46 protein-coding genes and 1 tRNA gene (2 of these 47 cut by a window edge) are annotated in these 57671 nt (G+C 72.8%); 10 read left to right on the top strand and 37 right to left on the bottom strand.

The features are described from left to right. The 14 genes from AB0L89_RS05165 to AB0L89_RS05100 all read right to left on the bottom strand — a co-directional run. Positions 1–11: the start of a glucose-1-phosphate cytidylyltransferase gene (locus AB0L89_RS05165; protein ID WP_365134520.1), read on the bottom strand. Its footprint begins 784 nt before the window's first position; 11 of the gene's 795 nt are visible here — the first part of the coding sequence; it begins with the start codon at positions 9–11; the stop codon falls past the left edge of the window. Beyond that, positions 8–1261, bottom strand: coding sequence for a class I SAM-dependent methyltransferase (locus AB0L89_RS05160; RefSeq protein WP_365134517.1), 1254 nt, complete (start codon positions 1259–1261; stop codon positions 8–10). Before AB0L89_RS05160 ends, AB0L89_RS05165 begins: the two co-directional genes overlap by 4 nt. After that, positions 1258–2538, bottom strand: coding sequence for a glycosyltransferase family 4 protein (locus AB0L89_RS05155; RefSeq protein ID WP_365134514.1), 1281 nt, complete (start codon positions 2536–2538; stop codon positions 1258–1260). The genes AB0L89_RS05160 and AB0L89_RS05155 overlap by 4 nt, the downstream gene beginning before the upstream one ends. A 2-nt stretch (positions 2539–2540) precedes the next feature. Further along, positions 2541–3779 carry an O-antigen ligase domain-containing protein gene (locus tag AB0L89_RS05150; protein ID WP_365134511.1) on the bottom strand — a complete coding sequence of 413 codons (1239 nt, stop codon included), beginning with the start codon at positions 3777–3779 and terminating at the stop codon, positions 2541–2543. A gap of 1 nt (position 3780) precedes the next feature. After that, positions 3781–5289, bottom strand: coding sequence for a right-handed parallel beta-helix repeat-containing protein (locus tag AB0L89_RS05145; RefSeq protein ID WP_365134508.1), 1509 nt, complete (start codon positions 5287–5289; stop codon positions 3781–3783). Positions 5290–5310: 21 nt separating this feature from the next. Next, the gene (locus AB0L89_RS05140) at positions 5311–7269 is read right to left on the bottom strand and encodes an alginate lyase family protein (protein WP_365135572.1); all 1959 of its coding nucleotides are present in this window, start codon (positions 7267–7269) and stop codon (positions 5311–5313) included. Continuing rightward, the gene (locus AB0L89_RS05135) at positions 7269–9458 is read right to left on the bottom strand and encodes a bi-domain-containing oxidoreductase (protein ID WP_365134505.1); all 2190 of its coding nucleotides are present in this window, start codon (positions 9456–9458) and stop codon (positions 7269–7271) included. Before AB0L89_RS05135 ends, AB0L89_RS05140 begins: the two co-directional genes overlap by 1 nt. A gap of 17 nt (positions 9459–9475) precedes the next feature. After that, complete coding sequence (asnB, locus tag AB0L89_RS05130) at positions 9476–11410, bottom strand: asparagine synthase (glutamine-hydrolyzing) (protein ID WP_365134502.1); 1935 nt, start codon at positions 11408–11410, stop codon at positions 9476–9478. 3 nt (positions 11411–11413) lie between these two features. Further along, positions 11414–12946, bottom strand: coding sequence for a Wzz/FepE/Etk N-terminal domain-containing protein (locus tag AB0L89_RS05125; RefSeq protein WP_365134499.1), 1533 nt, complete (start codon positions 12944–12946; stop codon positions 11414–11416). Beyond that, positions 12943–14310 (bottom strand): Wzz/FepE/Etk N-terminal domain-containing protein, encoded by a 1368-nt coding sequence (locus AB0L89_RS05120; RefSeq protein ID WP_365134496.1) that lies wholly within the window; start codon positions 14308–14310, stop codon positions 12943–12945. Before AB0L89_RS05120 ends, AB0L89_RS05125 begins: the two co-directional genes overlap by 4 nt. Further along, on the bottom strand, positions 14307–15572 hold the full coding sequence (locus AB0L89_RS05115; RefSeq protein WP_365134493.1) for a glycosyltransferase family 4 protein: 1266 nt from the start codon (positions 15570–15572) through the stop codon (positions 14307–14309). The genes AB0L89_RS05120 and AB0L89_RS05115 overlap by 4 nt, the downstream gene beginning before the upstream one ends. After that, positions 15562–16878, bottom strand: coding sequence for a nucleotide sugar dehydrogenase (locus AB0L89_RS05110; protein ID WP_365134490.1), 1317 nt, complete (start codon positions 16876–16878; stop codon positions 15562–15564). Before AB0L89_RS05110 ends, AB0L89_RS05115 begins: the two co-directional genes overlap by 11 nt. 72 nt (positions 16879–16950) lie before the next feature. Continuing rightward, positions 16951–18429 (bottom strand): sugar transferase, encoded by a 1479-nt coding sequence (locus AB0L89_RS05105; RefSeq protein ID WP_365135569.1) that lies wholly within the window; start codon positions 18427–18429, stop codon positions 16951–16953. Positions 18430–19194: 765 nt separating this feature from the next. Beyond that, a tRNA-Pro gene (locus AB0L89_RS05100) sits at positions 19195–19268 on the bottom strand. A 140-nt stretch (positions 19269–19408) separates the two neighbouring features. On the opposite strand from AB0L89_RS05100, the gene AB0L89_RS05095 reads away from it, so the two are divergent. Both AB0L89_RS05095 and AB0L89_RS05090 read left to right on the top strand, forming a co-directional pair. Beyond that, positions 19409–20131 carry a transketolase gene (locus AB0L89_RS05095; RefSeq protein ID WP_365134487.1) on the top strand — a complete coding sequence of 241 codons (723 nt, stop codon included), beginning with the start codon at positions 19409–19411 and terminating at the stop codon, positions 20129–20131. 57 nt (positions 20132–20188) lie between these two features. Then, positions 20189–21121 (top strand): transketolase, encoded by a 933-nt coding sequence (locus tag AB0L89_RS05090; protein ID WP_365134484.1) that lies wholly within the window; start codon positions 20189–20191, stop codon positions 21119–21121. Here AB0L89_RS05090 and AB0L89_RS05085 read toward each other — a convergent pair. The 3 genes from AB0L89_RS05085 to AB0L89_RS05075 all read right to left on the bottom strand — a co-directional run bounded on the left by AB0L89_RS05085 (position 21075) and on the right by AB0L89_RS05075 (position 23882). Further along, on the bottom strand, positions 21075–22391 hold the full coding sequence (locus tag AB0L89_RS05085; protein WP_365134481.1) for an MFS transporter: 1317 nt from the start codon (positions 22389–22391) through the stop codon (positions 21075–21077). The genes AB0L89_RS05090 and AB0L89_RS05085 overlap by 47 nt on opposite strands. Before the next feature lie 67 nt (positions 22392–22458). Then, complete coding sequence (locus AB0L89_RS05080) at positions 22459–22839, bottom strand: MmcQ/YjbR family DNA-binding protein (protein WP_365134478.1); 381 nt, start codon at positions 22837–22839, stop codon at positions 22459–22461. A gap of 65 nt (positions 22840–22904) precedes the next feature. Next, positions 22905–23882 carry an alpha/beta hydrolase gene (locus tag AB0L89_RS05075; protein ID WP_365134475.1) on the bottom strand — a complete coding sequence of 326 codons (978 nt, stop codon included), beginning with the start codon at positions 23880–23882 and terminating at the stop codon, positions 22905–22907. 324 nt (positions 23883–24206) lie between these two features. Here AB0L89_RS05075 and AB0L89_RS05070 point away from each other — a divergent pair, with 324 nt between their 5' ends. Both AB0L89_RS05070 and AB0L89_RS05065 read left to right on the top strand, forming a co-directional pair. Continuing rightward, positions 24207–27722: a ThuA domain-containing protein gene (locus tag AB0L89_RS05070; protein ID WP_365135567.1), complete on the top strand. Its 3516-nt coding sequence runs from the start codon at positions 24207–24209 to the stop codon at positions 27720–27722. Positions 27723–27732: 10 nt separating this feature from the next. Then, the gene (locus AB0L89_RS05065) at positions 27733–28647 is read left to right on the top strand and encodes a sugar phosphate isomerase/epimerase (protein ID WP_365134472.1); all 915 of its coding nucleotides are present in this window, start codon (positions 27733–27735) and stop codon (positions 28645–28647) included. On the opposite strand, the gene AB0L89_RS05060 is transcribed toward AB0L89_RS05065, so the two are convergent. The 5 genes from AB0L89_RS05060 to AB0L89_RS05040 form a co-directional block, all read right to left on the bottom strand. Continuing rightward, positions 28641–29168 (bottom strand): GNAT family N-acetyltransferase, encoded by a 528-nt coding sequence (locus AB0L89_RS05060; RefSeq protein ID WP_365135564.1) that lies wholly within the window; start codon positions 29166–29168, stop codon positions 28641–28643. The genes AB0L89_RS05065 and AB0L89_RS05060 overlap by 7 nt on opposite strands. Positions 29169–29212: 44 nt before the next feature. Continuing rightward, positions 29213–29776, bottom strand: coding sequence for an XRE family transcriptional regulator (locus AB0L89_RS05055; RefSeq protein ID WP_365134469.1), 564 nt, complete (start codon positions 29774–29776; stop codon positions 29213–29215). 76 nt (positions 29777–29852) lie between these two features. Beyond that, positions 29853–30695 (bottom strand): ABC transporter ATP-binding protein, encoded by an 843-nt coding sequence (locus AB0L89_RS05050; protein ID WP_365134466.1) that lies wholly within the window; start codon positions 30693–30695, stop codon positions 29853–29855. 2 nt (positions 30696–30697) lie between these two features. Continuing rightward, positions 30698–31723 carry an ABC transporter substrate-binding protein gene (locus tag AB0L89_RS05045; RefSeq protein ID WP_365134463.1) on the bottom strand — a complete coding sequence of 342 codons (1026 nt, stop codon included), beginning with the start codon at positions 31721–31723 and terminating at the stop codon, positions 30698–30700. 90 nt (positions 31724–31813) lie between these two features. Next, complete coding sequence (locus AB0L89_RS05040) at positions 31814–32677, bottom strand: ABC transporter permease (RefSeq protein WP_365134460.1); 864 nt, start codon at positions 32675–32677, stop codon at positions 31814–31816. A 248-nt stretch (positions 32678–32925) separates the two neighbouring features. Here AB0L89_RS05040 and AB0L89_RS05035 point away from each other — a divergent pair, with 248 nt between their 5' ends. After that, positions 32926–33945 carry a LacI family DNA-binding transcriptional regulator gene (locus AB0L89_RS05035; protein ID WP_365134457.1) on the top strand — a complete coding sequence of 340 codons (1020 nt, stop codon included), beginning with the start codon at positions 32926–32928 and terminating at the stop codon, positions 33943–33945. Between the two features lie 29 nt (positions 33946–33974). On the opposite strand, the gene AB0L89_RS05030 is transcribed toward AB0L89_RS05035, so the two are convergent. Continuing rightward, the gene (locus AB0L89_RS05030) at positions 33975–34604 is read right to left on the bottom strand and encodes a helix-turn-helix domain-containing protein (protein WP_365135561.1); all 630 of its coding nucleotides are present in this window, start codon (positions 34602–34604) and stop codon (positions 33975–33977) included. A gap of 239 nt (positions 34605–34843) precedes the next feature. On the opposite strand from AB0L89_RS05030, the gene AB0L89_RS05025 reads away from it, so the two are divergent. Continuing rightward, positions 34844–35632, top strand: a complete 789-nt coding sequence (locus AB0L89_RS05025; RefSeq protein WP_365134454.1) for an SDR family NAD(P)-dependent oxidoreductase — start codon at positions 34844–34846, stop codon at positions 35630–35632. Between the two features lie 22 nt (positions 35633–35654). On the opposite strand, the gene AB0L89_RS05020 is transcribed toward AB0L89_RS05025, so the two are convergent. Next, positions 35655–36554, bottom strand: coding sequence for a LysR family transcriptional regulator (locus tag AB0L89_RS05020; protein WP_365134451.1), 900 nt, complete (start codon positions 36552–36554; stop codon positions 35655–35657). Between the two features lie 378 nt (positions 36555–36932). On the opposite strand from AB0L89_RS05020, the gene AB0L89_RS05015 reads away from it, so the two are divergent. Beyond that, positions 36933–38273: a hypothetical protein gene (locus AB0L89_RS05015; protein ID WP_365134448.1), complete on the top strand. Its 1341-nt coding sequence runs from the start codon at positions 36933–36935 to the stop codon at positions 38271–38273. A 53-nt stretch (positions 38274–38326) separates the two neighbouring features. Here the strand turns inward: AB0L89_RS05015 and AB0L89_RS05010 are convergent, their stop codons facing one another. From AB0L89_RS05010 to AB0L89_RS04990, 5 genes are all read right to left on the bottom strand, one after another. Continuing rightward, on the bottom strand, positions 38327–39526 hold the full coding sequence (locus tag AB0L89_RS05010; RefSeq protein ID WP_365134445.1) for a glycine C-acetyltransferase: 1200 nt from the start codon (positions 39524–39526) through the stop codon (positions 38327–38329). A gap of 84 nt (positions 39527–39610) precedes the next feature. Continuing rightward, positions 39611–40639, bottom strand: a complete 1029-nt coding sequence (tdh, locus tag AB0L89_RS05005; RefSeq protein ID WP_365135558.1) for an L-threonine 3-dehydrogenase — start codon at positions 40637–40639, stop codon at positions 39611–39613. 123 nt (positions 40640–40762) lie between these two features. Next, positions 40763–41947, bottom strand: coding sequence for a Gfo/Idh/MocA family oxidoreductase (locus tag AB0L89_RS05000; RefSeq protein ID WP_365134442.1), 1185 nt, complete (start codon positions 41945–41947; stop codon positions 40763–40765). 191 nt (positions 41948–42138) lie between these two features. Next, positions 42139–44370, bottom strand: coding sequence for a right-handed parallel beta-helix repeat-containing protein (locus AB0L89_RS04995; protein ID WP_365134439.1), 2232 nt, complete (start codon positions 44368–44370; stop codon positions 42139–42141). Beyond that, positions 44367–45818, bottom strand: a complete 1452-nt coding sequence (locus AB0L89_RS04990) for a M1 family metallopeptidase (protein ID WP_365134436.1) — start codon at positions 45816–45818, stop codon at positions 44367–44369. Before AB0L89_RS04990 ends, AB0L89_RS04995 begins: the two co-directional genes overlap by 4 nt. 219 nt (positions 45819–46037) lie before the next feature. Between AB0L89_RS04990 and AB0L89_RS04985 the strand changes: the two genes are divergently transcribed. Continuing rightward, complete coding sequence (locus AB0L89_RS04985; protein WP_365134433.1) at positions 46038–48509, top strand: polysaccharide lyase 8 family protein; 2472 nt, start codon at positions 46038–46040, stop codon at positions 48507–48509. 149 nt (positions 48510–48658) lie between these two features. Next, positions 48659–50539: a DUF2264 domain-containing protein gene (locus tag AB0L89_RS04980; protein ID WP_365134430.1), complete on the top strand. Its 1881-nt coding sequence runs from the start codon at positions 48659–48661 to the stop codon at positions 50537–50539. Positions 50540–50544: 5 nt separating this feature from the next. On the opposite strand, the gene AB0L89_RS04975 is transcribed toward AB0L89_RS04980, so the two are convergent. The 6 genes from AB0L89_RS04975 to AB0L89_RS04950 form a co-directional block, all read right to left on the bottom strand. Beyond that, positions 50545–51072, bottom strand: coding sequence for a GAF domain-containing protein (locus AB0L89_RS04975; protein WP_365134427.1), 528 nt, complete (start codon positions 51070–51072; stop codon positions 50545–50547). Further along, positions 51069–51662: an ATP/GTP-binding protein gene (locus tag AB0L89_RS04970; RefSeq protein WP_055700731.1), complete on the bottom strand. Its 594-nt coding sequence runs from the start codon at positions 51660–51662 to the stop codon at positions 51069–51071. Before AB0L89_RS04970 ends, AB0L89_RS04975 begins: the two co-directional genes overlap by 4 nt. Further along, on the bottom strand, positions 51640–52011 hold the full coding sequence (locus tag AB0L89_RS04965) for a DUF742 domain-containing protein (protein WP_365134424.1): 372 nt from the start codon (positions 52009–52011) through the stop codon (positions 51640–51642). Before AB0L89_RS04965 ends, AB0L89_RS04970 begins: the two co-directional genes overlap by 23 nt. Before the next feature lie 2 nt (positions 52012–52013). Beyond that, entirely contained in the window at positions 52014–52448 is a 435-nt protein-coding gene (locus AB0L89_RS04960; RefSeq protein ID WP_365134421.1) for a roadblock/LC7 domain-containing protein, read from the bottom strand. A gap of 83 nt (positions 52449–52531) precedes the next feature. Beyond that, entirely contained in the window at positions 52532–54295 is a 1764-nt protein-coding gene (locus tag AB0L89_RS04955) for an ATP-binding protein (protein WP_365134418.1), read from the bottom strand. Positions 54296–54802: 507 nt separating this feature from the next. Continuing rightward, a complete protein-coding gene (locus tag AB0L89_RS04950) occupies positions 54803–55981 on the bottom strand; it encodes an MBL fold metallo-hydrolase (RefSeq protein WP_365134415.1) in 1179 nt (392 codons plus the stop codon). Positions 55982–56142: 161 nt separating this feature from the next. On the opposite strand from AB0L89_RS04950, the gene AB0L89_RS04945 reads away from it, so the two are divergent. Beyond that, complete coding sequence (locus tag AB0L89_RS04945; protein WP_365134412.1) at positions 56143–56628, top strand: carboxymuconolactone decarboxylase family protein; 486 nt, start codon at positions 56143–56145, stop codon at positions 56626–56628. Positions 56629–56697: 69 nt separating this feature from the next. Here the strand turns inward: AB0L89_RS04945 and AB0L89_RS04940 are convergent, their stop codons facing one another. After that, entirely contained in the window at positions 56698–57483 is a 786-nt protein-coding gene (locus AB0L89_RS04940; protein WP_365134409.1) for an SIMPL domain-containing protein, read from the bottom strand. A gap of 141 nt (positions 57484–57624) precedes the next feature. Next, positions 57625–57671 carry the 3' end of an SGNH/GDSL hydrolase family protein gene (locus AB0L89_RS04935; protein WP_365134406.1) on the bottom strand. It continues 760 nt past the right edge of the window, so only the last 47 of its 807 coding nucleotides appear in the window; its start codon lies off the right edge, out of view; the stop codon is at positions 57625–57627.

The following is a 57671-nucleotide window of genomic DNA, read 5'->3' as shown; positions in this document are numbered from 1 at the left end:
ACGACCTTCATGCTGTGACCTCTTTCAAGGACGCGACCTCGACGATGCTCAGTTCCGGGATGGGAAAGACCAGGCGGCCGCCCCAGTCGTGCACGTACGACAGCTGCTCGACCAGCTCGGCCCGCAGGTTCCACGGGAGGACGAGGACGTAGTCGGGTTTGTCGGCGGCGATCTGCTCGGGCGGCAGGATCGGGATCCGGGTGCCCGGGGTGAACCTGCCGTGCTTGTAGGGGTTGCGGTCGACCGTGTACGCGAGCAGGTCGGGTCGGATGCCGCAGTGGTTGAGCAGGGTGTTGCCCTTGCCCGGGGCGCCGTAGCCGACGACCGTCTCGCCGCGCTCGGCCGCCTCGATCAGGAACTTCAGGAGGTCCCTGCGCACCTTGGCCACGCGGGCGGAGAACTCGGTGTACCCGGACAGCTCCTGGAGCCCGGCGGCCTTCTCGCGGTCGAGGACGTCGGTCACCCGCCGGCTCGGCTCGCCCGCCGCCTCGGCGGGCCTGGCCCACAGCCGGATGGAGCCGCCGTGGGTGGGCAGCAACTCGACGTCCACGAGGGCGAGTCCGCCGCTGGCGAGCGCCCGGATCGCGGAGGCGACGGTGTAGTACTGGAAGTGCTCGTGGTAGATCGTGTCGTACTGGTTCTCCTCGATGAGGGTCAGCAGGTGCTGCACCTCGATGGAGACCCAGCCGTCGTCGGCGACCAGGGCGCGCAGCCCCTCGGTGAATCCGACGACGTCGGGGATGTGCGCGTACACGTTGTTGGCCACGACCAGGTCCGCCGGGCCGTGTTCGGCGCGGACGGCCGAGCCGGTCTCCGGGCTCAGGAACTCCGTGAGCGTGGGCACGCCCGCGTCCCGCGCCGCGGCGCCGACGTTCACCGACGGCTCGATGCCGAGGCAGCGGATCCCCCGGTCCACCACGTGCTTGAGCAGATAGCCGTCGTTGCTCGCGACCTCGACCACGAAGGCGTCGGGGCCGAGCCCCACCCGCTCCGCCGCGTCGGCGACGAACGTGCGCGCGTGCTCCACCCAGGAGGTGGAGAAGGAGGAGAAGTAGGCGTACTCGCTGAACGTCTCCTCCGGCGTGATCAGCGGAGGAATCTGCGCGAGCCAGCAGTCGGTGCAGACCCGCAGGTGCAGCGGGTACGCAGGCTCCGGCTCGTCCAGTCGGTCCGCGGCGAGGAAGCTCTCGCACGGCGGGGTCGCCCCCAGGTCGACGACGCTCGCCAGCGTCGCCGAGCCGCAGAGTCGGCATCGTGTCATTTACTGCCCCTATCCCCCCTGCCCGCGCGGGTGCCCCGTCGCGGGCCGGTGTTTCCATTTCCTGACGGCGGCGGGCTGTCCCCGTCGCCGGACCGCACCGCGATCGCGGTGCGGTACCCCTCCTCCAGGCGCTCCAGGCCGACGGCCGGGCTGAAGCCCTGCTCGTAACGGCGCCGGGCCGCCTGGCCCATCTCCCGGTTGCGGCCCTGGTCGGCCGCGATCCGGCGTATGCGGGACGCGAGCGAACCGGCGTCGCCCGGCCGGTGCAGCAGCCCGGTCACCCCGTCCTCGACGAGTTCGACGAAGGCGCCGTGACCGGCGGCGACGGTCGGGACCCCGGCCGCCATCGCCTCCACGACCACCAGGCCGAACGCCTCCAGCCACGTCGAGGGCGCCACCACGGCGACCGACCCGGCGATGGCCTTGCGGCACTCCGCCGTGTCGCAGAGGCCGACGTAGCGGACGTCGTCCCGGCCCGCCGCCCAGGCGGTCACCTCCTGCTCCAGCGGCCCCGTGCCGGCGATCACGAGCGGCACGCCCACACCGCCGCTCGCCGCGAGCTCGTCCCACGCGGCCATGAGCAGGCGTACGCCCTTGGCCTCCGCGAGCCGGCCGAGATAGAGCAGATGCTCGCCGTCGCCGGTGCGGCGGTCGTCCGGGTCCGGCACGAAGTTGTGCTTCACCACGAGGCGTTCGGCGGGCATGCCGGCCCGCACCAGGACCTCGCGCTGCGCCCCGGAGATGCAGAAGAACCGCTCCACGCCGGACCACCACCGCCGCCGGTTGACCGACAGGCTGACCGCGAGCGGCACCGTCGCGAGGCGGGAGCCGCGGTAGCAGCCGTGCCGCACGGCGGGCAGCGGCACCGACGTGCCGACGCACTCCGTGCACGGCCTGCCGTCCCGCTGCAGCGTGCCGGGCGGGCAGATCTGGGTGTAGTTGTGCAGCGTGGCGACGGCGGGCACACCGGCGTCGGCGCAGGCGGCGAGCACGGCGGGCGACAGGAGCGGGAAGACGTTGTGGACGTGCACCACGTCCGGGCGTTCGGTGCGCAGCCGGGCGGCGAGCTCCGAGCGGACGGCCGGGTTCCACGGCACGACGAACGGCACGAGGGCCTTGGCCGGCAGGGACCGGGCGGCGATGTCGTCGCTGCGCCGTTCGAAGACCTCGACCCGGTGGCCGGCCGCGCGCAGCAGTGCCACTTCCTGGTCGACGACCTTGTTCTCCCCGCTCGGCTGTGCCGAGGCGTAGCGGTTGTGCACCACGAGGACGTGCATGCTCAGGTCACCTCCCGGTCCCGTGCCCAGCGCGGGACGTGTCGTCGAGGGGCCGCGGGCGCCGGGAGCGCCGTGGCCGGTGCGGGTGCGGGTGCCGCGAGCAGGGAGGCGGCCACGGCCAGATGCAGCAGGTACGGCGAGGCGTCGCCGAGGCCGGCCTCGGTGTACGACGCGATCGCGCAGTAGGTGATCAGGAAGATCGCGCAGGCCCGCGCGAGCGACGGCGGCCGCAGCAGCGCGACGCCGCCCAGCACGACGAAGATCGCCGACACCAGGGTGACGCCGATCAGCCCCTGTTCCTGGTAGACGGCGAGCCAGCTGTTGTCGATCGGCAGCCCGCCGAACGACTTGTCGCCGAGGCCCGCGCCGAACAGCTGCTCCGCGGCCGACCGGGGGGCCGCCAGCAGGGCGTCCCAGACCTTGGCCCGGCCGGTGAGGTTGGACAGGTTCTCCTGGGTCTGCCCGCGCAGGAACCACACCTGGAGCGCGGAGCTGAACCCCACCACGGCCACCACGACGCACACCACCGTCCAGGCGAAGAACCGGCGGGCGGCGGCGCTGGTCAGGACGAGCGAGCCGATCGCCACCGCGAGGCCGACGAGCAGCCCGAGCGTGGCCGTCCGCGTGTGGGTCAGCGCGAGCAGCACGAACGACGGCACGATGACCACCGCCGCGCTGACCCTGTCGGTCCTGCGGCCCAGGAGGAGCAGCACGGTGAGCCCGATGATCACCGCGGCGTACTGTCCGATCTGCGGCGGCGTGAGCGGCCACAGCGCGCCGACGAGGCGTCCGCCGTAGAGCTCGGGCATGGCCGCCCCCGGGGAGACGACCAGGCCCGCGGCCACCGAACCGAGCACCGCGAAATACATTCGGATGTGGTGCCGGACGAATGTCTCGCTGCCGTCCCACCAGCGGCTGACCAGCCAGAGCGTGCCGATGAAGAGAGCGAGCCGGGCGCAGCGGAACAGCGCGCCGAAGCCGGACTCCAGGTCGGCGCTGGAGAGCACGCTCGGCACCAGCAGCAGGGTGAGCAGGAGCAGGAAGGCGCCGGCCCGGATGCGCAGGCGGAGATTGACGGCGAGCGCCAGCGTGAACGCGGCGACCAGCGCGCCCATGGTGACCATCTGGATGAGGGAGCGGGGCAGCGGGATGACGGTCTTCGCCCCCGCGGAGCCGAGCGTGTTGAGGACCAGCAGTCCCCAGACGGTCCCGACGATCTTCGGTGTGCGGTCGGCGCCCATCTCAGCCACCGCCCCGTGCGCGCAGGGTGCTGCCCTTGTCCTGCTGGTACGGCTCGTTCTGCCACTGCCCGAAGTCGAGCACCCGGCTCGGGTCGTGGGTCACGAACTTCCAGGTTCCGCGGTAGACGTTGTCGTGCCAGCGGTTGTGCTGCTTGCGGGTGATCGCGTCGGCCACCCGCTCGCCCTTGTAGGGCGACCAGTTCGGATAGGTGCCGTAGTTGGCGAGGAGGCCCATGCGGTCGCACTTCGCCGTGCAGTCGACGACGGACTTGTCCAGCACGAAGCGGTTGTCGTGGATGTCGACCCGCTGGGTCTTCCAGCGGCAGTCGTCGTAGAGGGGCGAGGTGGTGATCGCGGGCCGCGCGCACCGGTCGGTGTCCTTCACCAGCAGCGTGCAGTCACCGCCCGAGGTGTTGGCCGGGCTGTTGCAGAACCGGTCGGCGTTCTCCCACAGGGTGATGCCCGACCAGTTGTTCTCCAGCACGTTCCGGTAGATCTCGATCTTCTTGGTGCGGGCCCGGACACGTGGTTCACCGCCGGACTCGGACACGTAGACGGTCGCGAAGGGGAAGTTGTCGCCGCGCTCGGCGAACCTGCGGCCCTCGACCCAGTTGTTCTTCCGGATCATGTTCTTCCGGATGACCGCGTTGTAGCTGGTCTCGTAGATCAGCGCGGCGCCGTCGTTCTTCTCCAGCACGTTGTTCTCGATGCGGAAGTCGTTGTTGTTGGTGTCCGCCCACAGGCCGGTGCCGCGGTTGTCGTGCACCCAGTTGCCGCGCACGTCGGCGCCGTCGACCGCCCAGAACTTGACGCCCCCCGTGCAGCCGCAGCCCTTGCGCCGCCGCTCCCAGTCGTGGGTGTTGTTGCCGACGATCTCGTTGCCCTCGACCACCAGGCCGGTGATGCCGCCCTTGGGCTTGTACGCGTTCAGGCCGTACTGACCGTTCTCGCGCAGACAGTTGTCCCGGACCTGCTGGCGGGCACCGGCCATCATCCCGGCGCCGGAGTTGTGCTGGATCGTCGAGTCCTCGATCACCCATCCGTCGGCCGAGTCGTGGTTGACCACGCCCTGGTCCTGGGGTGCCACGAAACGCTGCACGGTCAGATGGCCGATGGTGACGTCGGGGGCGCTGCCGCCGAACGCGTACTGGTTCTTCTTGCGTCCGTCGAGCACCGCGCCCGGCGCCCCGAGGTAGCGATTGCCCTTCTTGGGGATGACCTGGGCGTAGCGGTCCGGGTCGAGCCTGTGCGTGCCGGGGCGGAGCCAGAACGTGGTGTTCGCGGGGTTGCTCCGGGTCTTCGCGGCCAGGTCACCGACCTTCGCGGGGTCGACCGTCACCGCTCCCTCGGGCGCCTTCGCGGGACCGGCCGCGGGCTTGGCGCACACCCGGGCCACGGGTGTGGCCGTCGCGGCCTTCGGCTCCGCCGCCGGGGTGTCCGAGGTGCCGTTCACACAACCGGTCGCCGCCAGCAGCACCAGCGCCGCCGGCCAGGCTCGGTTCCGCCACATGATCCTCCCCACGCGCCCTCCCTAGTCCTGGAACCTGAGTACGGTGGTGAACCCCTCGGCGCCGTCGGCGAATCCGGTGCCGACCAGCGTGGTGGCGGGTTCCTTGCGCCCGAATCCCGCGGAGTACCAGCCCAGCGGCGGGTCGCTCTCACCGCGGTGCGCCCGCCAGCTCAGCTGTCCGGGCAGGTCGAGCACCGCGGAGCGGTCCTCGCCGTCCCGGGTCCAGGTGAGCACGGCCCGGTTCCCCACCAGGTCCGCGGTGACCGCGGGGCCGAGGTGGAACGCCAGACGCGCCGCCCTGCGCGGTCCGCGCACCTCGTCGACCACCCTCAACTCCTGTGTCTGCGACGTCAGTTCGACCCGGCGGCGGTGCACGGAGCACGGGTAGCCGTCGTGCTCGGCACTCCAGCGCGCCACGTCGTCCCCGGGGGCCGGCGCGGCCAGCACACGGCTGCGGGCGTGCCGGGTCCACAGGAACGGGCCGCCGGAGACAGATTGGTCGCCGTCGTCCAGTTGCAGGGTGTTGTGCCCGAGGGTCGACCGGAAGTACTGCCGCCACAGGGGCTGCCCGTGGTAGCAGTACGTCCCCGGGTCGGCGAGCACGTCGACCCCGTCGTGCCGGACCTCCACGGACAGCGCGTCCGCGTGGGCGTGCGCGGCGATCGAGAGGAAGCCGTGCGGGCCCCCGTCGCAGCGGCACCAGATCCCCCCGGGACCGCGCAGGACGCTCATGCCCGCGTCGGCGAAGTGGGCCGGCCGGCTCGCCGGGCGGGAGACGGCCGGTGCGGTCCCGGTCTTCGCGTACGGCCGGACGAGCGCGGCGAGCAGCGGGGTGCGCACGTCGGTGCCGGTCACCTTCGGCCACCAGTCGAGCCGCCCGAACACCGCGTCCCCGGTGGCGAGGAGCGAGGCCCAGCGGTCGGTGCCCGCGCCGTCGACGACCAGACCGTGCCCGTCGTCCGCGTCCCCCTGGCGGGGCGGCCGCAGCCGGTCGTCGACCACGGCCGCGAGCGCGTCGGTCATCCGCAGCAGCACCAGCCGGACCGTCCGGGGCACCGGCACGTCCGCGGCGTCCGCCTCGGCCACCGCGGCCAGGCCGAGTTCCAGGACGAGTCCGTGGTACTCGGTGGCCAGCTCGCGGTTGAGCCCGGAGCCGAAGGTGTTGCCGCGCAGCTGCCGCTCCAGGGACGCGAGTGCGCCGCCCCGCCACCGCGCCGAGGAGGGGAACCAGTCGAACGCGCAGGCGGCGGCGAGCTGCCCGGCGGCCTCGGCGATGACGTGGTTGTTCGCCGAGGACCCCCGGCTGGGGAAGGCGGCCAGCCAGCGCTGGTGGTGCCAGATCTGGTTCACCGCCACCGGGTTGTCCTCGAACAGACCGCTCGCGCCCGGCCAGTCGGCGAGCAGCCGGCGGATCCAGACCCAGGACAGCAGCCGGATCCCCAGCTCGATGCCGCTGATCCAGTGCACCCCGCGCAGCGGCGCGTTCGCCGCCCACCACGACCGCAGGTGCTCGGCCACGCGCTCGGCGTACCGCTCGTGTCCGGTGAGCGCGTAGGCGGCGGCGAGCACGGTGAGGTACTGGTGCCGGGACGGCTCCCAGATCTGCTTGATGTCGCCGACCACGTCCTCGTCGCGGTACGGCACGTCGAAGGCGTAGCCCCAGGGGGCCCGGCGCCCGGTCTTGGGGTCGAACCACCAGTCCGGGTCGACCAGGTCGTCGCGGACCACCCCGAAGTACTCGACGTGCCCGGCCATCAGCCGGTCCGCCTCGGCGATGAGACGCTTCGCGGCGTCCGGCGGCACCGCGGCGAGCGTCCCTGCGGGCAGCACCGAGGTGAACCGGGCACCGGTCACGGTCGGGCAGTCCGGCCGCGCCGACCGCCACCGCCGCCTGCGCACCGCGTCGGCCGCCCGGCCGCCCATCTCCCGCGGCCCCATCCGGGAGAGCCGCCGCAGGTACCAGCCCGCGCTCATCGTCATCACGGCCTCGCCAGCGTCACCGGCGCGCCGGCGGCCAGACCGGCCTGCACCGCGAGAGTGGCCGCGGTGGTGGCGACCAGCGACTCCAGCGGCACCGGCATCGGGCCGCCGGTCCGCACCGCCCGTACGAACGCGGCCAGTTCGGCCTCCTGGCCCTTGTCCCTGGCCTTGGGCAGCCGCGAACTGACCCACCGCTTGCGGCCGTACACCGAGGCGCGGACGAAGTCGTCGAGCCGCAGCACCTTGCCGTCCGCGACGAGGTCCAGCGTCTCCTTGGGGAAGCCGGGCGCTCCGGTCGTGACGTAGCTGATGGTGGCGGTGGACCCGTCCGGGTAGCGCAGCACGACCTGGAGGTCCTCGTTGCCGGACGCGGCGACCGCGTACACCGAGACCGGGTCGGCCCCGAGCAGCCAGCTCGCCGTGTCGATGAAGTGCCCGCCCTCGCCCGCGAACCGCGAGCCCTCGGTGCCCTGCTGGAGGTACCAGCTGCCGTGCCCCAGCTGCCCCGCGTTGACCAGGTAGCGCAGGCTCGCCGGACCGGTCCGGGCGCCGAACCGCTTCCTCGCCTCGGTCAGCAGCGGCGCGAAGCGGCGGTTGAAGCCCACCTGGAGGCGGTCGTTGCCGGACTCCTCGACCGCCGCGAGCACGCTCGCCAGCTCGTCCTCGGTGAGAGCCAGGGGCTTCTCCACGAACACCGACTTGCCGGCCAGGAGCGCCTTGCGGGTCAGCGCGGCGTGCGAGCTGTGCCGGGTGACCACGAACACCGCGTCGATCGACGTGTCGCCGAGCACGGCGTCGAGATCGGTGGTCGCCTCGGCGAAGCCGAACTTCCGCTTGGCGTTGGCCGCGGACAGCGCCGTGGTGGTGACGACGGTCGACAGCTCGACGCCCTCGCGCTGTGCCAGGTGGGGCAGCAGCATCGACGTCGCGTAGTTGCCCGCGCCGACGAACGCCAGGCGCACCGGTGACGTGGCGGACCGGGCCGGGGCGGACGCCGGGCCGGCGGGGCGCTTCACCGCGGGCACGGCCACCGCCGGGGCCTCGGCCTCCCCCGCTTCCACCGGGTGTCCGGGGTAGCGGAAGAGCACGGCCACGGCCTTCAGGTCGCCGTCCTTCAGGCTCTGGTACGTCTCGACGGCGTCGTCGAAGTCGGCGATGTGGGAGACCAGGGGCTCCACGTCGACGCTGCCGCGGGCGAGGAGGTCGAGGAAGCACGCCAGGTTGCGGCGCTCGGTCCAGCGCACGTAGCCGATCGGGTAGTCGCGCCCCTCCAGTTCGTACTCCGGGTCGTAGCGCCCGGGGCCGTAACTGCGGGAGAAGCGGACGTCGAGCTCCTTCTCGTAGTACGCGTTCCACGGCAGGTCCAGGCGGCACTTGCCGATGTCGACGACCCGGCCGCGGTCCCGGCAGAGCCGGGCGGCCAGCTCCACGGGCTGGTTGCTGCCGCCGCCGGCGGCCAGGTACACCTGGTCCACGCCGTGGCCGTCGGTGAGTTCGGCGACGTGGCTCTCCACCGCCGCCGACGCGGGGTCGCCGCAGGCCGCCGCGCCCAGGCCCTCGGCCAGCTCGCAGCGCGCCGGGTCGGGGTCGACCCCCACGACCCGCACTCCCGAGGCGGCCAGGAGCTGGACCACCAGCTGCCCGATCAGGCCGAGGCCGATGACGAGGGCCACCTCGCCGAGCCGGGGCTCCCCCTGGCGGACGCCCTGCATCGCGATCGACCCGACGGTGCCGAAGGCCGCGTGCCGCGGCGCGAGGCCGTCCGGAACCGGGGTGTAGAGGTTCTTCGGCACCCAGTTCAGTTCGGCGTGCAGCGCGTGCTCGTTGCCCGCGCAGGCCACGAGGTCGCCGACCTTCACGTCGTCGATCCCGGCGCCGACCTGCTCGACCACCCCGCACAGCGAGTAGCCGAGGGGGGTGTACGAGTCCAGCTTGCCCATCACCTTGCGATAGGTGGCGGGCACGCCGTTGGTGGCCACGCTCTGCATGACCTTGGCCACCTGGTCGGGGCGGGAACGGGCCTTGCCCAGCATCGACATGCCGGCCTCGGACACCTTCATCATCTCGGTGCCGGTGGAGATCAGCGAGTACGCGCTGCGGACCAGCACACCGCCCGCCTTGCACCCCGGCACCGGCACGTCGAGCACCGCCAGCTCGCCGCTCTTGTAGTTCTGCACAACCTGCTTCACCCGAACTCCTCTGATTCCTAAGCCGTCAAACGAGTGCTCTGGCCGGACCCAGAGGTCGCGCCGCGATACCAGTACTCGAGGGTCAGCACATGCCACAGATGCTTGGAGTAGTCCCGCTGCCCGGCGGCGTCCTCGGCGACCATGCGCGCCAGCGCCTCGCGGCGCAGCAGCCCGGAACTCACGAGCACCCCGTCGTTCACCACCTCGCGCACCAGCGGTGCCAGGTCCCGGCTCATCCAGGCGCGCAGCGGGGCGCTGAACAGGCCCTTGGGCCGGTAGACGATCTCCTTGGGCAGGATGGTGGTGGCCGCCTCCTTGAGGACGGCCTTGCCCTGCCGTCCGGAGATCTTGCGGTCACCGGGCACGGCGAACGCCGCCTTGACCACCTCGACGTCCACGTACGGCACGCGCACCTCGGTCGACGCGGCCATGCTGGAGCGGTCCGTGTACGTGAGGTTCAGGCCCGGCAGGAACATCCTCGCGTCGCCCAGGCACATGCGGTTGACGAAGTCGTCGAGGTCGTTGTCCCGGTAGACGTCCGCGTGCTCGGTCAGCACGTCCTCGACCGTCCCGGCCAGGTCCGGATCGACAAGGGCGAGCAGTTCGTCCTGGTCGTACATGGTGTAGCTGCGCCGGAAGGCGGTCTCCTCCGGCAGATCGGCGAAGGAGAGGAACCGCTTGGCGAAGCGCACCGACCGGTACCCCCGCCGGGCCGTGGCGACCGGCAGCCGGTCCACGGCCGCGGACACCCCGCGCCGCAGGGGCCGCGGGACGCGCTGGTAGCGCAGTGCGATCAGGTTGGCCAGGTGCTTGCGGTACCCGGCGAACAGCTCGTCGGCGCCCATCCCCGAGAGCATCACCTTGACCCCGGCCTCCCGGGCGGCCGTACAGATCAGGAACGTGTTGATCGCGGCGGGGTCGCCGATCGGCTCGTCCAGGCTGTACGTCATCTGCGGCAGCAGGTCCAGGACGTTGGGCGCGATCTCGATCTCGTGCAGGTCGACGCCGAACCGCTCGGCCACCCGCCGGGCGTAGCGCAGGTCGTCCGGCATCGCCTCGAACTTGGCGTCCTCGGCGCGGAATCCGATGGTGTAGGCGGAGATCCCGGGCCGGTGACGGGCCGCGAGGGCGGTCAGATAGCTGGAGTCGAGGCCGCCGGAGAGGAAGGTCGCCACGGGGACGTCGGACAGCAGGTGCTGCCGGGTCGACTCCTCGACGATGGCGGCCAGGTCCGGCAGTTCGCCGCTGCGGGCCCGCTCCTGGCCCTCGGCGGCGACGTCCTTCAGGTTCCAGTACCGGCCGCGCTCCACCCGGCCGTCGGGCCGGATCCGCAGCCAGCTCCCCGGCGGCAGCTTCTCCGCCTCGCGGAACGCGCAGCGCGAGTCCGGCACCCAGTAGTAGAGGAGCGAGGCCACCAGCGCCCCGTGGTCCACCTCCAGTGATCCGCCGGTCACGGCGGCGAGCGCCTTGAGCTCGGAGGCGAACACCAGCCCCCCGCCGCGGCGCAGCAGGAACAGCGGCTTGATGCCCAACTGGTCGCGGGCGAGCACCAGTTCACCGGTGCGCTCGTCGAAGATGCCGAACGCGAACATGCCGCGCAGCCGGGGCAGGCAGTCCGTGCCCCAGCGCCGCCAGGCCTCAAGCACCACCTCGGTGTCGGAGGTGCCCCGGAAGCGCGCCCCGGCCGCGGCCAGCTCGGCGCGCAGCTCGGGCGCGTTGTACAGCTCGCCGTTGTACGTCAGGGCGAGACCGCCCGAGACCATCGGCTGGGCGCCGGTCTCGGACAGGTCGATGATGGCCAGCCGGCGGTGCCCGAGGTGCACGTCGCCGTCACCGGTGGGGTGGCTGTACCGGCCCGCCCCGTCCGGACCACGGTGGGCGAGCGTATCGGTGAGCCGGTCGGTCACGACCTTCCCGTCCGGCCACCGGTACGTGCCTGCGATGCCACACATGTCTTACCGCGCCTCCTGATCGCTTTCCGGAACTCGTACGGCCGGCCTCGGCCGCAGCTCCGCACTCGGCCCGCCCGTCTCGTTCTGCCGGGCCAGCCGCTCGAAGTGGCCGCGCAGCGCGGTGTGCTGCCCGTCCCACAGGGTGCCGTCGGTCCGGTCGCGCGGATCGGGGTCGATCAGCACCACACCGATCACCGGGATGCGCTGGTCCGCGAGCTGCCGCGCCACGGTGTGCAGCCATGCGGCGCTGCCGTGCCCGGCGCGTACGACGAGCACGGTCTGCCCGCCGAGGTACTGGAGGTCGGTCCACGCCGTGCCGGGCGAGACCGAGCCGACGCCGAGCCTGCGCACCTGCCGCGGCTCGGCCGCGGCGCGCTCGCCGCTGAGCACGGCCGGATCTCCCGGCTCCCGGCGGCTCTTGGCGAGCTGCGGTCCCGGCAGGCCGTCGACGACGACCACGGGCCCCTCCGTCGCCAGCGCCCTGGCGACGTCCAGCGCGATCGCGCTCGTGGCGCGCGCACAGCCCAGTTCCAGCAGCGACACCGCTTCCGCGGAGCCGCGCACGGTGCGGGTGAGGGTCGTGGTGAGCTGCTCGCGTGCCCTGCCGATGCGTCGGCGCCGCCACGGCCCGACGGACCAGAGGGACCCGCGGCGCAGCTCCGCGACGACCGAGGCGCCCAGGTGCGCGGCGATCTCCCGGCGCAGCACGGGGCGGTCCGCCACCACCGAGCCGACCGCGGCCACCACGAGTCCGAGGACGAGCCCGAGGAGGCACCCGATCCCCGCGTGGGTGGCAGCGCTGCCGGCCAGGGAGTGCCGCACCGCGCGCGGGGCGTCCACGACCTGCGTGCCGGCGATGATCCGGGGCGTGCCGACGCGCGCCTCCTCGGCGCGCTGGCCGAAGTCGGCGATCCGCGAGTTGAGCTCGGCCCGGCGGGCGAAGAGCGACTCGATGCTCGCCGACTCCTTCGGGTCGCTGCTCTCCGGCGGCCGGTCGCCGATCGTCCTGTTGACCTCGGCCAGTTCCTTCCGCATGCGGTCGCGCTGGTCGCGCAGGGCCTTGGCCTCGGCCGTGGCGGCCGCCCGCATGCGCCGCACGTGGTCCGCGACGAACGCGTCGGCCAGCGCCTTGGCGCGGGCCACCGCGTCCGCGTCGCTGTCACCCGTCACATCGATCTGCAGCAGGTTGTTGGTCACGCCGGTGCCCCGGTACTCCTTCATGAAGTCCTCGGGATTTTCCGTGGAGTTGAGGGACTCCAGGGCCTGGCCGGCGATCCGGGTGGTGCCGAGCAGCTCGACGTCGGTGCGGATCAGCGTTCCGGTGTCGTTGGGCTGGTCCTCCTGATGCGCGACGAGGACCTTGGTCACCGCGGTCGGCGGTGGCGGCATCAGGACCGCCATGGCCGCGCCGGCCAGCAGTCCGAGGAGTGCCAGGGAGGCCCAGAGGCGGCGACGTCTGCGTACCGCCACCACCAGCGCCTGCAGGTCGAGCAGCGGAGCGGCGGCCGACGGCTCCGTGTTCTTGCCGGTCGTCACCCTGAACCTCCCTTCGTTTCGTCTCCGATCGCGGCCGCCCGGACGGGGCGCCGCGGAGAGTGGTCGGCTGTGCGTGCCGGAGTGGTCAGGACCGTGCCGGCGACGACGACGCCGACGACCTCGTGTCCGGCGTCCGCGCACGCCTCGGCGATGCCGGTGAGCTCCGCCGCGGTCCGGCTGCCCGCGCTGAGCACGACCAGGGCGCCGGACTCGGTCTCGCGGTCCGGCACCAGTGCCCGGGACACCGATACGTCCACCGTTCTCAGGAGCGGGTCGCCCCCGGCCTCGGCGGCCAGCTGGGTGGCGGCACGGCGGGCGGTCTCGTCGCCGTCCGGTACGACCACCAGCAGCCGACGGGGGGCCGGCAGCCGGTTGCGGAGGCGGGCGCACACCCGCCGGTAGCGGATCCGTCTGCCGGACTCGTCGCCGGACGTCTGCGGGGCCGGCACGTCCCACCGGGTGTCGAGGCCGAGCAGCCAGCGCAGCAGGGCCCGCGGCCCGCCGCCCTTCGGCCGGGACGCGGCCCCTTCGTCGGGCACGTCGACGGTGCCGAGGAGCGCCGAGCCCAGCGCCGCGGCGATCTCTGCCTCGGTGCGCAGCCGACGGCTCGCGCGGGCGGCGGTGAGATGGCCGATGACCGCGAGCAGGAAGGCCAGCAGCGCCCCGGCGAGGATGAACTGCATCCTCGTCGGCGGTGCCTCGCCGGTCGGCCGGGCCGCGGGCCCCATCACGACCATGTTGGTCTTGTTGGTCGCCGGGTCGGCCTCGTCCAGCTTCTTCATGGCCTCCTGGAGCGTGGTGCGCAGCTTCTCCAGCTCGGTGCGGGCCTGCACGCTCTCCACGGTCCGGCCGGGGTCGGCGGCCTTCGCCAGGTCGCTGATGCGGCGGTTGGTCCGCGCGACCTTCTCGCGCAGCGTCTCGGGCCCGTCGGCCGTGTCGGAGTCGGAGTCGTCGCCCGCGATCCGTGAGGCGAAGGCGACGAACTGCTGGGCCACCTGGTCGGAGAGCTTCTGCGCGCGCTCCGGCGTGTCCGCCGTACCCGAGATCTTGATGATGTTGCCGTCGGCGGCCTTGGCGGTCACCTGGTCGCGCAGCTCGCCGCTGCTGACACCTCGCCAGTCGAGGGTGTCGGCCGCGCGGTCGACCACCGCCGAGCTGGCCGCGATCTCCGCCTGGGTCAGCAGCTCGCGCTCCTCCCACTGCCCCGCGAGCAGGACCGACGTCGACGTCGTGTAGTTGGGCGGGAACAGCAGGGAGACGCCGTACCCGACGAGAGCGCCCACCACGGCGGCGATGACGAGGAGCCGCCAGCGTCGCCGGAAGATCCGCCCGATCGTGACCAGGCGTATTGCTTCGTCACTCAACTGCGCTGCCTCTTCCCAGAGCGGACCGGGGTGCCCGTGGACACCTGAGCGTGGTCACGGCAGGCGGATCTGTAGGCGGCCAGCAGGGCTTCCTGGGAGTTGCGCCAGGACAGCTGTCCGCTGATGCGCTCGCGGCCGATCTCGCCCATCCGGGTCCGCTGTTGCGGATCGTCGAGCAGCAGTGCGATGAGCTTGGCGAACTCGGCCTCGTCGTTGGCGGGTGCGTAGACGGCGGCTTCACCGGCGGAGACTCTCGCCTCCCTGAGGTCGAACGAGACGATCGGCCGGCCCATGACCATGTACTCCAGGACCTTGTTCATGGTCGAGACGTCGTTGAGCGGGTTGCGCGGGTCGGGCGAGAGGCACACGTCCGCGCTGGAGAGGTAGCGCACCAGGTCGGCGTCCGGGATGCGCCCGGTGAACTGCACCTGGTCCGAGAGCCCGAGCCGCCGGGACAGCTCCACCATCGCGTCGAAGGCGTCGCCGGCACCGACGAACACCGCGTGCCAGTCGGTCCGCCCGACCTCGTCGCGCAGCTTCGCGAGGGCCCGCAGGGCGTAGTCGACGCCGTCCTGCGGTCCCATGACGCCGAGGTAGCACAGCAGATGGGGCTTGCCGCGCTTCAACTCCGGCTCGGGCGGCACCGGGTGGAACCGCTCGATGTCGGGTGCGCTGCGCACCACGAAGACGTCTTCCGGGCGCTTGCCGCCACGGCGCACCGCGACGTCCCGGTAGCTCTCGTTCGTGGCGAGCACGATGTCCGCGGCCCGGTAGGTCCGCCGTTCCAGCGCGCACACGGCGCGGTAGAGCAGGTCCTTGCCGCGGTCGAACCGCGACAGGTACAGCTCGGGCACCAGGTCGTGCTGGTCGAAGACGAACCGCGCGCCGCGCCGCTTCATCCACAGCGCCGGCAGGAACAGCAGGTCCGGCGGATTGCAGGCGTGGACCACGTCGACCGGCCCGACCTCGCGGGCGAGGCGGAGCGTGTGCCACAGGGCCGATCCGTACTCGCGCAGGTAGCCGGCCGGACCTCCGGTGGCCGCGCGCAACGGGTAGCGGTGGATCCGCACCCCGTCGATCACGGCCTCCGGCTCCGTGTCTCTCTTCTCCCCGCGGGGGCAGATGACGTGCACCGTCCAGCCCGCGTCGCGCAGTGTCGTGCACTCCTGCCACACCCGCCGGTCGAACGGCACCGACAGGTTCTCCACCAGGATCAGTGCGCTCCGGCCCGGCCGGTCGCCCCTGGTCGTGTCACCAAGCAAGGCCCATGTACCCCGGTTCGGCCCGACGCGCCTCGGCGTCGGGAAGGCGGATGAGGTCGACGATCACCGGGCCGTCACCGTGGGGCAGTGCCGACAGTACGGCCGGGTCCTTGGTGCCGACGAGACACACCTCGGCGTGCTCCAGCACCTCCTCGACGGAGTCCGCGAGCAGCTGCGCGAGGTGCGGCAGCCGGGTCTCGATGTACTCGCGGTTGGCGCCGATCAGCCGGGAGAGGCTGACGTTGGCGTCGTGGATGCGCAGGTCGTAGCCCTTGCCGAAGAGTCTTTCCGCCAGCTCGACGAGCGGGCTCTCGCGGAGGTCGTCGGTACCGGGCTTGAAGGAGAGGCCGAAGAGGCCCACCCGGCGCTTGCCGGTGCGCTCGACCAGCTCCACCGCGCGCTGCAGGTGGTCGGCGTTGGAGGGCAGCACGTGGGAGAGGATGGGCACCGAGATGTCGGCCCGCCGGGCCGCGTGGACCAGGCTGCGCAGGTCCTTGGGCAGGCAGGAGCCGCCGAAGGCGAAGCCGGGCCGCAGGTAGGCGGGGCTGATGTTCAGCTTGCGGTCGGCGAGGAACACGTCCATCACCTGGTGCGAGTCCACCCCGAGCGCCTGGCACACCGCGCCGAACTCGTTCGCGAAGCCGATCTTGAGGCCGTGGAACGCGTTGTCCGCGTACTTGATCGCCTCGGCCGCCGGGACCGGCACCCGGAACACCTCGCCGGGCAGCCCGTCGTACAGCGCCGCCACCACGTCGCCGCTCTCGCGGTCGAGCTCGCCGATGACGGTCTTGGGCGGGTCGAAGAAGTCCCGCACGCTGGTGCCCTCGCGCAGGAATTCGGGGTTGACCGCGACCCCGAAGTCCACCCCGGCCGTGCCGCCCGCGTACTTCTCCAGGATGGGCACCAGCAGGTTCAGGCAGGTGCCCGGGAGCATGGTGCTGCGGAACACGACGGTCTGCCGCCCGCCCCGCTCGGCCACCGCGGCACCGATCTCCTCGGTGACCCGCTCCAGATATGTGGTGCACAGGCTGCCGTTGGGCTCCGACGGCGTACCCACGCAGATCAGCGACACCTCGCTGTTCATGATCGCCTCGCGGACGTCGACCGTGGCGCGCAGCGCCCCGGTCCGCACGACCTCGGCGGTGAGCTCGCCGATCCGCTCCTCGACCACCGGGGCCTTGCCGGCGTTGACCAGGTCGACCTTCACCTGGTTCACGTCCACACCGATGACTTCGTGCCCCATGCTCGCCAGGCACGCGGCCGACACGCAGCCCACGTAACCCAGCCCTAAGACGCTGACCCTCATGATCCGTCCCTCCCCCAGGCAGGCCCTTGCCGCCTGCCTTCCGTGCGTTGATCGATTGACGCCACTCGCGCTTCAGTAGGCGCCCTGTCCCTGGAGCACCGCGCGCAGGGTCTTCCACAAGATCACCGTGTCCAGGGCGAGCGACCAGTCCTCCACGTACCGCAGGTCGAGGCGGACCGCCTCCTCCCACGGCAGGTCGCTGCGCCCGCTGATCTGCCAGAGGCCGGTGAGCCCCGGCTTGACGAGCAGCCGCCGTCTGATGTCCGGGCCGTAGGCGGCGGACTCCTCCGGCAGCGGCGGCCGGGGACCGACGAGCGACATCGATCCGGTGAGTACGTTGAACAGCTGCGGGAGTTCGTCGATCGAGTACCGGCGCAGCACCGCTCCCACCCGGGTCACCCGCGGGTCCCGGCGGAGCTTGAACAACAGGCCGGCGCCCTCGTTGAGTTCGGCCAGCGCGGCTCGTGCCCGGTCGGCCCCCACGACCATGGTGCGGAACTTGTAGATGGTGAACTCCTGGCCGTCCTTGCCGACCCTGCGCTGGCGGTAGAAGGCCCCGCCCCGGCTGTCCACCAGCACGAGCAGCCCGACGACCAGCATCAGCGGCGCGAACAGGAGCAGCAGGATCGCCGCGCCCAGCCGGTCCACGATGCCTTTGACGGCCCGGCGGCCCCCCGTGAAGGTCGGCATGCTGACCCTCAGCAGCGGGATCCCGAGCACCGCGTCGACGTGCAGGCGCGGGCCCGCCACCTCCATGAGCACGGGGGCCACGACCATCTCGGCGTCGCTTCCCTCGAGGTTCCAGGCCAGCCGCTGGAGCCGGTCCGGGGACCAGTGCGGGTCCGGTGTGACCGCGACGACGCGGTAGCCGTCGCGGCGCACATGGCCCGCGACGTCGGTCAGTTGGCCCACGACCGGCACGCCGTCCAGTTGGTCGCCGTCGAGGCCGAGGCCGTCCGCCGTGCACACCGCCTCCACCCGCCAGCCCAGGTGCGGGAACTTGCGGGCCCGGGTGATCAGGTCGCGCACGGTGGCCGGGCTGCCGGCCGCCAGTACTGGTCTCAGGCAGCGCCCTTCCTTGCGCTGTTTGTGGAGCCAGAGGCGCAGTACGTACCGCGCGGTCATGGTGACGATCGCGATCGCCGGGATCGCGACGAAGATCCAGAGTTTGATGTTGCGCGAGGTGAGGGCGATGCCGCCGAGCGCCAGGACGACGGCCGCCGTGAAGAGCGAGCGTCCGAGCCGACGGAACTCCTCGGCCCCCTGACCGAGCACGGCCGGAGCCCAGGCCCGGCTCAGCGCGAGCGCCCCGAGCACCAGCAGTTCGGTGCCGAACGCCAAGAACGCCCAGTTCTCATGCCAGTTGGCAGCGTCCCGTACCCCGAAGAAGCCGCCGATCGCCGCCACCACGAAGGCGGTGGCCGCGGTGTCGCTGGTGATCACGGTACGCCGGTACCGCTGTTCCCAGTCCGTCGCGGGCTGGTTGATCGCCCCGTTCACCGGACGCCCGCGCCCCGGTAGGAACGGGCTGACTAATTCCCCCTGCTGCACTGACCCCCTCAGGTCGCCAGTGGGCTCGACGTGTTCGCTCCACACGGTTCCTCCCCCCGGGAGGCCCTCGCCCCCCGCACTGTCCTCCCCTCGGGAGGCCCCCGCCTCCCGCGCCGCGCCGTTCCTCCCCCCGAGGAGGCCCCCGCCCCCCACGCGTGACGTTCCGCTGTTCCAGCGCTACGTGAACACCCCACTCGGGCGGCTGCGGACACACGTGTCCCGCCGAACTCCCGAGATGTGCCGGAACCCGCCGTGATCCTGGGTACTCCCCGTACCCGGGACCCCCTCCGGGGCTCCAGAAATCGATCACCCCCACGCCTGACACCAGGGACGAAAATGCTGGCTGTCCACGACGTCAGACCCATAGATCATCTTTTGTCGCCTCGTGTCCACCTGTGAAGCACGGTCAACATAGACCATCGGGGCCAGCCTGCAGAGAGGATGTGTGCAATTTGTGCTCAAGCTTTGAAGCGGGCTCCACTGATCATTTACTGCCCTTGGACATCTCGCCGACGAGGTCGTGCCCTGTGACCTGCAGTGACGGACACACTCCGGACGGTTGGCGTCCACATCCACAGGTGTGCCGGCGCCGCCAACTGGGCCGCGATTATGGCCACTTAAAGCCGGTCGGGCGGATCCGCACTTGACGAGGGCCCGGCGACCCGCCGTCGATCAAGGCCCCGAGGGGGGCCATCGGCTCTCCGAAAACGACCAAGGGCCGCATCGGATTTCTCCGATGCGGCCCTTGCCGACGACTCTCACGAGTCGGGACGACAGGATTTGAACCTGCGACCCCTTGACCCCCAGTCAAGTGCGCTACCAAGCTGCGCCACGTCCCGTTGCCCGTGTGACCTGGGGTTTCCCCCTCGGCCGAACGCGCACCGAAACCATACCGCACTCGGGCCGGTGATCGCTCACCCCTTTCCCGGGGCCGGGTCGCTGTTGACCTCAAGTGGGGTTTAAGTTGCACGCTCGCGGCATGACGACCACCACGGAACGTGCATACGAATACTCCGACCTGCCCCGGCTCATGGGCCGCATGACCGGGGCCGAGAAGCACGGCCCGGCCGCGACGTCGACCCTGGACGCCCTCTGGGTGCTCTACGACCGCGTGCTCGGCGTCACACCGGAGCGGGCGGACGACCCGGCGCGCGACCGGTTCCTGCTGTCCAAGGGGCACGGGCCCATGGCCTACTACGCCGTCCTCGCCGCCAAGGGGTTCCTGCCCGTCGACTGGCTGGAGGGCTTCGGGTCGTACGACTCGCCGCTCGGGCACCACCCCGACCGGGTGCTCGTGCCGGGGGCCGAGATCGGCAGCGGGTCGCTGGGGCACGGGCTGCCGCTCGCCGTGGGCACGGTGCTCGGCCTCAGGGCACGCGGGCTCACCGGGCCCCGCGTGTGGGTGCTCGTCGGGGACGCCGAGATGGACGAGGGCAGCAACCACGAGGCCGTCGCCTACGCCGGGCCCGCGGGGCTCGAACAGCTGCACGCGCTCGTGATCGACAACGCCTCGGCGAGCTACGCGAGGCCCGGCGGGACCGCCGCCCGGTTCGAGGCCGCGGGCTGGTCGGCCACGACCGTCGACGGGCGCGACCACGACGCGCTGTACGCGGCGTTCACGGCGCCGCACCCGGGACGGCCGCACGTGGTCGTCGCCCGCGTCGAGCCCAAGGAGTCCCTGCGCGAGCCGAAGCTCGCGTAGGACACCCCCGGCACCTCACCCCACCCGTACCCGCACCCCCGGAAGGACCCCACCACCATGGACACCATGCGTGACCGCTTCGCCCCCGTCGTCTCGCGGCTGCTCGACGAGGATCCCCGCGTCGCCGTCGTCCTCGCCGAGATCGGCAAGGACGGGTTCGAGGAGGCGATGCGCACACACCCGGACCGGGTGATCAACGTCGGCATCCGGGAGCAGCTCCTCGTGGGCGCGGGCGCCGGGCTCGCGCTCGCCGGGATGCGCCCCGTCGTGCACACCTTCGCGAGCTTCCTCGTGGAGCGGCCCTTCGAGCAGATCAAGCTGGACTTCGGGCACCAGGGCGTGGGCGGGGTGCTGGTCAGCGCCGCGGCGTCCTACGACTGGCCCGCGGGCGGCTTCACCCACATGTCGCCGGGCGACGTGGCGCTGCTCGACACGCTCGACGGCTGGACCGTGCACGTGCCGGGCCACCCCGACGAGGCGGAGACGCTGCTGCGGCACGCGGTCGCGGCGGGCGACGACAAGGTCTACGCACGGCTGTCGGTGCAGGCGAACACGCGGGCGCTGCCCGTGGACGGCAAGCGGTTCCTCACCGTGCGCGAGGGCGGCCCCGGCGCCGGCGCGGTGATCGCCGTCGGGCCCATGCTCGACGCGGTCCTCGACGCGACGGAGGGGCTCGACGCGACCGTGCTGTACGCGACGACCGTGCGGCCCTTCGACGAGCGGGCGCTGCGCGGGGCCGTCGGGGCCGGGGCGAGCGCCGACGTGGTGGTCGTCGAGCCGTATCTCGCGGGGACCTCGACGGCCGCCGCGAACGACGCGCTCGCCGATCTCCCGCACCGGGTCCTCGGCCTGGGCGTGGGCCGCCGTGAGCTGCGCCGCTACGGGCAGATCGAGGAACACGTGGCCGCGCACGGTCTCGACGCGGCGTCGCTGCGCGGGCGGATCAGCGCCTTCCTCGGCGCGCGGCGGACTGCCGCGCCCGCTTCGTGACGGCGGTCCCCCGAGGGCTTCCCGCGGTCGTCCGCGAGGCCGCGTCGACCCGCACGAGGCCGCGGATCGCGGGCACCGCGAACAGGCACGCGCACACCACGATCGTCATCGCGCCGCCCGCGATCAGGACGTTCTCCGCGCCGAAAGCGCTCGCTGCGGGGCCCGCGAGCGCCTGGCCCACGGGGAGCATGGCGAGCGACCCCGCGACGTCGTAGGCGTGGATGCGGTTGAGGACGTCGGGCGGGACCTGTGTCTGGACGCTCGTCGCCCACATCACGCTCCAGAAGGAGAGCCCGGCGCCCGCGACGGCCGCGCCCGCCGCCATCAGCGGGACGCCGAGCTGGAGGCCGACCGCCGTCGGGAAGGCGCCGTAGCCGATCAGGGCGAAGGTGCCCGCGCGGAGCATGCGGCGGGGGCGCAGGCGCAGGGCGACGAGGCCGCCGACGACGGTGCCCGCGCCGAGGGCGGAGTTCACCAGGCCGTACGTGCCCGAGCCGTGCTCCTGGACGACGAGGGTCGCCACCAGCGGCACGCTCGGGCCCGTGGTCATGATCATCAGCAGGCCGTAGACGGCGATGACGCCCCACAGCCAGGTGCGGGCCCTGAACTCCCGCCAGCCCTGGACCAGGTCGGCCCGGAAGCCGTCGCTGTGCGGCCGTGATCCGGGGTGGGCGGGCGGCAGGCGGAGCAGGAGGAGGCACAGGGCGCTCAGCGCGTACGTCGCCGCGTGCGCGGCGAACACCGCTCCGGGTGAGGCGAGGCCGACGAGGACACCGGCGACGGCGGGGCCCGCGAGGGACGCGGTCGACTCGGCGACGCGGATCGCGCCGTTGGCCTTCTGGACGTCGGCGGCCAGGCGCGGCACCGTGCTGGCGACGCCCGGCTGGAAGACGGCGGCCGCCGCGCCGTTGACCGCGCCGATCGCGCAGATCTGCCAGAGCACGACGTGCCCGGTGAAGAAGAAGACCGCCGCGAGCGACTGCGTGGCGAGCCGGACGAGATCGGCGCCGATCATCAGCAGCCGGGTGCTGAACCGGTCGGCGAAGACCCCGCCGAAGATCACGAGGCCGGCGAAGCACACGGTCGTGGCGGCCATCGCGAGGCCGACGGCCCCCGCCCCGTGCCCGTACCGCAGCAAACCCGCGGCGAGCGCCACCGGCAGCATGGTGTCGCCGAGCTTGGCCACGGCACGGGCCGCGAAGAACAGCCCGAAGTCCCGCGACCAGATGCTCCGGTCGCCCTCCCGTCGCGTCCCCGTCCCTGACGGCACGCTGTCACCCCTCCCCTGCGGCACGGTGGGATCATGCCACGGGTTCCAGACAGCGCTCTCTATATATTCACTCCGTGGACGGCACGCCCAACTCCGGGTGCTCCTCGAGGAGTCGGGGCGGTGCGGCCTGGCGCCAGGAGTCGGCCAGGATGTCGGCGAGCTCCTGCTCGTCCAGCGCGGCGAGCCGCACCCGCACCCACGCGGAGGCCGCCTCGTGGGCGGCCACCCAGAACTTCTCCGGCTCGGCGAGGACCAGTTCGTCGCGCTCGGCCTTCGGGCAGCGCACGGCGAAGGAGGTCTCGTCGTCCGGCACCGTCACGAACATCTTTCCGGCCACGCGGAACGTGGGCATGCTCCACGCGATCTTCTCCACCGTGTCCGGCAGGGCGAGGGCGATGCGGCGCACGTCGTCGGAGGTGACGCGGGCCCGTGATCTGGACTTCGACATGCGAAGAACCGTAACCAACCCCACTGACAATCACCCGCCCAAAGACCCGCCCCGGACCTCCCGGCTCACAGCACGCGCTTGTCCAGCCACGCCGTCAGGTCCTCGTGGACCTCCTCCCGGTTGGTCTCGTTGAGGATCTCGTGACGCGTGTCCGGATAGCCCTTCCACGTGAGGTCCTCGACACCCGCGTACCGGAAGTCCTCCAGGAGTTCGTGGACCAGCGTCATGCCCTGGTTGCAGGGATCCAGTTCGCCGACGGCGACGTGGATCGGCAGATCGGCCGGCACGCGGGCGAGGTTGCGCGGGTCGTTGATCTTCCGGATGCCGCGCACCCAGTCCAGCGAGAGCCCCGCGGAGAAGGCGAACCCGCAGCGCTCGTCGGCGGCGTACGCGTCGACCTCGGCCTCGTCGCGCGAGAGCCACTCGAAGCCGGTGCGGTGGGCGTAGGGGTCGTTGAACGAGGCGAAGAGGTCGGGGACGTAGGAGGAGAGCGCGGCGCGGCCGTGCTCGGCGATCTCGCGCTCCAGCCGGGCGATGTCGCCCTCGGTCTCGGCGCCGGGCAGCGAGCGGAACGTGCCCGAGAGGATCACGCCCGCGAGCTCGTCGGCGTACTCCTGGACGTAGTCCCGCGCGAGCATCGAGCCGAGGCTGTGCCCCAGGAGGAAGTACGGGACGCCCGGGTACAGGGCGCGCGCCTGGTCGCCGATGGTCCTGAGGTCGTCGACGATCGCCCGCCAGCTGTCGGCGTCCTCCGCCCCCGGCCCCCCGGTGGTCACGCCGTAGCCGCCCGTGGCCTGCGCGGTGGCGCCGTGGCCGCGGTGGTCGGAGGCGAGCACGCCGTAGCCGTGCGCCGTGAGGTGGCGCGCGAACCGGTCGTAGCGCTGGGCGTGTTCGGCGGCGCCGTGCGCGATCTGGACGAGGGCGCGGGGCCTGCCGTCGGCCGGCAGCCAGGTGTACGTGGCGACGGGCACGCCGTCGGCCGTGGTGCACAGCCCGGCGGTGTACGCGGCGGGGGTGGTGGTGTCGTCGGCTCGGTCGGGCATCGCTGGGACTCCCCTGGGACGCGGCTGGTTTCCTCGGGGCAGCCTCCCCCGCGCGCGGGACGTCATGCGGGGCGAAAGGGGGTGGAGCGGTCCGGGTGAAGGGGGCGCGGGCCGACAGGGCGCGCCGCGAGGCCTCGTGCGACCCATTGACCCCCGTGGAAGCGGAACCTACCCTGAGTCCCGCGCGCTGAAAGCGCTTTCTATCACACCACACGGCACAGCGCCACCTCCCGCTCACGCGCGAGCGCGGACGCGACTCACCGCACACCCGGCGACCGGCAGCCGGCCACCAGCCCAGCCAGCCCAGGGAGCGCCATGAGTTCCATGAGTTCCGCGGCACCGAAGGCCACGCCCAAGAGACCACCGAGCGGCACACCGGGGAGCACGCCGAGAGGCGGACCGAGGCCCTTGCTCGTCCTCGTCGCCCTCCTCGCCCTCGTCGTGGGTCTCGGTCTCGCCGCCCCGCCCGGCGCGGCGGCCGCGCCGGCCTTCCGTGTCCTCGTCTTCTCCAAGGTCACGAACTACGCCCACGACTCGATCCCGGCGGGCGTCGAGGCGATCGAGAAGCTCGGCGCCGAGCACGGCTTCGAGGTGGAGGCCACCGACGACGCCTCGGCGTTCACCGACGCCAACCTCGCCCGCTTCCAGGCGATCGTCTTCAACAACACCAACTCCACGCCGGAGAAGGGCGATCTGCTCGACGCCGCGCAGCGCGCGGCCTTCCAGAAGTACGTCCGGGCGGGCGGCGGCTGGGTCGGGCTGCACGCGGCGTCGGCGAGCGAGCGCGACTGGGACTGGTACGAGGGCCTGGTCGGCGCGATCTTCGACAAGCACCCGGAGGTGCAGACGGGGCGGATCAAGGTCCTGGACCGCGCGCATCCGTCCACGAAGGGACTGCCCGAGCTCTGGGAGCGCACGGAGGAGTGGTACAACTGGCGCACCAATCCCACGGGGAAGGTGCACACCCTCGCGGAGATCAAGGTGCGGGACGGTGTGTCGGGGCTCGACGAGGGCGTCGACCACCCGTGGTCCTGGTGCCAGAACTACGACGGCGGCCGCTCCTGGTACACCGCGGGCGGACACGCCAAGTCGGCCTTCCAGGAGGAGGGGTTCCTTCGGCACGTCCTCGGCGGCATCCAGTGGGCCGCCGGTGACAAGCCGGGCGACTGCACCGCGACGAAGACGGGCGCCTTCCAGCGCACGCCGCTCGCGACCGCCGACCTGGCCGACCCCTTCGAACTGGCCGTCGCGCCCGACCGCCGGGTCTTCTTCGTCCAGCGCACCGGGAAGCTGAAGATCATCGACCAGGAGACGCTGAAGGTCTCCACGGCGCTGGACCTCGCGTACACGCCGGAGATGACGAGCCAGTCGGACGGGCTGCTCGGGCTCGCGCTCGACCCGAAGTTCGAGGAGAACCACCGGCTCTATCTCCTGCACTCCGACAAGACGGAGAAACGCATCAATCTGTCCCGCTTCACCGAGGCGGGCGGGAAGGTCGATCCGGCGTCCGAGAAGCGCCTGTTGACCATTCCGACCCTGCGCGGCGAGGGCCGGGCGAATTCGCACATGGCGGGCTCCATCGCCTTCGACAAGAAGGGCGATCTGTACGTCGCGACGGGCGACAACACCGATCCGTTCGCCTCGGACGGTTTCGCCCCGATCGACGAGCGCGAGGGGCGCCGCGCGTGGGACGCTCAGGGCACCGCGGGAAACACCAATGACCTGCGCGGAAAGATCCTGCGGATCACGCCGAAGGACGACGGGACGTACACCGTGCCCGAGGGAAATCTCTTCCCCGCGGGGACGGACAGGACGCGCGCCGAGATCTACGCGATGGGGCTGCGCAATCCCTTCCGGATCACGACGGACCCGATCAGCGGGGCGCTGCTGGTCGCCGACTACGGCCCCGACGCGCGCAAGGCCGTGCCCGACCGGGGCCCCGAGGGGACGGTCGAGTACGACCGGATCACCGAGGCGGGCAATTTCGGCTGGCCCTACTGCATCGGTGACAACACCCCCTTCAACGACTACGACTTCGCGACGAAGACGTCGAAGGAGAAGTTCGACTGCGCGAAGCTCGTCAACGACTCGCCGAACAACACGGGCCTGCGCGACCTTCCGCCCGCGCAGCCCGCGGACGTCTGGTACGCCTACTCGGCCTCCGAGGAGTTCCCCGAACTCGGCACGGGCGGCGGCGGTCCGATGAGCGGTCCCGTCTACGACTACGACGCGGACAACCCGTACAAGACGAAGTTCCCCGAGTACTTCGAGGGGAAGTGGCTCACCTACGAGCTGACCCGGCAGTGGTTCAAGACGTTCTCGATCCAGGAGAAGGACCAGACGTTCACCGATCCGCGGTTCCCGCCGGCGAAGGCGGGCGATCTCCAGTCCATCGACTCCGTCTTCGGGGACATGAAGTGGAACCAGCCCTTCGACGCGGACTTCGGCCCTGACGGGGCGCTGTACGTCATCGACTTCGGGCTCGGCAGCGGCACGGGACGCGGCGGCAGCAACGAGGGCTCGGGCATCTACCGCATCGACTACGTCGCCGACGGCCGCCTCCCGGACGCCCGCGTCACGGCGTCCCCCGACAACGGCGGCGCCCCGCTGACCGTGAAGTTCTCCAGCGAGGGCTCCGGGCTCCCGGGCGGCAAGCCGGTCACCTACGCGTGGGACTTCGACGGCGACGGCACGACCGACTCGACCGAGGCGAACCCGACGCACACCTACACCGAGAAGGGGCGGTTCAGCGCCCGCCTGAAGGTGACGGGTCCGGGCGACCTCAGCGGGCTCGCCGTACGGGAGGTCACGGTCGGCAACACGCGCCCGACGGTGACGATCCAACAGCCGCCCGACGGCGGGACGTTCAGCTTCGGCGACACCGTGCCCTTCACCGTGAAGGTGACCGACAAGGAGGACGGCCGGATCGACTGCGGGCGCGTCGTCGTCCAGTCCCAGCTGGGGCACGACTCCCATCTGCATCCGCTGGACAACTACACCGGGTGCGCGGGCGAGATCGTGACGGACGCCGGGGACAGCCACGGGCCCGGCCAGAACCTGTACTACGGCATCACCGCCCAGTACGAGGACAAGGGTGCCGGTGACGTGCCCGCGCTGACCGGGTCGGCCTCGCTGACGCTGCGGACGTCGTTCCGGGAGGCCGAGCACCGCACGGCCACAGGCGGCGCGCACGGCGGGGTCGAGACCGGGGACCGTGCGGACGCCTCCGGCGGCAAGCGCCTCATCGAGATCGAGGACAAGGACTGGGTCGCCTTCGACCCGGTGCACCTCAAGGGCGTGGACTCCGTGACGGTGGGCGCCGCCTCGGGCGGGCTCGGCGGCGACGTCGAGTTCCGGGCAGGCTCGCCCACGGGCAAGCTGCTCGGCAAGGTGAGCGTGCCGAACACCGGCGGCTGGGACAAGCTCGTCTCGCCGACCACCGCGCTGGCGAAGCACGACGGCACGACGAAGCTGTACGCGGTCTTCACCAACCCCCAGTGGTCGGCCGACAAGCCCGATCTGCTCTCGCTCGACTGGCTGCGCTTCAACGGGCCCGGCGTGGAGAAGCGCGCGGGCGCGAACGTCTCGCTCTCCGCGGCCCCGGACAGCGGCGCGCCTCCCCTGGCGGTGACGTTCACGGGCAAGGTGCGGCTCCCGGCCGGGCGCACCGCCGCGTCGTACCACTGGGACTTCGGCGACAACTCCAAGCCGTCCGGCGGCACTGAGGGCCCGACGGCCGAGCACGCCTACCCGCGCGCGGGTGCGTACACGGCGCATCTGACCGTGACGGACGACAAGGGCGACACGACGACCGGCGCGGTCCGGATCACGGTGAAGTGAGGAGACGGCGATGAGCGCAGAGAGCAGAGGAATCCGTTCCGAGGGCCCCGGGCGTGCCGTCGGCTCCCGGCGTGCCTTTCTCGGCGCGTCCCTTGGTACGTCGCTGGGGCTCGCGGCGGTGCTCGGCGGGGCCCTTCCCGCGCGGGCCGCACAGGAGCGGACCCCTCGGCGGCGCATCCCGCGCGGCGGCATCGGCATGCATCTGTACACGATGCGCGACGCCCTGGCGCGGGACTTCCCCGGCACCCTGGAGCGACTGGCCGGGATCGGATACGCGACGGTGGGCGTGAGCGGACGCCACGGGTACGGCGCCGCCGACATCCGGCGGATGCTGGACGCGGTGGGGCTGCGCGCGGTCCTGGAGCACGTCGCGTACACCACGCTGACGGGCGAGGGACTGCCGCGGGCGCTCGACGACCTGCACATCCTGGGCGCCCGGTGGCCCGTGGTCCCGAGCCTGCCCGGCGCAATGCACACGCCGGACGGGTTCCGGGAGGCGGCGCGGCAGTTCAACCGGATCGGGCGCGCCTCGCGCGAGGCGGGGCTCGGGCCGGTGCTCTTCCACAACCACGGCACGGACCACGTGGTGGTGGACGGCACGAACCTGTACGACGTCCTCGTCCGCGAGACCGATCCGGATCTCGTCGCCTTCGAACTGGACGTGTACTGGGCGGTGAAGGGCGGCGCCGATCCGGCGACGTACTTCCGGCGTCATCCGCGCCGCTTCCCCGCGCTGCACGTCAAGGACATGGCGGCGGACGGCGGCTTCGCCGACGTCGGTTCGGGGACGCTCGACTTCGCCGGGATGTTCGCCCACGCGCGCGCGGGCGGTGTCCGGCAGTGGCTGGTCGAGCACGACAGTCCGGCGGATCCGTTCGCGACGGCGCGGGGCAGTTACGCGTATCTGGCGGCGCTGCGCTACTGACCCGCCGGTCCGGCCGGCCCGGTGTCGCCGCGTGCGGCGCCGGGCCGGCGGTAGAACACGGTGGTCGGGTGGAGGTTGCCCGCCGGGTCGGTCGCGTAGTCGGGGATCGTGCCCGAACGGGTCCAGCCCGCCCGCTCGTAGAGGGACTCGGCGGGGCTGCCGGTCTCGGTGTCCAGGACGAGCAGGGTCACGCCCGCGCGTGCCGCCGCGTCCTCGGCGGCGGCCAGGAGTGTCCGGGCGAGGCCCTGTCCGCGGGCCCGGGGGTGCACCATCAGCTTGGCGATCTCGGCGCGGTGGCGGCCGTTGGGCTTGTCGACGAAGGCGAGCGAGACCGTGCCGGTGACGCCGTCGGCGTCACGGGCCGTCCAGACGGCGAGGTGCCCGGCGGCGACCGCCGTCCCGAGGCCGCGCCACCAGGCGGCCGCACCGGCGTGGTCCAGGTCCGCGAGGAAACCGAGCGAGTTGCCGCCGCGCACGGTGTCGACGAGCAGGTCGGCCAGGGCGTCGGCCGACGCGTCCAGCGCGGCGGCGTCGAGCCGGGCGACGGCGGCCGTCGGCGGCGCGGTCACGGCTGCACCACCACGAGCGCGTACCGCACGGCCTCGTCGCCTCGGCAGCGGAACCGCGAGGCGCCCCAGAGGCGGTAGCGCAGGCAGTCGCCGGTGCGCAGCGTGTGGGCCTCGCCGTGCACGGTGACCTCCAGGGCCCCTTCGAGCACCCAGATGTGCTGTTCGAGGCCGGGCACGGCCGGCCGGTCGTACGCGATGTCGGCGCCCGGCTGCAATCGGCCCTCGACGAGTTCGCCGCGCATCCCGATGTGCGGCGGCGAGACCTGCCAGCGCATGAAGCCCGCGTCGTCGTCCGCCCAGACCGCCTGGTCGACGGCGCGCACCAGCTGGGCGGGCTCGGCCTCCACCTCGCTCAGGAGCTGGGACATGGTGCGTTCGTAGACGGCGCACAGGCGGTTCAGGAGGGCCGCCGTGGGGCTGATCTCCGCGCGCTCGGCGCGGGACAGGGTGGAGCGGCTGATCCCGCTCAGTTCGGCCAGCTCGCCCAGGGACCAGCCGCGTTCGGCGCGCAGCTCCGACAGCCGGGCGGCGAGCCGCGCGTCGACTCCTTCGTGTTCCATATCCGGCACGCTATCCCGGATGCGGGACGCCAACAATGTGGGGTGCCTCTCAGCCGGGCACCGGCTCCCCCGGCCGTCAGTCGTGCGCCGACACGGCCCCCAGCAGCTCCCTGATCCGCGCCGTCGCCGCCCGGAACCCGGCCGAGGCCAGGGTGTCCGCGTAGTCCCGCTCCGGCGGCAGACCGACGTCGACGACCTCCGTCACCGTGCCGGGCCGCGGACTCATCACCACGACGCGGTCCGCCAGGTACGCGGCCTCGGCGATCGAGTGCGTCACCAGCAGGACGGTGGTGCCGGTCTCGCGCCAGATGCGGTTCAGCTCGACGTTCATCTGCTCCCGGGTGAGCGCGTCGAGCGCGCCGAACGGCTCGTCCATGAGCAGGACGGGCGGCTCGTGCAGCAGCGCCCGGCACAGCGCGACGCGCTGCTGCATGCCGCCGGACAGCTCGTGCGGATACGCGTCCTCGAAGCCGCCGAGCCCGGTCATGCGGATCAGCTCGTCGGTACGCGCGCGTGCCGACGCCACGGGCATCTTCCGCATCTCCGCCTGGAGCAGGATGTTGCGGCGCGCCGAGCGCCAGTCGAGCAGGGCGGCGCGCTGGAAGACATAGCCGATGTCGGGCCGCGGCCCCCGGACCCGCTCGCCGCCCAGGAGCACCTCGCCGGACGACGGCGCGAGCAGCCCCGCGACCAGCTTGAGCAGCGTGGACTTCCCGCACCCCGAGGGGCCGACGATCGCCACGAACTCACCGGCGCCGATGGTGAGCGAGACGTCGCGCAACGCCGTGACGTCCTTCTTCTTCGTACGGAAGCGGACGGCGACGTCGTCGAGCCGCACGGCGGGCGCGGCCCCGGCACGACCCTCGCCCCGCCCCGCCGCGGAGGCCGTCCGCTTCTCCGTCCTCGCGTCGTCGAGCATGCTCACCCCTTGATCCCCTTGGCCGAGTCCCAGTACTCCGTCACGGACTTGGGGCTCTTGACCATGCCGGCCTTCGCGAAGACGTCGATGGTCTGCTTCCAGTCCGCCTCCGTGTTGACGCCCGGCGCCTTTCCCTTGGTGGCGTCGGTGTGCAGCAGCGTCAGCGTGGTCCTGAACTGCTCGGACAGCACGTCCTTGGGCGGGAGTTGCTCGGAGGCGCCGTCCATCGCGGCGACGGCGGGACCCGGCTCCTTCTCGGCCGCCGCCCACGCGTCACTGACCGCCGCGGTCATCCGCTTCGCCAGATCACCCCTGCCCTGAAGGGTCTTGGTGCCCGCGATGAGCCCGTTGGAGTAGAAGTTCAGGCCGTGCTCGGAGAAGCGGAGGTAGGAGACGTCCTTCTTCGCCTTGTTCCGCATGGTCGGGCCCTGGTCGCTCGCGTAGCCGAGCAGCGCGTCCGTCCGGCCCGAGATCACCGCGGCGATCTTGCCCGCCGGGTCGGTGTTCTGGACGCTGACGTCGGAGGCGTCCATGCCGTTCTTCCGCAGGAAGATCGGGAACGTCTTGGTGAGCGCGTCGCCCGCCGTGCCCGCGACGGTCTTGCCCTTGAGGTCGTCGGGCGAGGCGACGCCCTCGGCCGCGAAGGACTGCACGGAGGCGGGCGTGGTCTGGAGGAACACCCCGAGGCTCTTCACCTGGACGCCCTGGTCGACGCCGGCGAGCAGGGCCGGGGTGTCGGCCCAGCCGAAGTCGGTCTGCCCCGCCCCGGTGGCCTGCACGGTCTTCTGCGACCCCTGGCCCGCCCTGATCTCCAGGTCGATGCCGTGCTCCTCGAAGATCTTCTGCTTCTTGCCGTAGTAGAACGGCGCGTGCTCGCCGTAGGGATACCAGTTGAGCGTCAGGGTCACCTTGTCGAGCTTCTTGCCGGAGTCGCTGACGCTCGTCTTCGCGTCGTCGCCGCAGGCCGTCGCGGTCGCCGCGACGAGCGCCAGGGGGACGAGGGCGGTGGGGAGTCTGCGCGCGTGCATGGGTCGGCCCTTCTCGCGTACGGAGGACATGGCGGGGGACGTGACGGGGGCTGGGGGTGGCCGGGTAGGGCGAAGGGGGTGGGGCGTGCGTCAGTACGAGGTGGTGGCGGCCGTGTCCCTGCGGCTGGCGTGCCACGGCAGCAGCAGCTTCTCGGCGATCTCGACGAGCACGAACAGGACGACGCCGATCAGCGACATGACGAGCAGCCCCGCGAAGAGCATCGGGGTGTCGAGGTTGCCGTTGGCCTGGAGGATCACATAGCCGAGGCCCTCGTTCGCGCCGACGAACTCGCCGACGACGGCGCCGGTGACGGCGAGCGTGACGGCCACCTTCAGCCCCGAGAACAGGTGCGGGAGCGAGGCCGGGAACCGGATCTTGAGGAAGGTCTGCCAGGGCCGCGCGCCCATCGTGGCGGAGAGCTGCAGCATCTCGGGGTCCACGGCCTTGAGGCCCGTCACCATCGAGATGACGACGGGGAAGAAGGCGATGAGGACGGCGATGAGGACCTTGGGGCCGATGCCGAAGCCGAGCCAGACGACGAACAGCGGGGCGATCGCGATCTTCGGGACGACCTGGGCGAACAGGAGGACGGGGTAGAGGGTCTTCTCGACGGTCGTCGAGGCGACCATCAGGACGGCGGATGCGATGCCGACGGCCACCGCGATGGCGAAGCCGAGCAGGGTCTCGTACGTGGTCACCCAGCTGTGCTGCCAGAGGTAGTCGGGCTTGTCGAGGACGACGTCGAGGGTCGCGCCGGGCGAGGGCAGCAGATAGGCCTCGACCAGCTCCGTCGCGGCGACCGCCCACCAGGCGCCGAAGCAGACGACCAGCAGGGCGAGCGGACGCCAGCTCTTCTCGGCCGCCGCTGCGGCGCGCCGCCCGAGGCCCGGGCGTCGCCGTTCGGCGACTCCCGCCGTCTTCACGGGAGTTGAGGACAGTGCGCTCTGGCTCACGAGGAACTCCCTGACATTCGGCGGGGTGCGGCGAAGTACGGGGGCAAGTGGGTGGAGATGCGCTGCGGCAGGTGCGGGGTCCGGTGGAGACGAGGGGTGCGAGAAACCGCTTTCAGAAAGCGCTTTCTGATACAGTGTCCGCCACGCTAATGACTGGCTGACCGCAGGGTCAAGAGGTCGGACCCGAGTTTCGCGGCGCGCCACGGCCCGGGGGGGGTGCGGTGAGGGAAGCCGAGCGAGGACTGCACGTGACGCTGGACGCGGTCGCCAGGACCGCCGGGGTCTCCCCCGCCACCGCCTCCCGCGCGCTCAACGGCACGGCCAGGGTCCGCGACGACCTGCGCGGCCGCGTCCTCGCCGCGGCGGACCGCCTCGGCTACATCCCCAACGCCCACGCCCAGGCGCTCGCCAGCGCCTCGAACAACACCGTCGGGGTCGTCTGCCACGACGTGGGAGACCCGTACTTCGCGGCGATCGCGAGCGGTGTGACGGCCGCGGCGGCCGAGCGCGGCCTGCTCGTCATGCTGGCCGGCACGTTCCGCGAACCGGGGCGCGAGATCGCGTACGTCTCGATGCTGCGCGCCCAGCGGGCCCGCGCCATCCTCCTCATCGGCTCCGGCTTCCAGGACCCCTCCTGGGAACGGCAGCTGGACGCCGAGCTGGGCCCCTACGCGCGCGCCGGGGGCCGCGTCGCCGTCGTCAGCAGGCACCGGAGCCTGCGGGTGGACACGGTGCTGCCGGAGAACCGCGAGGGCGCCGCCGCGCTGGCCCGCGCGCTCCTCGGGCTCGGCCACCGGGACTTCGGCGTCCTCACCGGCCCCGAGCGCCTGACGACGGTCGCCGACCGGCTCGGCGGGTTCCGTGCCGCGCTGGCCGAGGCGGGCGTGGCACTGCCGCGGGAGCGGGTGGTGGAGGGGGCGTTCACGCGGGACGGCGGCCACGCGGCCGCGGCGGAGCTGCTGCGCCGGGGCCGCCCGCCGACATGCGTCTTCGCGGTGACGGACGTGATGGCGGTGGGCGCGCTCGCCGCGCTGCGGGAGCGGAGCGTGCGGGTGCCGGACGACGTGTCGCTCGCGGGCTTCGACGACATCCCTCTCGTACGGGAGCTGACGCCGCCGTTGACGACGGTGGCGCTGCCACTGGCGCGGATGGGCCGCGACGTCCTGGAGCTGGCCCTGCGGGAGCCGCGCGGCCGGCGGTCGCGGGTGCAGCGGATCCGGGGCGAGGTGGTGCTGCGGGGGAGCACGGGGCGGCACCCCTCACCGTAGCGGCCCCTCGCGGCCCCCGGTCGCCTTTGTCAGGCGCCGCGCACTCCCGCCTCTCCCCCGCCGAGGCCGCGCAGCAGGGTGTCGACCACGAGCGTCGCCAACGCGTCGACGTCCTCGGTGCCACCGTCGGCTCCGTCCCCGCGGTTGTGGGCGGCCTCGTGGATGAGGGCGTAGTAGACGCGGCGGGCCCACTCCAGATCGGTGTCGGGGCGCAGCACGCCGGTGTCGCGCGCCCGCCGGAAGAGGCGGTCGCACTGGTCGAGGACGTCGGCGTGTGCCCGCGCCACCTCCGGGTCCCGCGACACGGTCCCGCTCATCGCGAAGCCCCAACTGATCTTCACCCGGAGGACGTTGGCGGTCGCCTGGTAGAGAGCGATCAGGGGTGGGGCGGTGTCGGGGCGGGCGCTGGTCACCGCCTCGTGGAACTGGCGGGCGGCCCAGGCCGCGAGCGCGTCCACCAGGGCGTCGCGGCTGGTGAAGCGGCGGTGCACGGTGGTCCGCGCGACGCCCGCGGCCGCCGCGATCTGCTCCATCGTGGCGGCGGGATTCACGCTCAGGACGCGTTCGGCGGCCGCCAGGATGGTGTGCACGGTCCGCTCGGCGTCCGCCCGCAGCGGTCGTGGGCGCGCGCCTTCCCTGCTCCGCTGGTCCTGCTCCACGTGGCTTCCTTCCGCCGATCCGCGCACACCGGTCCCGCGCACGTCGATCCCGCACACGTCGATCCCGCACACGTCGATCGCGCACGCATCTGCCTCGTACACGTCGATCCCGCCGAGATGTTACGTCACGGATACCCATCCCAAGCTACTTGCAACATCAATGTTGCAAGTCCTATGGTTCACGCATCGTTCGAGACACACCTACGGAACGATCCACCCAGGAAGCAGGGGAGCTCTCCATGGATCTGCAGCTGACCGGCAAGACCGCCGTCGTGACGGGCGCGAGCCGGGGCATCGGCCTGGCCACCGTCTCCGCGCTGATGGACGAGGGGATGCGCGTGGTCGCCGCGGCCCGCACGATCACGCCGGAGCTCAAGGCCACCGGCGCGACCGGCATCTCCGTCGACCTGTCCGCGGCCGACGCCCCCGCCCGCCTCATCGCCCAGGCCGAAGAGGCGCTCGGCGGGCTGGACCTCCTGGTCAACAACGTCGGCGGCGGCGACACAGGCGAGGGCTGGGCGGGCGGCTTCCTCACCTTCACCGACGAGCAGTGGCACGAGACCTTCGAGCTGAACTTCCTCGCCTCGGTCCGCACCACGCGCGCCGCGCTGCCCCACCTCACGCGCGGCGGCGGCGCGATCGTCAACGTCTCCTCCACCAGCGCGCTGACCCCGCACGCGGGACCGATCCCGTACAGCACCGCCAAGGCCGCGCTGACCGCCTTCGGCAAGGGGATCGCCGAGGAGTTCGGACCGCAGGGCGTGCGCGTCAACACCGTCTCGCCGGGGCCCGTCCGCACGGACATGTGGGAGAGCCCCGACGGCTACGGGGCGGAGGTCGCCAAGGCCATGGACATGTCCCAGGAAGAGCTGCTCGCGCATCTCCCGGCCACGGCGGGCATGGTCACCGGGCGGTTCGTGAGCCCGGCCGAAGTGGCCGCGCTCATCGCCTACTTGGGCTCGCCGCTGGCCGCCAGCACCACCGGGGCCGACCACGTCATCGACGGCAACTCGGTCAAGACGGTCTGAGGACCCCTCCCGGGGCGGCGCCTCAGCCCGCCGCCTCCCCCAGCGCGTCGAGCACCGGGCGGATCAGCGGGTGCTCCTCCGCGCCGCACCGCACCGCGGCGAACACCCGGCGCGTGGGAGCCGCGCCCTCCACCGGGCGCACCACGGCCCCCGACACGTCCATGCCGCGCAGCGCGGAGCGCGGCACGAGGGCGACGCCGACCCCGGCCGCGGCGAGCGCGACCACGGCCCTGAAGTCGTCCGACCAGTGCTCCAGCATCGGCTGGAACCCGGCCTGTTCGCAGGCGAGGACGACCACGTCGTGGCACGGGTTGCCCGCGAAGGGCCCGATCCAGGCGTCCTTGGCCAGCTCGCCGAGCGGCACCCGCCCGGCGTCCGCGAGCCGGTGGCCGAGCGGGAGCACCGCGTCGAAGGGCTCGGCGTAGAGCGGTACGCGGGTCAGCCGGGGGTCGTCCACGCCCGGCGCTCCCCGGTACTCGACGGCGACGGCCACGTCCACCTGCCGGTCGAGGACCATCGGCAGGCTCGCGTCGCCCTCGGCGTCCTGGACGCGCACCCGGATCCCGGGCGCGGTGGCGGCGAGGCGTACCAGGGCGGGGCCGACGACCAGGCCGATGCCGGTGGCGAAGGACGCGACGGTCACCGTGCCCGCCGCGCCGGAGCTGTACGCGGCGAGCTCGGCCTCGGCGCGCTCCAGCTGGGCCAGGACCGCGTTGGTGTGCGTCAGGAGGATCTCGCCGGCGGCGGTGAGGCGCACCCCGCGCGCCGAGCGCTCGACCAGGCGGTGGCCCGTCTCCTGCTCCAGGGCGGTGAGCTGCTGGGAGACCGCCGACGGGGTGAGGTAGAGCGCGGCGGCAGCGGCCGTGACCGTGCGGTGGTCGGCCACCGCACGGAGGATGTGCAGCCGCCGTGCTTCGATCATGCGGCAATTCTCCCCCACGGGGTGCTCCTCCGTACCACTGGGCCGTGGCGTGCCCCCGTGACGGAACACGACGGCCGGAGCGCCTGCGGGCCGGTGGGGGCTCGGCGCGCGGTTCCCCGCGCCCCGGCGGGGCACGGACCGGAGCCGGTCTCGGGGGTACCGACGGCCCAACTCTCCTGGCCCGAAGCGAGGTTCACGGACCTCCCGCCCCGCCACGCCGCATACCGCCTCACATTTTCCGGTCATATGCAGCTACAGTTTCTTGCCCCCACTGCGCACCACCCGCATCACGCACCGCACAGCTCCGACTCCCCCCACGACTGCATCCCGAGTTCACGTACGCCCGTACGTGGTTCCACCGGAAAGGGAACGCCAGCCGTGTCTCCACACCCTCGTCTCCGACCGACGGTCGTCGCCTCCGCGGCCGCCGTCGTCGTCCTCGCCCTCGGGTTCACCGGCACCGCCCAGGCCGCCGTGCCCACCGCGGCCCCCAGCTCCGCCGGCCGCACCGGCGACGACCCGGACCAGCCCGACAATCCCCTGTACGACGCTCCCGAGGGCTTCCAGGTCACCTCCGGGCGCGAGGCCGTCTCCCTCTACTGGAGCACCCTCTCCGCGGCCACCTCCTACGAGGTGTACCGCGCCGAGGCCGAGGGCACCGGCCCGGACGAGGTCGGCCCCTACGAGCGGCTCGCCACGGTGTCCAAGGGCGAGTACGTCGACAGCTCCGCCGACCCCGACGTCGTGTACGCCTACAAGGTGCGGGCGCTGGACGGCGCCGGTCACGTCTCGCCCTACACCGAACCCCAGCGGGGCACCATCGACACCGTCGCGCCCTTCGCGCCCCGCGACCTCACCCGCGTCCGCGAGGACGAGCGCGGCGTGACGCTGACGTGGCGCACCGGCGACTCGGACGCGGTGAAGTACGTGGTGTACCGCGCCGAGTCCCCCAACGGCACCCGGACCAAGGTCGGTTCGACGACGTCCCTGACCCTCCGCGACACGAAGGGCGAGGCGGGTCTCCCGTACACCTACGAGGTGCGCGGCGTCGACGCCGTCGGGAACGAGTCCGGGGCGTCGAACCTCGTGACCGGGACCAGGACCGTCACCGCCGCCACCGCGCCCAAGGCGCCGAACCTCTCCAACGCCTCCCTCGTGGGCACGCGGCTCACCCTGACGTGGTCGCAGAGCCCGTACGTGCCGGTCTCCTCGTACACCGTGTACCGCTCCAAGACGTCCCCGGTCGACATCACCGACCCGGCCAACCGCGTCGGCACCACGACGAAGACCGAGTACACCTCGACGGTGGGCGCGGGCGAGGACGAGCGGGACTACTACTACGCCGTCGTCGCCACGACCCAGCACTCCGTCTCCTCGCCCGCCTCCGCGTCGGTGAAGCCGACGTACAAGGAGGCGCAGCGGCCGCCCGCCACGGAGTTCTACGACGTCAAGGCTGGCGCGGGCTCGGTGCGGCTCGCCTGGTACGCGGTCGGGTACGGCAGCGGCGACTCGCCCGTGACCGGCTACCGCGTCTACCGCTCCACCAAGCCCCGCGTCACCAAGGAGAACGCGGAGTTCAGCGACGTGACGAGCGGCGCGGAGTACGTGGACAGGGGCCTGACGGGCGGCACGACGTACTACTACGCCGTCGCCACCCTCAACGCGGACGGCCAGGAGTCCGTCCTCTCCCCCGAGACGTCGGCCACGCCGTCCGCCTGACGGACGAAGGGCCGGGAGGCAGCCCGCCTCCCGGCCCCCACCGACGGATCGTCCTAGGCCGCCAGCTCCGCCCGCGCCGCGACGAACGCGTCCACCGCGCGGTGCACGTCCTCCGTGGAGTGCGCGGCCGAGAGCTGCACGCGGATGCGGGCCTGGCCCTGCGGCACGACGGGGTAGGAGAAGCCGATCACGTACACGCCGCGCTCCAGGAGCAGCTCGGCCATCCGGCCCGCCACGGCCGCGTCGCCGATCATGACCGGGGCGATGGCGTGGTCGCCGGGCAGCACGTCGAAGCCCTCCTCGGTCATCCGCGAGCGGAACAGCGCGGTGTTCGCGGCGAGCTGTTCGCGCAGGTCACCGGCGGACTCCAGGAGGTCGATGACCTTCAGCGAGGCGGCCGCGATCACCGGGGCGAGCGTGTTCGAGAAGAGGTACGGGCGCGAGCGCTGACGCAGCATCGCGACGATCTCCGCGCGGGCCGCGACGTAACCGCCGGAGGCGCCGCCGAGCGCCTTGCCCAGCGTGCCCGTGATGATGTCGACGCGGTCCATGACGCCGTGCAGCTCGGGGGTGCCGCGCCCGCCGGGGCCGACGAAGCCGACGGCGTGCGAGTCGTCGACCATGACCATGGCGTCGTAGCGCTCGGCGAGGTCGCAGATGTCGGCGAGCGGCGCGACGTAGCCGTCCATGGAGAAGACGCCGTCGGTGACGATCAGCTTGCGCCGGGCGCCGCCCTCGGTGGCCTCCTTGAGCTGCTTCTCCAGGTCGGCCATGTCGCGGTTGGCGTAGCGGAAGCGGCGCGCCTTGGACAGGCGGATGCCGTCGATGATCGAGGCGTGGTTGAGGGCGTCGGAGATCACCGCGTCCTCGGCGCCGAGCAGCGTCTCGAAGACACCGCCGTTGGCGTCGAAGCAGGAGGAATAGAGGATCGTGTCCTCCTGGCCGAGGAAGGCCGACAGGCGCGCCTCCAGCTCCTTGTGCACCTCCTGCGTGCCGCAGATGAATCGGACGGAGGCCATGCCGTAGCCCCAGCGGTCGAGCGCCTCGTGCGCGGCGGCGACGACCTCGGGGTGGTCGGCGAGGCCGAGGTAGTTGTTCGCGCAGAAGTTGAGGACCTCGCCGGGGCGTCCGCCCGCGGTGACGTTGACCGTCGCGGACTGCGGGGTGCCGATGACGCGCTCGGGCTTGTGCAGACCCGCGGCCTCGATCTCGTCGAGGGTGGCCTGGAGGTCCTCGCGTACGTTGTCGAACATGCTGCTTCCTTAAGGGAGTTCAGAAGGCGGGGAAGGCGATGGGGGCGGGGCGGGCGGCGGGGCCGCCGCGGCGCGGACCGGAGGTCAGGAGGTCCAGTCCAGGATGACCTTGCCGCCGCGGCCGCTCGCCGCGTCGTCGAAGGCCGCCTCGAAGTCGCGGTGGTCGTACCGGCCGGTGATCACGGGCGCGAGGTCGAGGCCGCCTTCGAGCAGGACCGACATCGCGTACCAGGTCTCGAACATCTCGCGGCCGTAGATGCCCTTGATCGTGATCATCGAGGTGACGATCCGGGCCCAGTCGACGGCGAACTCCTCGGCCGGCAGGCCGAGCATGGCGATCCTGCCGCCGTGGGTCATGTTGGCGACCATGTCGCGCATCGCGCGCGGGTTGCCGGACATCTCCAGGCCGACGTCGAAGCCCTCGCGCAGGCCGAGCCTGCGCTGCCCGTCGGCGATCGAGGTCTCGCCCACGTTCAGTGCGAGGCTGACGCCGATCTTGCGGGCCAGTTCCAGGCGCTCCTCGCTGACGTCGGTGATCACGACGTTGCGGGCGCCCGCGTGGCGGGCGACGGCCGCCGCCATCAGGCCGATCGGGCCCGCCCCGGTGATCAGCACGTCCTCGCCGACCAGCGGGAAGGACAGGGCCGTGTGGACGGCGTTGCCGAAGGGGTCGAAGACCGCGGCCACGTCGAGGTCCACGGGGACGCGGTGCACCCAGACGTTCGACGCCGGGAGCGCGACGTACTCCGCGAAGGCGCCGTCCCGTCCGACGCCGAGCCCGACGGTGGCGCGGCACAGGTGGCGCCGCCCGGCGAGACAGTTGCGGCACTTGCCGCACACCAGGTGGCCCTCGCCGCTGACCCGGTCGCCTATCGCGATGTCGGCGACGTCCCGGCCGGTCTGCACGACCTCGCCGACGAACTCGTGCCCGACCACCAGCGGCGCCGCGATGGTCTGCTGCGCCCAGCCGTCCCAGGCCCGGATGTGCAGGTCGGTGCCGCAGATCCCGGTGCGGAGCACCTTGATCAGGACGTCCCCGTGGCCGATCACCGGCTCCGGTACGTCCATGAGCCGCAGACCCGGCTCCGCCTTCTCCTTGACCAGCGCCTTCAACGCAACGGCTCCCGTCGTACGTCGCTCATTCATCCGACGTCACAGGAATCTTCCCTACGGCGGCGCCCCGGTCCATCGAGGATTTCTTAAGCGCCGCCGCAGCTTTCCTTCAGACCTCGCGGGTCAGCGGGTCTGACCGCGTTCGAAGTAGGCGATCAGCTCGGGGTCGAGGTCGGGCACCTCGCGCGGCGTCCCGCCGTCCCGCAGCGACTCGGTCGCCCGTACGCCCGCCGCGACCGCCATCCGCGCCGCGGCCGGCGAGGTGTCGGTGCGCCCGCCCTCGCGTACGAAGCGGACGAACTCGTCCACGAGCAGCGGGTCCGCGCCGCCGTGCCCGCCGTCGTCCTGGGCGTCCGGCACCGGGTACACGGCGTCGGCCTCATCGCGGTACCCGGACCTGCGGGAGTTCCACACCTTGACGACTCCCCCGGGCCCGTCGCCGAAGTTCTCCAGGCGGCCGGCGTCACCGATGACGGTGTAGTTGCGCCAGTAGTCGGGGGTGAAGTGACACTGCTGGTAGGCGGCCAGCACGCCGTTGTCCAGGCGCATGTTGACCAGGGAGACGTCCTCGACGTCGATCACGGGGTTGAGGTCGCGCTGGGTGTGCGGCGGCCAGTGGCCGTCCTTGGCGTACCAGTCGTCCGTCTTCGGCTCGCCCGGCGCGCGGCGGTGCGGATTGTCGCCGTAGACCATGAGGTCGCCGAGGGCCTGGACGTGCCGGGCGTAGCCGTTCGCGAGCCAGTGCAGCACGTCGATGTCGTGGGCGGCCTTCTGGAGCAACAGGCCGTTGGTGTACCGCCGTTCGGCGTGCCAGTCCTTGAAGTACCAGTCGCCGCCGTAGCCGACGAAGTGGCGCACCCAGACGGTCTTGACCGCGCCGATCTCGCCGCGCTCGATGATGTCGCGCATCAGGCGGACCACGGGCATGTGGCGCATGTTGTGCCCGACGTACAGGCGCGTGCCGGTCTCGTGGGCGGTCCGCAGGATCGCGTCGCAGGCCTCGACGCTCGTCTCCAGGGGCTTCTCCACGAAGACGGGCTTGCCCTCGCGCAGTGCCTCGCGGGCCAGCTCCGCGTGGGTGTGGTCGGGGGTGAGGACGACGATCGCGTCGACGTCGGGGTCCTCGACGACCTTGCGGTGGTCGCCGGATATCAGCGCGTCGGGAAAGGCCGCGGCCGCCTCGGCGCGGGCGGTCGGGTCGTGGTCGGCCAGCGCGGTGACGCGCGAGCCCGCTCCGGGCCGGTGTGCGGTGCGGGCGAGCGAGCCGCGCAGTCCGTAGCCGAGAACGCCGAGACGGAGGTCGGTCATGGAACTTCCTTCGCTTGTGCCGGTGTTGCGGGTGCTGACCAGGGGCGTGCGGGTGCGGTGATCGAGCTTGATCCTTATCTATCCGGCCACGGCCTCCGGTGTCGAGGCATGTGCGCCACCGAACCGCACGGGGCGGGCGGGAGCCGGACCTGTGCGGTGCGGTGGCGCGGGCGTACGGGGGCCGGTGCCGGCTACGGGTGGACGAGGACGTGCGCGAGTCCCACCCGTCCGGTGCCGGTGAGCCGGATCCTCACGAACCCGGCCTCCTGGCCCCGGCCGAACTCCAGGAGCGTGGGCCGCAGCGCCTTCCCGGACACGTGCCGCGTCCGGGCGCCGGCGAAGTCGGCGGTCCTCGACAGCTGTACGTCGAAGTCCTCGGTCGTCATCGCGGCGTCGTTCCACACCTCGACCTGGCGCACGCGCCGGACGCCGCCGAGGTCGACCTGCCACCAGGCGCCCGGCTCGGCGAGCGTGCGGGTGTCGGTGGTGGTGTCGCCGTCGACGGCGTGCGCGGCCGGCGCGGTGCCGTCCGTCGAGGACTGGGAGGCGGTGCCCGCGTGCGCCAGGTCCGTGCGCAGCTGTTCGGCCCGCTGGGGCACGGCGCCCGCGCGTTCCGCCACGGCCAGCGCCTCGGCGGGCAGCCGGTCGAGTCCGGTGCGGTTGTCCGTCATGGTCGAGCCGGTCCCGGCGAGGGCGGGCGCGTCGGTGTCGGTCCAGTTGCCGGTGGCGTGGTTCTGGATGCCGTAGTCCGCCCAGTTGGACACCCACTTGTAGCCGAGGCGGGTCAGGACGTTGCCCTCGACGCGGATGTACGAGGACTGCTCGTCCAGGTAGATGCCGTTGCCGTCACGCTCGGTGTTCCCGTAGGCCGAGCGGTTGATGTAGTTCCCGGCGATCACCGTGCCGGGCTGGGCGCCCTGGGTGTAGAGGGCGCCGCCGTCGTGCTGGTCGTGCTCGACCCGCATGACGTCGGTGACGCGGTTTGCGGTGATGCGGTTGTCCCGAAGGACGGACGCGCGCGCCTCGGGCTGGTTCCAGCCCCAGCCGACGGAGATGGCCGAGTAGGGCAGGTCGTCCAGGGTGTTGTGGTCGACGCCGAGTTCCGCCTCGTACCCGGCCCAGATGCCCACCGCGTCCGTGTACTCGACTCCGGCGCGCCGGATCGTGTTGTACGCGACGCTGTTCCGCTCCCCGGCCAGGGCGGGGTCCGGCTTCGGCTCGGTGTCGCCGACGTAGACGGCGCCCGAGGAGAGGTCGGTGAAGTGCGAGCGGCGGACCGCGGAGTCCTTGGTGCCCGCCTCCAGGACGACGCCCGCGCCGCCCAGCCGGGTGAACTCGGCTCGTTCGACGCTCACTCGGCGTCCGCCGCGCACCGTGAGCGCCGCGGCCGGCTTGGTGTAGAAGCGGCCCGCGTGGTCGACGGGCCCGGTGGCGCCGGTGAGGGTGAGGCCCGCCTGGGTCCCCGCGTAGCCCTCGTCGGTGTCGGGCTGCCGGTAGGCGGCGTGGGCGAAGGTGAGGCCGTCGACGCGGATGTCGTGGGTGCCGTCGAGGACCATGAGGCGCTCGGTGACCGGGGTGACGATGCGTGCGTGGCGCGGGTGCTCGTCGGCGCGGGGCAGGTAGGTGACGGTGCGGTCCTCGGCGTCCCACACGAACTCGCCCTGTTCGTCGAGGAGTTCGCGGGCGTTCTCGAAGAAGGCGACGCCCCGGTAGCGGGCGGAGTCGACGGTGGTGGAGTCCCAGGCGGGGCCCGTGCGGTTCGTGCCGCTCGCGGAGTTGGTCCAGCAGGGCTGCGCGAAGGTGAGGTGGTCGCCGCGCACCGCGGTGATCCGGCAGCGATAGGTGCGCCAGCGGACCTTGATGACGGCCTCGGCGCCGGTGGGCCTGCGCCACCGCGCGATCCCGGTGGCCTCGGCGCCCGTCATGCCGGCCTTCGTGGCGTCGCAGGTGGCGGCGGGGCAGGCGGCGCCCCGCGCGCGGACGGCGCGGCGGCCGTCGACGAAGAGCTGGCGCGGGGTGATCCCGTCGGGGACGGCGGCCGTCCAGGTGCCGTCCGGGTTCTTCGCCCAGCCCTGGATCGCGCGGCCGCCGGAGAGCACGGGGGCGGCGCCGGGTGCGGCACTCCAGGTGACGGTGTGGCCGTCGCGGCCGGAGTCGGCGGCGCCCAGCTTCAGCGGTTCCCTCAGTTCATAGGTGCCGTCGGCGAGTTCGACGCGGACGTCGCGGCCGGTGACGGTGCGGGCGGCGTCCCGGGCGCCGGTCGGCGAGCAGGGCCGCGTCACGCTGCACACGTCGCCGCTGCCGTGCGGTGCGGCGTGCAGGACGCGCGGTCCGGGTGCGGCGGCGACCGGCGGTGCGGCCGACGCGCCGAGTGCCAGTACGGAGACGACGGCGGCCGCGAGGAGCGGCGGGCGCCGCCTCATCGCGCGACACCCCAGTCCGGGTGGCCGGGCATGGGCGGGTTGTCGAGGTCGAAGAGCCAGTGGCGCAGGAAGGTGCCGACGGACGCGTCGCCGGTCACCTGCACCGCGTTGTCGACGAAGTCCTCGGTGGAGGCGTTGCCGTGCCGGTGCTTCGTCAGCCATGCCTTCATGACCGCGTCGAAGTCGTCCGGCCCGATCTGCTGTTCGAGGGCGTAGAGGGAGACGGCCGCGCCGTCGTAGATGTTGAAGCCGCCGAGTCCGGTGGGCCTGCCGGGCGGGCCGTCCGCCTTGCGGACCGCGTCGAGCTTCTCGTACGCGGTCCGCATCTTCTCCTCGATGGGCTGGAAGCCCTTCTGGTCCGCCCACACGGCGGCGTAGTACACGGCGGGCCCCTCGTTCAGCCAGGCGTCCTGCCAGGTGGCGGGGGTGACGGAGTCGCCGAACCACTGGTGGGTCAGCTCATGGACCATCGTCGTGGAGTAGGTGGGGCGGTCGAACCAGCCGGGGCCGAAGAGGGAGAGGGTCTGGTTCTCCAGCGCGTCGCCGTAGCCGTCGCGCACGATCTGCACGCCGTACGTGTCGAAGGGGTAGCGCACCCCGAGGGTCTTCTCCAGCCAGGCGAGCTGCCCGCCGGTCTCCGCCACGATGGGGCGGTACTTGGCCGTCTGGTCCTCCGGGACGAGGTGCCGGAGCTTCAGACCGTGCGGGCCGCGCCCGTACACGTAACGCTGCTTGCCGACCGAGATTCCCAACAGCTCCGGCGCCATGGGCGACTTGAGGGAGAAGTCCCAGGTCTCCTTGGCGCCGGGGGCGGCGCGGCGGCCGGTGAGGTTGCCGTTGGCGGCGGGGGTCCAGCCCTTCGGCGCGGTCAGGTGGAAGGTCCAGGTGGCCTTGTCGGAGGGGTGGTCGTTGACCGGCGCGAAGGTGTCGGCGCGGGAGGCCTGGGCGGCCGAGGCGAAGCCGCCGTCGGACATGTACCGCCAGCCCGGGAGCCCGGCCGGCTTCGTCCTGCCGTTGCCGTGGTACGTCACCTCGACGTCGAAGGCGCGGCGGTCGCGCAGCGGGCGGGCCGGGGTGACGGTGAGTTCCTGGCCGGTCTTTCCGGGGCTGGTCGTCCAGGTGGCGGGCGCGCCGTTCACGATGACGCGGTCGACGGCCAGCGAGTCGACGTCGAGGTTGAAGGACGACAGGTCCTGGGTCGCCCCGGCCCGGATCCTCATGGTGGCGGCGAAGTCGTACGTCACGGGCGTGAAGTCGAAGGAGAGGTCGTAGTGGCGGACGTCGTAGCCGCCGTTGCCGAGCGTCGGGTAGAGCGGGTCGCCCACGCCGTCCGCGCCGGGCGTGGGGGCGAAGGGGTCCGCCTGGGCGGGAGCGGCGAGCGCGAGGGTGGCGGCCGCGACCGCCGTCGCGAGGGCGGCACGCGCGGTTCGGGTCCTTTTCTCAGCCATGGGGCGGCAACGTAGTAATCGCTTACTGGCGCGGTCAACACCCAAAGGGCTCCGTCTCCTTGGACTTTCCTCGGCAACCTCGCCGACTGCGGCGTGGTTCTGTGCGGTCCGGCACAGAAAGAAGCAAGAAACGTTCCGGCCCCTCTTGCGCGCCATAGCAACCGCTTACATGCTGTCGCGGGATCGCCTCACGTGCCTCCGACACCTCTGGGAGTTCGCATGCCCACGCCTGTCTCCGACTCCTTCGGGCCCCGCCGTCGCGTCCTCCTCGCGGCCGGGGCGGCCTCCGTCGTCGTGCCGTCGGCGGCGGGCGGCACGGCCCGGGCCGCCGCCGCTCGCGAGGGCACCGCGGCCGAGGGCGGCGCGGACGCCACCGACGACGCGTACGACACGCTCCTCGCCCGCGCCGCGGACCAGCTCACCGGTGGCGCCTTCGACGCCGACGACCCCGACTTCGCCGCCGCGCTGAAGACCCTGGACACCCAGGCGTCCACGTGGTGGCGCCAGTTGGACCGCTCGGCGGACCGGACCGCGCTGTGGTCCGACCTCTCCCCCGCCACGGACCCCGGCAACTTCGGCCAGAGCTACACCCGGCTGCGCACCCTCGCCGTCGCGTGGGCCACGCCCGGCACCTCCCTCAGCGACAGCGCCGAGGCCGCGGACGCCCTGCTGGCGGCGCTGCGCCTCCTGCACTCCACCGCCTACCACCCGGGCCGCCCCGAAACCGGCAACTGGTGGTTCTGGGAGATCGGCGCGCCCCGCGCGCTCATGGACACCTGCGTGCTGCTGCGGGCGCTCCTGCCCGCAGAGGACCTGGCCGGCTACACCGCGACGGTCGCGAGGTTCTGCCCCGATCCCGACCGCCGCACCAGCACGCCCTCGCTCGCCGAGACCGGCGCCAACCGCGCCGACAAGGCCGTCGTCGTCGCCCTGCGCGGACTGCTCGCCCGGGACACGGCGACGGTCGCGCTGGCCCGCGACGGCCTGTCCGACGTGCGCGACGGCGGCCGGAACAGCCTCTTCACGTACGTCACCTCGGGCGACGGCTTCTACGAGGACGGGTCGTTCGTGCAGCACGGCTCCGTCGCGTACACGGGCACGTACGGAAGTGTCCTGCTCGGCGCCGCGGGCCAGCTCATCGCGCTGCTCGCGGACTCCCCGTGGGCGGTCGCCGACCCGAGGACGTCCGTGCTGTACGAGGCGGTGGACCGGACGTTCGCGCCGGTGGTCCTCGACGGGCTGATGATGGACGCGGTGCGCGGCCGGGCCGTATCGCGCGAGAGGGCGCGCGACCACAACGACGGCGCGGCGACCCTCTCGCACATCCTGCAGCTGGCGTCCGGCGCCCCGGAGGCGTACGCCCGTCGCTGGCGCTCGCTCGCCAAGGGCTGGATCCGCCGCAACAGGACCACCCCCTACCCGGGCCTGGTCGGCATTCCCGCGCTGGCCCGCGCCAAGGCCGTCCTGGACGACGCGTCGGTGCCGGCGGCCGAACGGCTCACCGGGCACTTCGCGTTCGCCGACATGGACCGCGTGGTGCACCGGCGCCCGGGCTGGGCGCTGGCCCTGTCGCTCTCCTCGAAGCGCATCGCCGCCTACGAGGCGGGCAACGGCGAGAACCTGCACGGCTGGTACACGGGCGACGGCATGGCCTACCTCTACGACGGCGACGACCTCGGGCAGTTCGGGGACGGCTTCTGGGCGACCGTGGATCCGTACCGGCTGCCGGGCACGACCGTGGACACGCGGGCGCGGGCCGACATCGGCACGGGCGGCGGCACGGGGACGTACCGCCCGAAGAACGCCGTGGCGGGCGGTGCGGTCCTGGAGGGCCGCCACGGCGTCGCCGCCATGGAACTGCTCGCCGACGGCAGCACCCTGCGGGCCCGCAAGACGTGGTTCTGCCTCGACAACGCCGTCGTCGCGCTCGGCGCGGACATCACCGCGAGCGACGGCCGCGCCGTCGAGACGGTCGTGGAGAACCGGAATCTGTACGCCGGCGGACCCGCGCGCCGGCTGACCGTGGACGGCCGCCAACAGCCGGGCCACGCGGGCTGGTCCGCGCGGCTGGGCGAGGCCGGCTGGGCGCACCTGGACGGCACCGGCGGCTACGTCTTCCCCGACTTCCCCGGGCGCGCCGACGACCTCGGGCTGCGCGCGCTGCGCGAGGACCGCACGGGCCTGTGGCGGGACATCAACACCGGCGCCGACACCGGGGGCAGCACCACTCCGGTCACACGGCGCTATCTGACCCTCTGGTTCGACCACGGCACCTCCCCCGCCGGGGCGTCGTACGCGTACGTCCTGCTGCCCGGCGCGAGCGCGTCCGCGACCGCGGCCTGGGCGCGCGCCCGGCCCGTGCGGATCCTCGCCAACGACGCGACCGTCCAGGCCGTCGAGGCCCGGCGCGACGGGCTGCTGGCCGCGCACTTCTGGCGGCCCGGCAGGGCCGGGGGGCTCTCCTCGTCCGGGGCGGGCACGGTGCTCGTGCGGCGCGGGCTCCGAGGGGTGTCGGTGGCCGTCGCCGATCCCGGCCGCACGGAGACGACCCTGGAGGTCGAACTGCCCTTCCCCGTACGGAAGGTGGTCCGCGCCGACGACACGGTGTCGGTCGCGGTGGGGCGGCGGCCCGTCGTGACCGTCCGGGTCGGGGGATCCCGTGGGCACACGCACGCGGTCGAGCTCGCCTGAGAGGTCGCAGACCGCCCCGTCCGGGTATGCGTCCGGGCGCTCCCGCGCGTCCGTGCGGCATCGTGCGGATCCGGCGTGGCCTGCCGCGCAGTTCCCCGCGCCCCTTACGGGGCCCGGACAGCATCACCTACCGAGGAGGCACCCGTCCCATGCCCGCACCGCACCTGCCCCTGCCGCCCACCGACCGCGTGCTGTCCCCGCTCACCGGCTGGACCAGGGCGCACTGGGAGGCGCTCGCCGACCGGCAGCTGGAGGCTCTCGTCCCCTACGCGACGCCGGGCCTCGCGCAGTACCGCCTGCCCGGACGCAACAGCTGGTCGGGGGTCGTCTCCGACGGCCTGGAGGGATACGCGCGCTCCTTCCTGCTGGCCTCCTTCCGGATCGCCGGGGCGGGCGGCGAGGTGGATCCCCGCCTCACCGAACGCTACGCGCGCGGTCTGACGACGGGCACCGACCGCACGAGCGGCGAGGCCTGGCCCGAACTCACCGACTGTTCCCAGCAGATGGTCGAGGCCGCGTCGATCGCCATCGGTCTGCACGAGACCCGCCCCTGGATCTGGGACAGGCTCGACACGCGGGTCCAGGAGCGGGTGGTCGACTGGTTCTCCGGCTTCGTCGGCCGGAAGACCTGGGACAACAACTGGCGCCTCTTCCAGGTGGTGTCCGAGCAGTTCCTCGCCTCCGTCGGCGCCCCGCACAGCCAGGCCGACATCGACGGCGGCCTCGACCGCATCGAGGACTGGTACCGCGGCGACGGCTGGTACAGCGACGGCGACGGCCGCAACTTCGACTACTACATCGGCTGGGCGATGCACCTGTACCCGCTGCTGTGGGCCCGGATGGCCGGGGACGGGGACGGCGGGCGCGCCACGGTGTACCGCGAGCGGCTGGCCCGGTTCCTCGCCGACTACCCGCACTTCTTCGGCGGCGACGGCGCGCCCGTGCACCAGGGCCGCTCCCTGACCTACCGGTTCGCGGCGGCCGCCCCCGTGTGGCTGGGCGCGCTCGCCGACTGCACCCCGCTGGCCCCCGGACTGACCCGGCGCCTCGCCTCCGGCACCGCGCGGCACTTCGTGGAGCGCGGGGTGCCCGACGAGCGCGGGCTGCTCCCGCTCGGCTGGTACGGGACGTTCCTGCCCGCGACGCAGGCGTACTCGGGCCCCGCTTCGCCGTACTGGGCGAGCAAGGGCTTCCTGGGGCTGCTGCTGCCCGCCGACCACCCGGTGTGGACGGAGCGCGAAGTCCCGCTGCCCGTCGAGGAGTCCGACCGGTACACGGCCCTGCCGCAGCCCGGCTGGCTCCTGCACGGCACCCGACACGACGGCATCGTCCGCCTGGTCAACCACGGCAGCGACCACAACCCGCTCGAAGGCCCGGCCCAGGACGACCCGCACTACGCCAAGTTCGGCTACTCCACGGCGACGGCCCCCGAGACCGCCCCGCGCGCGTGGGAGCGCGCCGTCGACGGCCACCTGGCGCTGCTCGCCCCGGACGGCACCGCCTCACGCCGTTCCCGCATCCACCCGCTGAGCTGCGAGGGCCGCGTGGCCTCCTCCCGGCACGACGCCCGGCTGCCGGGCCGGGACGACGCGTTCCCCGTGGAGTCGACGAGCGCGCTGCACGGCCCCTGGGAGATCCGGGTGCACCGCGTCCAGGCACCGGACGACCTGTCCGTGCGCGAGGGGGGCCACACGGTGGCGGACGAGAGCCGGCCGCACGCCGAGCGGGGGCCCGGCTGGGCGCTCGTCCGTACGGAGTCGGGGCTGACCAGCGCGGTGGTCGCGCTGCACGGCTGGGACGAGGAGACGGGCATCGCGCGCGAAGTCGCGGCCAACGCGTTCGGGCCGCACTCCGCGACGCCGTACCTCGCGCGCGCCGCGCGCGCGGGCACCGACGGCGTGCACGTCACGCTCGTCGCGCTGTCCCGCGACACCGTCCGGCCAGAGGCGCTGCGGGAGTCCGTCGCCTGTGCCGTGGACGACGGCGGCGTCCGTGTCCGCTTCCCCGACGGCACCGAACTCCGGCTCTGAGACGGTCAGGGACCGCCGTCCTCCCGCCGGTGGATCAGCTCCACCAGCTCCGCGGCCATGGACTTGATCGTGTCGAGCCCCGCCCTGCCCCACCGGCGCGGCTCGACGTCCACGACACACACCGTCCCGAGCACGATGTCCGTGCGGTCGATGAGGGGCGCGCCCAGATAGGAGCGGATGCCGATCTCGTCCACTACAGGGTTGCCCGCGAACCGCGGATAGTCGCGGACGTCCTCCAGGACGAGGGCCTTGCGGCGCACCACGACGTGCGGGCAGTACCCGTGGTCGCGGGCCAGGTACCGGCACGCCCCGCCGTCCGGGGTGTGCTGGCCCGCGAAGAACTGCCGTTCCTCGTCGATGAAGTTGACCATCGAGTACGGCGCGCCGGTCAGCTCGGCGAGCCGGTCGGCGAAGGCGTCGAAGGCCGGTTCGGGGCGCTGTCCGATGCCGAGCCCGCGCAGCCGTCTCACCCGGGCGGGCGCCTCCTTGTCCACCGGCGTGAGCAGCAGGTGCCCGGTCGGGTCGTACGTCACGTGTGGGCTCCGTAGCTCGGCGCCGGGGCATGGTTGAGGAGGTGCTTGACGAGGGTGAGGAGCGTCTGGATGCCGGAGCTGGAGATCCGCGCGTCGCAGCGCACGACGGGCACTTCGGGGTCGAGGTCGATCGCGGACCGCACCTCCTCGGGCTCGTAGCGGTAGGCACCGTCGAATTCGTTGATCGCCACGATGAAGCCCATGCCGCGCTGCTCGAAGAAGTCCACGGCGGCGAAGCAGTCCTCCAGGCGCCGGGTGTCGGCGAGGACCACCGCGCCGAGCGCGCCCTCGGAGAGCTCGTCCCACATGAACCAGAACCGCTCCTGCCCCGGCGTGCCGAAGAGGTACAGCACGTGTTCCGGGTCGAGCGTGATCCGCCCGAAGTCCATGGCGACGGTCGTCGTGGTCTTGTTCTCCACACCCGACAGGTCGTCGGTGCCCTCGCTGACCGTGGTGAGCAACTCCTCGGTGCTCAGCGGCGCGATCTCGCTGACCGCGCCCACAAAGGTCGTCTTCCCGACCCCGAAGCCACCCGCGACCAGGATCTTCAGCGCGGTGGGGAAGGGGTCAGAGCTGTCGTCGTAATCCATCGAGCACTGCCTCCAACAGGGACCGGTCAGTGGGGTTGTGGTGGAAGTCCGGGGCCTTCGTGGTGAGGGCCCCGCAGTCGAGGAGATCGGAGAGGATCACTTTGGTGACGACCGCGGGCAGCTTGAGCTGGGCCGCGATCTCGGCGACGGACGTGGGGGCCTCGCACAGGCCGATGGCCTCGTTGTGCTCGGGGCCGAGGTAGCCGAGGGGCGGGGAGCCGGTCGCCATCACCTGCGAGAGCAGGTCGAGTCGGCTGCTCGGTCTGGTCCGTCCGTTGCTCACGGTGTAGGGCCGGACGAGCCGGCCCGCCGCGTCGTCGAGCCAGGGCCCGTCGTGCGGGGCCGCCATACTCAGCGCCTCATCGGCGCGGGTTCGCCGGCGGGCTGCCGGGGCGCGGTGATCAGGTACGGCCGTACGCTCTTGACCAGCATCGCCATTTCGTAGCCGAGGACGGCCGCGTCCGCCTCGCGTCCGGCGAGGACCGCCAGACAGGTCCCCGAACCCGCCGTGGAGACGAACAGGAGCGTGGAGTCCAGCTCCACGACGACCTGCCGGACGTCCCCGCCGTCACCGAAGCGGACACCCGCGCTGCGGCCGAGCGAGTAGAGCCCCGAGGCGAGGGCCGCCATGTGGTCGGCGCTGTCCGGGTCGAGTCCGTGCACCGACTTCACGAGTCCGTCGGAGGAGAGCAGGACGGCGCTGTGGGTGTGCGGCACGCGCTGCACGAGGCCGCTCATCAGCCAGTCGAGATCGGATACATGGCCGGTCGGCGCATCGCTCGCCATGGTGGATCGACTCCTTGAGGATACGAACGTACGGGGGTCTGCCGAGGCAGCGGTGGTGGGGGGTGATCGGCGTGGAGGTCTGGTCAGCCGCCTTGCTCGCTCCCGTCGTGGGAGACCCCGGCCTCGCGCTCCCGGGTCAGTGGATCGCGTGGTTCCTGCGCCTGGGCGAGGCCGATGCCGCGCTGGAACGCGGCCATCAGGCCCGGATCGTGGCCGACGAGCCGGTCGCCATCGGGGCGCGGCGCCGGGGAGTCCCGCAGCTGGGGCGCGAGGTGCTCCTGGGCGCGCCGCTTGGGGAGCTGGGGCCTGCCGACGCGGCCCCGCACGGCGCCGTTGCGCGGGGTGGGCGGTGCCCCGGCGTGCTCGGCGGCGGCCTCCCGGTCCTCGGGCCGGATGCCGGGCACGGCGTCGGCGGGCGTCGGCCGGATCTGGCGGGCGCCGCGCACGGGCAGCGGGGCGGGCGCGGTGCCGTTCGCGGGGCGGGGCCGGGGCGCGGCGGGGACCGGTTCCTGGCGGGGGGCCGGGCGGGTGGGCGGCTCCGGGCGGGACTGCGGCCGGGGAGCCGTGCGGGTGTCCGGCTGCGGCGCGGTGCGCTGCCGCTCCGCCGCTTCGTCGCGCGTGTCCGGCGTCTCCCGTACGTCCCCACCGGAGCCGAGCAGGTCCTGGGGCAGGATCAGCACGGCCTGGACCCCGCCGTAGATGTTGCTCTGCAAGCGGACGTCGACGCCGTGCCTGCGGGCCAGCGCGGAGACCACGAAGAGCCCGATGCGGCCGTCCTGCAGCAGACTGGCGACGTTGACCTGGTCGGGGTCGGCGAGCAGCCGGTTCATCTTGTTCTGCTCGGTGAGGGGCATGCCGAGGCCACGGTCCTCGACCTCGACGGCGAGCCCCGCGGTGACGAGGTTGGCGCGCAGCAGGACCTGGGTGTGCGGCGCGGAGAACACCGTGGCGTTCTCGACGAGTTCGGCGAGCAGGTGGATGACGTCGGCGACGGCGTGCCCGCGCAGGGTGCCGTCGATCGGCGGCACGAGCTTGACCCGCGAGTACTGCTCCACCTCCGCGATGGCGGAGCGCATCACCTCGGTCATGGAGACGGGCTTGCTCCACTGGCGGCGCGAGACGGCGCCGCCGAGGACGGCGAGGTTCTCCGCGTGCCTGCGGATGCGGGTCGCGAGGTGGTCGACGTGGAAGAGGCCCTTGAGGAGTTCGGGGTCCTCGACCTCGTTCTCCAGCTCGTCCAGCAGCGAGATCTCGCGGTGCACGAGGGACTGGAGGCGCCGGGCGAGGTTCACGAAGACCTCGACCTTCTGCTCGCTGCCCGCGTGGCTGGAGAGCTGGGAGGCCTGGACGACGGCGCCGAGTGCGACGTCGTGGGCGCGGGTCAGCTCGTCGGCGAGCTGGTCGAACTCGTCGCCGCCCGGCCGCGTCCGCTCCGGCTTGCGGCGGGCGGGCGGCTGGTCGCCGCGGCGCAACTGCTCGACGACGCCGCGCAGTTCGGACTGGCCGCGCGCGGTAACGCGGCGCAGCCCGATCACCCGGTCGCGCACGGACTTGGCGGCGCGCTCGGCGGCCACGGCGGCGATCACGATGCCGGCGAGACCGACGAGGCCCGCCGCGGTGAGGACGGCGATCAGGACGGGTCCCGGCCGGGCCTGGGTCGAGCGCAGGGTGAAGAGCACGGCCGCGCAGGCGCTCAGGCCCACGGCGAGCGCGGGAAGCACCGCGATGCGCAGGAGTTGGGAGCGTATGTGCGTCTCGGGCAGTGCGGCGGTGCGGCTGCCGGGCCTGCCGTGCCGGCCGCCTTCTCGACGGTCGGCACGGGCGGCCGGTGCGCGTAGGTGAGACATCAGCGTCCTCGGTGTTCTGCGACGAGGGTCCAGCGGTCGGCCGACTCCTCTTGCGGCATGGTTGCGGCAGCGCCGTGCCGGCCGGCAGGTCTCGGTGTCAGCCCTGAACGGTGATCCCTGCGTCGCCCGACGGCCACTCACGGTAGTCGGCAACGCATCATGTGCGATGGGCAGTTGACAAAGTCTGCGGGGCAGCGTCCCGCTCTGGTATGACACCTCGCACGGGGGTCCGATTCACCTCGTACGCAGGTCCGATTCAACCGTCGGACATCAGTTCGCCGGCGGCGGCGGGGGCCGTCACTCCGATCGGCGCCGGACCGCCCTGTTCGCCGTGAGCCCGCGCCCGGGCCCGCCACCGCGACCGTACGCGCGTGCGTGCGCCCACGGCCCGCGGCGACCGCACAGGGACGGCCCGCCCCCGAGCGTTCGGGGGCGGGCCGTCACCGCACATCACCTCTCGTGAAGGGCACTCCGTCTCCTGAAGAACACTCCACCGCCCGGACCGGGCTATCCGACCGGCGCCGCCTCCGGCTGCTCTCCGCCGGCGGCCGCCGCGTGCTCGGTCCAGCCGCCCTCCGGCACGACCGCGACGCCGCGCCACCACGGCGCGTCCGGGACGTTCTCCGCCGCGGGCTCGAAGGGCTCACCCGGGCAGGGCAGCGCGATCCCGGCACCCGCGCGGCGGGCCGCGGCGAGCGTGCCCTCGCCGGGCGCCGGCCAGGCGTGCGGGGCGAGGTTGAACGTCCCCCAGTGGATCGGCAGCATCACGCCCCGCGGCCGACCGCCCTGGAGGTCCAGATGGGCCCGCATGCCTTCCTCGGGCGTCATGTGGATGTCCGGCCAGAAGTCGGAGTACGCGCCGATCTGGATCATCGTCGCGTCGAACGGGCCGTGCTCGGCTCCGATCTCGGCGAAGCCGGGGAAGTAGCCGGTGTCCCCGCTGTGGTAGACGCGGTGCTCGGGTCCCGCCACCACCCAGGAGGCCCACAGCGTGTGCTGCTGGTTGCGCACGCCCCGGCCGCAGAAGTGGCGTGCGGGCGTCGCCGTCAGGGTCAGCCCCGCCACCTGCGCCGACTCGTGCCAGTCCAGCTCGCGCAGGCGGTCTGCCGGGACGCCCCACCGCTCCAGATGGGCCCCGACGCCGAGCGGCACCGCGAAGACCGTGTCGGTGCCCGCCAGGGCCTTGATGGTGGGCAGGTCCAGGTGGTCGTAGTGGTCGTGGGAGATCACCACGGCGTCGACCGGACCGAGCGCCTCCAGCGGCACCGGCACCGGGTGCAGCCGCTTGGGCCCGGCGAAGGCGAACGGCGAGCACCGCTCACCCCACACCGGGTCGAAGAGCACGCGCCGCCCGTCGATCTCCGCGAGGACGCTGGAGTGCCCCATCCAGGTGATCCTGAGGCCGCTGGCCGGCGGCTTGGCGAGATCGGCGAGGGTCGTGGCGTGCACCGGGACCGTACCGGTCGGGCCGCGGCGGACGCGCTCCTCCTTGCGGAAGTAGATCCTGGCGAACTCCATCGTGGAGCCGGAGGGCCTGGTCCGCGCCCCCACGGGGTTCCGGAAGGAGCCCTCGGCCACGGAGAAATTCGGCGACCTGCGGATCCGCGCCAGCCGCGCACCCGCCGGATCCGCTCCGAAGGCGGCGGGCCGCAGGGAGCGGAGCCCGGGGATCAGGGACCGGGACACGGGACCTCCTGAAGGGGGGGTGGATAGGCCTCCCCATTATGTCCACGGCCCCCGACGCCACATCGCGGAGCCCCGATGTCACCTTCGCGGAGCCCCGAAACCACTTCCCCGGAGCCCGATGTCACATTCCGGGAGCCCCGATCCGTCGCACGAGTGATCCGGTGACCGCCGCCGGAGAACGAGCCCACCACCCGCGGGTGCTCTGGTCCTGCCTCCGCCTGGAGCAGGGCGTGGCGAAGTGGCGCACGCTGGACGACGGCCTCAAGGAGCTGGCCGTGATGGCGTCGGCCGCCTCGGTCGGCTGCTCGTGGTGCATGGACTTCGGCTACTGGGAGTCCCACCGGCGCCGCGTGGACCCGCGGAAGCCGCGCGACGTGCCCGCCTGGCGCGCCAGCGACGCGTACTCCCCGCTGGAGCGGGACGTCATGGCGTACGCGGAAGCGGTGACCGCGACACCGCCGGCCGTGGACGACGACCTCGCCGAGCGGCTGCGCGGGCGGCTCGGCGAGCCCGCCCTCGTCGAGCTGACCACGATGATCGCCGTGGAGAACCTCCGCTCCCGCTTCGACTCGGCCATGGGACTGACCAGTCAGGGCTTCAAGGACTCCTGCGACCTGCGCGACGCGGGGCGCCCGGCCGCGCGGTGAGCCACCGTGCGGCCGCCCGGTGAACCGTGGCGCGTGCCGCCCGGTGCCGGGCGGCACGCGCCCGTGGCCTCACCGCAGTGCGTAGACCGCCGTCACCGAGACCTCGTCCTGGATCTCCCCGGGCGCCAGCGGCACGTCCTCCTTCGCGGCGGCCACCGGCATCGCCACCGGCCGCGGGCGCCCGCCGTCGCTCTCGTCCAGGGAGACGAGGCGGCCGAGCCTGCGCCCTGCCAGCTTCGCGTACTGCGCGGCCTTGCCCCGGGCGTCGGCGTACGCCGCGTCGCGCGCCCTGGCCCGCAGCGCCCCGGGGTCGGCCAGGTCGAAGGCCACCGCGTGGATCCGGCCCGCGTCGCCCGCCGCGTCCATGACCGCCTGGATCACGGCCCCGGTCCTGCCGATGGCCCGGACCTTGAGCGTGAACACCTGCGAGGCCTGGTAGCCGGTCACCTTCGACGTGTCGTCCTCGTCGCGGTACACGGCGGACAGCGCGAGGTTCTCCGTCCTGATGTCCCGCTCGGCGACGCCCGCCCCGCGCGCGGCGGCGAGGAGCGCCTTGGCCGCGGTGTTCTGCGCGGCGAGCGCCTTCTCCGCCGTCGGCCGGGTGACCTCGACGCCCGCGGTGAGCACGGCGAGGTCGGGGACGGCGGACGCGCTGCCCACCCCGGTCACGGTGACGGTCGTCGGCGCGGGGGCGGGCGCCGGGGCGGCGGCCGGGACGGCGGGGGCGGGCGCGGCGGCGAGGGCGGGCGCGGCGGGCAGTCCGAGCGCGGCGAGCGCCACGACGACCGCGCCGACGGCACGTACCGGACCGACCGCACCGGCGCGGACTGGGCGAGCTGGACGAACTGGGCGCATACGACGGGATCCCTTCGGCTGTCCGTCCCTCCGGGGACGGCTCGCCGACATCCCAGCACCGGCGCGGGCGCCCGCGTCCGCGCCACTCCCGCGCTGTCACCTCACCGGTCCAGGCCTCCCCGCCCGGGCCCGCGCCCAGGGCTACAGCGGCATGAGGTCCGGCCGCTTCGCCTCCACGTGGTCCCCCG

The organism is Streptomyces sp. NPDC052114, from assembly GCF_040680155.1.
Taxonomy (GTDB): domain Bacteria; phylum Actinomycetota; class Actinomycetes; order Streptomycetales; family Streptomycetaceae; genus Streptomyces.
The sequence above is the reverse complement of the archived record's forward strand: the minus strand, read 5'-3'. Positions and strand labels throughout refer to the sequence as shown.

Coding starts and splice junctions, on each gene's coding strand:
- AB0L89_RS05080 (WP_365134478.1), bottom strand. CDS start 22,839: ATGTCGAAGTCCAGATCACGGGCCCGCGTCACCTCCGACGACGTGCGC.
- AB0L89_RS05025 (WP_365134454.1), top strand. CDS start 34,844: ATGGATCTGCAGCTGACCGGCAAGACCGCCGTCGTGACGGGCGCGAGC.
- AB0L89_RS05010 (WP_365134445.1), bottom strand. CDS start 39,526: ATGTTCGACAACGTACGCGAGGACCTCCAGGCCACCCTCGACGAGATC.
- AB0L89_RS05055 (WP_365134469.1), bottom strand. CDS start 29,776: ATGGAACACGAAGGAGTCGACGCGCGGCTCGCCGCCCGGCTGTCGGAG.
- AB0L89_RS05110 (WP_365134490.1), bottom strand. CDS start 16,878: ATGAGGGTCAGCGTCTTAGGGCTGGGTTACGTGGGCTGCGTGTCGGCC.
- AB0L89_RS05020 (WP_365134451.1), bottom strand. CDS start 36,554: ATGATCGAAGCACGGCGGCTGCACATCCTCCGTGCGGTGGCCGACCAC.
- AB0L89_RS04960 (WP_365134421.1), bottom strand. CDS start 52,448: ATGGCGAGCGATGCGCCGACCGGCCATGTATCCGATCTCGACTGGCTG.
- AB0L89_RS05070 (WP_365135567.1), top strand. CDS start 24,207: ATGAGTTCCGCGGCACCGAAGGCCACGCCCAAGAGACCACCGAGCGGC.
- AB0L89_RS04995 (WP_365134439.1), bottom strand. CDS start 44,370: ATGAGGCGGCGCCCGCCGCTCCTCGCGGCCGCCGTCGTCTCCGTACTG.
- asnB (WP_365134502.1), bottom strand. CDS start 11,410: ATGTGTGGCATCGCAGGCACGTACCGGTGGCCGGACGGGAAGGTCGTG.
- AB0L89_RS05140 (WP_365135572.1), bottom strand. CDS start 7,269: ATGACGATGAGCGCGGGCTGGTACCTGCGGCGGCTCTCCCGGATGGGG.
- AB0L89_RS05090 (WP_365134484.1), top strand. CDS start 20,189: ATGGACACCATGCGTGACCGCTTCGCCCCCGTCGTCTCGCGGCTGCTC.
- AB0L89_RS04955 (WP_365134418.1), bottom strand. CDS start 54,295: ATGTCTCACCTACGCGCACCGGCCGCCCGTGCCGACCGTCGAGAAGGC.
- AB0L89_RS04970 (WP_055700731.1), bottom strand. CDS start 51,662: ATGGATTACGACGACAGCTCTGACCCCTTCCCCACCGCGCTGAAGATC.
- AB0L89_RS05045 (WP_365134463.1), bottom strand. CDS start 31,723: ATGCACGCGCGCAGACTCCCCACCGCCCTCGTCCCCCTGGCGCTCGTC.
- AB0L89_RS05160 (WP_365134517.1), bottom strand. CDS start 1,261: ATGACACGATGCCGACTCTGCGGCTCGGCGACGCTGGCGAGCGTCGTC.
- AB0L89_RS04985 (WP_365134433.1), top strand. CDS start 46,038: ATGCCCACGCCTGTCTCCGACTCCTTCGGGCCCCGCCGTCGCGTCCTC.
- AB0L89_RS05145 (WP_365134508.1), bottom strand. CDS start 5,289: ATGTGGCGGAACCGAGCCTGGCCGGCGGCGCTGGTGCTGCTGGCGGCG.
- AB0L89_RS04980 (WP_365134430.1), top strand. CDS start 48,659: ATGCCCGCACCGCACCTGCCCCTGCCGCCCACCGACCGCGTGCTGTCC.
- AB0L89_RS05050 (WP_365134466.1), bottom strand. CDS start 30,695: ATGCTCGACGACGCGAGGACGGAGAAGCGGACGGCCTCCGCGGCGGGG.
- AB0L89_RS05065 (WP_365134472.1), top strand. CDS start 27,733: ATGAGCGCAGAGAGCAGAGGAATCCGTTCCGAGGGCCCCGGGCGTGCC.
- AB0L89_RS05075 (WP_365134475.1), bottom strand. CDS start 23,882: ATGCCCGACCGAGCCGACGACACCACCACCCCCGCCGCGTACACCGCC.
- AB0L89_RS04965 (WP_365134424.1), bottom strand. CDS start 52,011: ATGGCGGCCCCGCACGACGGGCCCTGGCTCGACGACGCGGCGGGCCGG.
- AB0L89_RS05095 (WP_365134487.1), top strand. CDS start 19,409: ATGACGACCACCACGGAACGTGCATACGAATACTCCGACCTGCCCCGG.
- AB0L89_RS05000 (WP_365134442.1), bottom strand. CDS start 41,947: ATGACCGACCTCCGTCTCGGCGTTCTCGGCTACGGACTGCGCGGCTCG.
- AB0L89_RS04940 (WP_365134409.1), bottom strand. CDS start 57,483: ATGCGCCCAGTTCGTCCAGCTCGCCCAGTCCGCGCCGGTGCGGTCGGT.
- AB0L89_RS05150 (WP_365134511.1), bottom strand. CDS start 3,779: ATGGGCGCCGACCGCACACCGAAGATCGTCGGGACCGTCTGGGGACTG.
- AB0L89_RS05155 (WP_365134514.1), bottom strand. CDS start 2,538: ATGCACGTCCTCGTGGTGCACAACCGCTACGCCTCGGCACAGCCGAGC.
- AB0L89_RS04990 (WP_365134436.1), bottom strand. CDS start 45,818: ATGGCTGAGAAAAGGACCCGAACCGCGCGTGCCGCCCTCGCGACGGCG.